General features: G+C 39.4%; 38 protein-coding genes (1 of these 38 running past the window's edge). 22 read left to right on the top strand and 16 right to left on the bottom strand.

The annotated features are described in order from the left end of the window. The 4 genes from FBD94_RS25120 to FBD94_RS25105 all read left to right on the top strand — a co-directional run. Positions 1-279, top strand: partial view of an ATP-dependent Clp protease ATP-binding subunit gene (locus tag FBD94_RS25120; protein ID WP_136882264.1) — the 3' portion only. Its footprint begins 2,265 nt before the window's first position; the window shows 279 of its 2,544 coding nt (coding positions 2,266-2,544); the start codon falls outside the window, past its left edge; its stop codon occupies positions 277-279. Between the two features lie 213 nt (positions 280-492). Beyond that, the gene (locus FBD94_RS25115; RefSeq protein ID WP_136882263.1) at positions 493-1,458 is read left to right on the top strand and encodes a formylglycine-generating enzyme family protein; all 966 of its coding nucleotides are present in this window, start codon (positions 493-495) and stop codon (positions 1,456-1,458) included. A 42-nt stretch (positions 1,459-1,500) separates the two neighbouring features. Then, positions 1,501-2,820 (top strand): Gfo/Idh/MocA family protein, encoded by a 1,320-nt coding sequence (locus FBD94_RS25110; RefSeq protein ID WP_136882262.1) that lies wholly within the window; start codon positions 1,501-1,503, stop codon positions 2,818-2,820. Between the two features lies 1 nt (position 2,821). Then, on the top strand, positions 2,822-3,823 hold the full coding sequence (locus tag FBD94_RS25105; RefSeq protein ID WP_235884651.1) for an FAD:protein FMN transferase: 1,002 nt from the start codon (positions 2,822-2,824) through the stop codon (positions 3,821-3,823). Here FBD94_RS25105 and FBD94_RS25100 read toward each other — a convergent pair. From FBD94_RS25100 to FBD94_RS25030, 15 genes are all read right to left on the bottom strand, one after another. Further along, positions 3,798-4,871, bottom strand: coding sequence for a PA0069 family radical SAM protein (locus FBD94_RS25100; protein WP_136882261.1), 1,074 nt, complete (start codon positions 4,869-4,871; stop codon positions 3,798-3,800). The two genes, FBD94_RS25105 and FBD94_RS25100, sit on opposite strands and share 26 nt — an antisense overlap. A 157-nt stretch (positions 4,872-5,028) precedes the next feature. Next, complete coding sequence (locus tag FBD94_RS25095; RefSeq protein WP_136882260.1) at positions 5,029-6,114, bottom strand: hypothetical protein; 1,086 nt, start codon at positions 6,112-6,114, stop codon at positions 5,029-5,031. A 26-nt stretch (positions 6,115-6,140) separates the two neighbouring features. Next, positions 6,141-9,353, bottom strand: a complete 3,213-nt coding sequence (locus tag FBD94_RS25090; protein WP_136882259.1) for a TonB-dependent receptor — start codon at positions 9,351-9,353, stop codon at positions 6,141-6,143. Between the two features lie 147 nt (positions 9,354-9,500). Then, on the bottom strand, positions 9,501-10,493 hold the full coding sequence (locus FBD94_RS25085) for a FecR family protein (RefSeq protein ID WP_136882258.1): 993 nt from the start codon (positions 10,491-10,493) through the stop codon (positions 9,501-9,503). Positions 10,494-10,575: 82 nt separating this feature from the next. Beyond that, positions 10,576-11,169, bottom strand: coding sequence for an RNA polymerase sigma-70 factor (locus FBD94_RS25080; protein WP_169472408.1), 594 nt, complete (start codon positions 11,167-11,169; stop codon positions 10,576-10,578). A gap of 84 nt (positions 11,170-11,253) precedes the next feature. Then, a complete protein-coding gene (locus FBD94_RS25075) occupies positions 11,254-12,489 on the bottom strand; it encodes a carboxypeptidase-like regulatory domain-containing protein (protein ID WP_136882256.1) in 1,236 nt (411 codons plus the stop codon). 60 nt (positions 12,490-12,549) lie between these two features. Then, positions 12,550-13,368: an enoyl-ACP reductase FabI gene (locus tag FBD94_RS25070; RefSeq protein WP_131610722.1), complete on the bottom strand. Its 819-nt coding sequence runs from the start codon at positions 13,366-13,368 to the stop codon at positions 12,550-12,552. Positions 13,369-13,428: 60 nt separating this feature from the next. Further along, entirely contained in the window at positions 13,429-15,090 is a 1,662-nt protein-coding gene (gene recN, locus FBD94_RS25065; RefSeq protein ID WP_136882255.1) for a DNA repair protein RecN, read from the bottom strand. Positions 15,091-15,187: 97 nt separating this feature from the next. After that, positions 15,188-16,813, bottom strand: coding sequence for a M56 family metallopeptidase (locus FBD94_RS25060; protein WP_136882254.1), 1,626 nt, complete (start codon positions 16,811-16,813; stop codon positions 15,188-15,190). Between the two features lie 4 nt (positions 16,814-16,817). Next, entirely contained in the window at positions 16,818-17,201 is a 384-nt protein-coding gene (locus tag FBD94_RS25055; RefSeq protein WP_131610719.1) for a BlaI/MecI/CopY family transcriptional regulator, read from the bottom strand. A 98-nt stretch (positions 17,202-17,299) separates the two neighbouring features. Further along, positions 17,300-18,205 (bottom strand): type IX secretion system protein PorD, encoded by a 906-nt coding sequence (gene porD, locus FBD94_RS25050; protein WP_136882253.1) that lies wholly within the window; start codon positions 18,203-18,205, stop codon positions 17,300-17,302. Beyond that, the gene (coaBC, locus tag FBD94_RS25045) at positions 18,202-19,401 is read right to left on the bottom strand and encodes a bifunctional phosphopantothenoylcysteine decarboxylase/phosphopantothenate--cysteine ligase CoaBC (protein WP_136882252.1); all 1,200 of its coding nucleotides are present in this window, start codon (positions 19,399-19,401) and stop codon (positions 18,202-18,204) included. Before coaBC ends, porD begins: the two co-directional genes overlap by 4 nt. Before the next feature lie 44 nt (positions 19,402-19,445). Continuing rightward, complete coding sequence (locus FBD94_RS25040) at positions 19,446-19,772, bottom strand: DNA-directed RNA polymerase subunit omega (RefSeq protein WP_131610716.1); 327 nt, start codon at positions 19,770-19,772, stop codon at positions 19,446-19,448. A 1-nt stretch (position 19,773) separates the two neighbouring features. Beyond that, the gene (locus tag FBD94_RS25035; protein ID WP_136882251.1) at positions 19,774-20,703 is read right to left on the bottom strand and encodes an outer membrane protein assembly factor BamD; all 930 of its coding nucleotides are present in this window, start codon (positions 20,701-20,703) and stop codon (positions 19,774-19,776) included. Between the two features lie 277 nt (positions 20,704-20,980). After that, the gene (locus FBD94_RS25030; RefSeq protein ID WP_136882250.1) at positions 20,981-23,473 is read right to left on the bottom strand and encodes a TonB-dependent receptor; all 2,493 of its coding nucleotides are present in this window, start codon (positions 23,471-23,473) and stop codon (positions 20,981-20,983) included. Between the two features lie 236 nt (positions 23,474-23,709). Here FBD94_RS25030 and FBD94_RS25025 point away from each other — a divergent pair, with 236 nt between their 5' ends. The 13 genes from FBD94_RS25025 to FBD94_RS24965 all read left to right on the top strand — a co-directional run bounded on the left by FBD94_RS25025 (position 23,710) and on the right by FBD94_RS24965 (position 48,046). Further along, a complete protein-coding gene (locus FBD94_RS25025; protein ID WP_136882249.1) occupies positions 23,710-28,092 on the top strand; it encodes a hybrid sensor histidine kinase/response regulator transcription factor in 4,383 nt (1,460 codons plus the stop codon). A 274-nt stretch (positions 28,093-28,366) separates the two neighbouring features. Further along, complete coding sequence (locus FBD94_RS25020) at positions 28,367-31,606, top strand: SusC/RagA family TonB-linked outer membrane protein (RefSeq protein WP_136882248.1); 3,240 nt, start codon at positions 28,367-28,369, stop codon at positions 31,604-31,606. A gap of 20 nt (positions 31,607-31,626) precedes the next feature. After that, positions 31,627-33,471 carry a RagB/SusD family nutrient uptake outer membrane protein gene (locus FBD94_RS25015; protein ID WP_136882247.1) on the top strand — a complete coding sequence of 615 codons (1,845 nt, stop codon included), beginning with the start codon at positions 31,627-31,629 and terminating at the stop codon, positions 33,469-33,471. Between the two features lie 13 nt (positions 33,472-33,484). After that, the gene (locus FBD94_RS25010; protein WP_169472407.1) at positions 33,485-35,074 is read left to right on the top strand and encodes a DUF5123 domain-containing protein; all 1,590 of its coding nucleotides are present in this window, start codon (positions 33,485-33,487) and stop codon (positions 35,072-35,074) included. Between the two features lie 184 nt (positions 35,075-35,258). Then, positions 35,259-36,770 (top strand): pectate lyase family protein, encoded by a 1,512-nt coding sequence (locus tag FBD94_RS25005; protein ID WP_205945938.1) that lies wholly within the window; start codon positions 35,259-35,261, stop codon positions 36,768-36,770. 55 nt (positions 36,771-36,825) lie between these two features. After that, on the top strand, positions 36,826-38,472 hold the full coding sequence (locus tag FBD94_RS25000) for a glycoside hydrolase family 28 protein (protein ID WP_136882245.1): 1,647 nt from the start codon (positions 36,826-36,828) through the stop codon (positions 38,470-38,472). A 20-nt stretch (positions 38,473-38,492) separates the two neighbouring features. Then, positions 38,493-40,994 (top strand): glycoside hydrolase family 95 protein, encoded by a 2,502-nt coding sequence (locus FBD94_RS24995; RefSeq protein ID WP_136882244.1) that lies wholly within the window; start codon positions 38,493-38,495, stop codon positions 40,992-40,994. A gap of 26 nt (positions 40,995-41,020) precedes the next feature. Then, on the top strand, positions 41,021-41,920 hold the full coding sequence (locus tag FBD94_RS24990) for an alpha/beta hydrolase (protein WP_136882243.1): 900 nt from the start codon (positions 41,021-41,023) through the stop codon (positions 41,918-41,920). A gap of 108 nt (positions 41,921-42,028) precedes the next feature. Then, entirely contained in the window at positions 42,029-42,781 is a 753-nt protein-coding gene (locus tag FBD94_RS24985; protein ID WP_136882242.1) for a rhamnogalacturonan acetylesterase, read from the top strand. A gap of 58 nt (positions 42,782-42,839) precedes the next feature. Next, complete coding sequence (locus tag FBD94_RS24980; protein WP_136882241.1) at positions 42,840-44,495, top strand: glycoside hydrolase family 43 protein; 1,656 nt, start codon at positions 42,840-42,842, stop codon at positions 44,493-44,495. 15 nt (positions 44,496-44,510) lie between these two features. Continuing rightward, positions 44,511-45,533: a pectinesterase family protein gene (locus tag FBD94_RS24975; RefSeq protein WP_136882240.1), complete on the top strand. Its 1,023-nt coding sequence runs from the start codon at positions 44,511-44,513 to the stop codon at positions 45,531-45,533. A 27-nt stretch (positions 45,534-45,560) separates the two neighbouring features. After that, complete coding sequence (gene pelA / locus FBD94_RS24970; protein WP_136882239.1) at positions 45,561-46,598, top strand: pectate lyase; 1,038 nt, start codon at positions 45,561-45,563, stop codon at positions 46,596-46,598. 44 nt (positions 46,599-46,642) lie between these two features. After that, positions 46,643-48,046, top strand: a complete 1,404-nt coding sequence (locus FBD94_RS24965) for a glycoside hydrolase family 28 protein (protein WP_235884650.1) — start codon at positions 46,643-46,645, stop codon at positions 48,044-48,046. 5 nt (positions 48,047-48,051) lie between these two features. Here the strand turns inward: FBD94_RS24965 and FBD94_RS24960 are convergent, their stop codons facing one another. After that, positions 48,052-49,065 carry a LacI family DNA-binding transcriptional regulator gene (locus FBD94_RS24960; RefSeq protein ID WP_136882238.1) on the bottom strand — a complete coding sequence of 338 codons (1,014 nt, stop codon included), beginning with the start codon at positions 49,063-49,065 and terminating at the stop codon, positions 48,052-48,054. A 165-nt stretch (positions 49,066-49,230) separates the two neighbouring features. On the opposite strand from FBD94_RS24960, the gene FBD94_RS24955 reads away from it, so the two are divergent. The 5 genes from FBD94_RS24955 (at position 49,231) to uxaC (ending at position 56,912) form a co-directional block, all read left to right on the top strand. Beyond that, positions 49,231-50,181: a pectinesterase family protein gene (locus FBD94_RS24955; protein ID WP_136882237.1), complete on the top strand. Its 951-nt coding sequence runs from the start codon at positions 49,231-49,233 to the stop codon at positions 50,179-50,181. Between the two features lie 284 nt (positions 50,182-50,465). Beyond that, the gene (locus tag FBD94_RS24950) at positions 50,466-52,154 is read left to right on the top strand and encodes a glycoside hydrolase family 28 protein (RefSeq protein WP_136882236.1); all 1,689 of its coding nucleotides are present in this window, start codon (positions 50,466-50,468) and stop codon (positions 52,152-52,154) included. Positions 52,155-52,288: 134 nt separating this feature from the next. After that, the gene (locus tag FBD94_RS24945) at positions 52,289-53,806 is read left to right on the top strand and encodes a tagaturonate reductase (protein ID WP_136882235.1); all 1,518 of its coding nucleotides are present in this window, start codon (positions 52,289-52,291) and stop codon (positions 53,804-53,806) included. Continuing rightward, positions 53,806-55,458, top strand: a complete 1,653-nt coding sequence (locus FBD94_RS24940; RefSeq protein ID WP_136882234.1) for a UxaA family hydrolase — start codon at positions 53,806-53,808, stop codon at positions 55,456-55,458. Before FBD94_RS24945 ends, FBD94_RS24940 begins: the two co-directional genes overlap by 1 nt. A 53-nt stretch (positions 55,459-55,511) precedes the next feature. Continuing rightward, on the top strand, positions 55,512-56,912 hold the full coding sequence (gene uxaC, locus FBD94_RS24935) for a glucuronate isomerase (protein WP_131610701.1): 1,401 nt from the start codon (positions 55,512-55,514) through the stop codon (positions 56,910-56,912). Positions 56,913-57,671 lie beyond the last annotated feature (759 nt).

Raw genomic sequence — 57,671 nt, 5'->3', positions numbered from 1 at the left:
GGCCGTGTTCATAACTTAGGTTATGAGGTGAAGTTGACTGAGAAAGCCAAAGAATTTATTGCAGATAAAGGTTTTGATGCGAACTTTGGCGCGAGACCACTTAAACGTGCGATTCAGAAATATCTGGAAGATCCGATTGCAGAAGAAATCCTTAAAGGAGAAATTCATGAGGGTGATACGCTGGAGATTGACTATGATAAAGAAAATGATGTTATTGTGGTAGAGAATAAGAGTCCCGGTAATAAGAAGAAGAAAAAAGAAGAAGGAAGTATAGAATAATACCTAGGATGGTATAACGGAAAACCCTGATGAGCGATAAGCTGATCAGGGTTTTTTATTTGACCAGATTTTAGTCAATATTGGCAACTTAGTGTGCTTTTTACACATTTTGTGAAATTATGCGTCAGAAGATTTTGGTTATTAAGATAAATGCCTCTATTTTAGATAGAAATAGCTTAGGTTAAAATATCAATAGTATCAAAATTATTATCAATGAAGTTTAAATTATCATTGGCATTGCTCCTGATTTTATTTGCCTTTAAGGCATCTTCGCAGGAAAAGCAGGAGGCCTACACACAACAAATCAACGGCACAAAATTGAGCTTTGAAATGAAAGCTATTCCCGCTGGTGAGTTTTCGATGGGCAGTAAAAAAGGTAAAGCTGATGAACAGCCTGTTCATACGGTTAAGCTCGAGCCTTTTTGGATGGGCGCTGTCGAAGTTACCTGGGATATTTACGAGCCTTTTTTATATAAAGATTACGAAACCACACACAGTATTGGTGCAGTACCAGCCAATGTAGATGCAGTTACCCGACCAACAAAACCTTATCTGGACATGACCTTTGGCATGGGCAAGGAGAATCACCCAGCACTTGCCATGACTCATTATAATGCCATTCAATTTTGCAAATGGTTGTATGCCCGCACAGGCGAATTTTATCGCTTGCCAACGGAAGCTGAATGGGAGTATGCAAGTCGTGTAGGTAATGCAACTGAGTATGCTTTTGGCGATGATGCGACTCAATTGAAGGAATATGCCTGGTATAAAGCCAACAGCGAAGATAAAACACACCCAGTAGGACAAAAGAAGCCTAACCAATGGGGTTTGTATGATATGTATGGCAATGTAGCGGAATGGACTTACGATCAATATAAAGCGGATTTTTATGCTACAGTGAAAGGAGATAAAGCCATTAACCCGGTTTCTGTTCCTGATAAGTTGTATGCAAATGTAATTCGAGGGGGATCGTATGATGATCAGGCTAAAGAATTACGCTCAGCGGCTAGAACGGCTTCTGATCCTGTTTGGAAACAACTGGATCCTCAGATTCCTAAAAGTAATTGGTGGTTTCCAGAAGCTCCATTTATCGGTATGCGATTGGTAAGACCTGTAAAAACACCATCAAAAGCAGATATTGATGCCTATTACAACAGGGCTCCGATTGCGGATTATTAAAAGCAAAAACTCACAAACCAAAGAACCAAATATCAATCGAACATGAACAATGAAGAACTACGCGATAAACGTCGCGAATTTTTAAAAGCCTCAGCCCTGGTTGCAGGTGGAATAATGTTAAACCAGTTTGCTTTTGCAGGTGGACATTCATCAACTGATGATACCATTAAAATAGCTTTAATTGGCTGCGGAGATAGGGGTACAGGCGCTGCTTTTCAGGCTTTAAGTACGAAGCAGAATTTAAAGTTGGTAGCCATGGCTGATGCTTTTGAAGACCGATTGAACAGCAGTTATCAGAAGCTCTCGGAACGGTTTAAAGATAAAGTTGATGTACCTCAGGACCGCAGATTCGTAGGTTTTGATGGTTATGCTAAAGCAATTGCGCTTGCGGATGTGGTTTTATTGGTAACGCCTCCAGGATTTAGGCCAATGCACTTTGAAGAGGCCGTAAAACAAGGTAAACACGTGTTTATGGAGAAGCCTGTAGCTGTTGATGCGCCAGGAATCCGTAAGGTATTGGCTGCCGCTGAATTGGCGAAACAGAAAAAATTAAACGTGTTAGTTGGCTTGCAGCGCAGGTACCAAGCGAATTACAGGGAAACCTTAAAACGCATTGAGGACGGTGCTATAGGTGATATTGTTGGTGGACAGGTGTATTGGAATAGTGGTGGGGTTTGGGTAAAAAAACGTCAGCCCAACCAAACGGAAATGGAATACCAAATGCGTAACTGGTATTATTTTAACTGGTTGTGTGGGGATCACATTGTAGAACAGCACGTGCATAATATAGATATTGCCAACTGGGTTAAAAATGCTTATCCAGTTTCGATACAGGGGACAGGTAGTCGAGCCTGGAGAACCGGTAAAGATTATGGTGAGATTTACGATAATCATGCGGTAGAGCTTACTTATGCCGATGGTGCGGTGATTTATAGTCAGTGCCGCCATTATGAGGGTACTGCAAACCGGGTTGATGAAACTTTCCAGGGGACCAAAGGCCGTACTTATTTATCGGCAGGTCATAATGGTGTACTATGGGATAGTAAAGGCAAGCAAATATTTAATCACCCTACAAAGGGGAATGCTAATCCTTACCAAACTGAACATGATGAGTTGTTTGAAGCAATCAGCAAGGGACAGTTTAAATTTCAGGATGCAGAACGTGCGGCGAAGAGCTGCTTTACGGCAATAATTGGTCGGTATGCTACTTATTCTGGGCAGGTGATTAAATGGGATGATGCTTTAAAAGCGGATAACAGTTTGTTTCCGGATCAGTTGAGTTGGGATGCCAATCCAAAGCTGATGCCTGATGCAAATGGCCTTTATCCAATTCCTACTCCAGGTAAAACAAAAGTGATTTAGATTGCTTAAGTATATTTTATTGTTATTTCCCCTGCTGATCTCTTTCTTTTTTAAAGGAGAAGATCAGCAGGAATTTACCATTCGTGGGTACGCGCAGGGGACAGATTATACTGTTAAATATTTTGCCCACGATAGTGTGGTGACTAAGCGGTCGGTAGATAGTATTTTAAGTGTTATAGATTCTTCTATGTCACTTTATAAACCTTATTCATTGATCAACCAGTTCAATGAATCTCTTGAGGGACTAGATCTGGATCCTCATTTTGTTGCTGTAATGCGTAAATCTTTTGTCGTTTATAAAGCCACCAAAGGTAGGTTTGATGTAACCGTAGCTCCATTGGTGCAAGCCTGGGGTTTTGGTCCTAAGCCTATAGCGAAGTTTCCGGATAGTATGGAGGTGAAGCAGCTGCTAAATTGCATAGGCATGAATAACCTCAGTTTAAAAGGGAATCACCTTAAAAAAAGCAAAGCCTGCATAAAGATTGATCTGAATGGGATAGCTCAGGGCTATAGTGTTGACGTGGTTGCTGATTATTTAAATAAAAAAGACATTGCGTCTTTTGTGGTAGAGATAGGTGGGGAGTTGAGGATGAAGGGGCCTAAACCGGATGGCACTGCGATGCGGATTGGTATTGAAGGGCCAGCAGTATCCGTAAATGGAGAACCTGTGATCAGGCACGTTATCAGTATCAATAATGGTGCAATTACAACAGCGGGTAATTATAGAAAATATCTGCAAAAAGGAGGAAAGAGAATAGCACACCTGATTGATCCAAAAACAGGTTACCCCTTGGATAATTCTTTAATCAGCGTAACCGTTTATGCTAAAGATGCGGTTACGGCTGATGGATATGACAGCCCATTAATGGCTATGAATGTTCACGAAGCGCTTGATTTTGCATCAAAAAGAGGTCTGGAGGCCTATATCATTTACCACAAAAGCGATGGAAGTGTAGCAGATACCTTGACAAAGGGTTTTAAAAAAATGATAGTTGGACTTTAGGTACTTTGAATAGGCTAGAATCTAGTTTTATCTTTTGCTCGTTAAGGTGGTTTAAGCGGCAATGCAATTTAAAATTGTCTTTGATGAGCTTGGCAATATTACCATCACCCCTCATTCTGTCGCCAAACCTGCTATCATTCACATTCCCACCATGGCAGGATTGAATCATATGCCATACCTTTTCAAAGCGGTCAGGATAGTTTTTACGCAGCCAGTCTTCAAATATTCCACCAATGGCACCATTTAGCCTCACTACTGTATAACCTGCCGCTATGGCTCCGCAATTGGCAATGGTTTTTAAAATAGCAGGGATTTCGTGATCACTTAGTCCCGGTACCAGCGGAGCAACCATTACACCCATAGGAATCCCAGCATTACTCAATTGTTCAACAATCTTTAAACGTTGCTTTGCGGTGGTGGTACGGGGCTCCATTTTCTGGCGCAATTGCTCATTTAAGCTATTAATGGAAACGTATACCATGCAGAGGTTTTGCTTAGCTAGCTCAGTCAGTAGATCTATGTCTCTTAATATCAATGCGTTTTTGGTGATCATCCCGATAGGTTGCCTGTATTCCAGTGCAATTTCGAGCAGCTGCCTGGTAATTCTGAATTTCCTTTCAGCAGGTTGATAACAATCTGTATTGCCGGATAGGGAAATGACTGAGGCATCCCAGGCTTTACGTTCCAGGAACTTTTTAAATAAAGCTGGCGCATCTGTTTTTACGATGATCTTGCGCTCAAAATCGAGTCCGGCACTGAAGCCCCAATATTCATGTGCATTGCGCGCATAGCAATAGGTGCAGCCGTGTTCACACCCCTGATAAGGGTTTAAGGAATAGGCCATGCCTACATCCGGGCTGTCTACTTTGTTAACGATGGATTTAGATTTTCCGAGGATAAAAGTAGTCTTATGATCTTCCTCCTCCCAATCGTCAATTCCCTCATCATGCTCTTTTACATAGTCGTTTTTGGCGAAACGGTTGTGCGGATTAAACTGTGCACCGCGCCCTTTAACGTAATTGTCCGGTTTTTCCTCGTCTAAATTCATTAGCTAAAATTACTAATATTATTAGCAATAAGCAAGGCGTGATTTAGAATTTAAAAGAGGCTGTCTAAAAAGGTACGTAGAAAAATAGCACATTTTTACCTTTTCGGACAGCCTCATTGTTGTATTAAAGCATCAGATTTTTAGACTGAGCAACAAATTAATTGTCAAAAAAGAATTTAATATCCGTTTCAATTACGCTGAAACTAGTGCCCTTAGTGATACCGGAAGTTCTGATATTTTTACGATCCATAATATCGGCCATCAATGTATAGCCTGCTCTAAAATCTACTATTCTGTAACTACTTTCAGGTTTTATTGGCATAAGTTCATTTGTAAGTATATATGGCAAATCATTTAATGTACCTCTTTTAACTAGTTTATAAGAATACGTTATACCTTTTTCTGCAGGAGGTAATTCTATTGCCTGGCTAAAACTACCGTCAGTAGGAATTTCAATCCGGATGTTGGTGGCCGTATGCTCATAAAGCTTTGTTGTCGAAATCCCGCTGAAAAATACAATATCAATCGGACCATTATATACATCTAAAGCACTTGTGAATTTAGCGGTAAAGAGTATGTTAGCTGGATTTGATGGTTTGGGAAAATTGATGCTTTCATGTACTTTAAAACCGTCAAAGTAGAATCTTAAATTTTGTATGGCCTCACCCCCAGAAATCTCTTTTGTCAATAGTATGGCGTTGGTTGCCTTGTTACGGATTTGTATCTGATGCTTTTGATTTGGTTCAAACCCTATATTGACTTCAGATGGTGAGTAGTAAACAGAATTCCCACCTTCGCAGATAACTCGACCATCCATCAGTACCTGAAGAGTAGATGAACCGGAATAGCCCTTGAACTTAAGTAGTATAGTTTCATCATAAGCTTTTTCACCATTATAGTAACATCTGATGACCTGCTCAAATTTATCTGCTACAATCTTTCTGGTGGCTAAAATGTCTGTTTGTCCTTTTTTTCGGATTTGTATTTCTGCTTCCGGTTCATCTAATGTAAGCAGAAGATTCATCCCAAATTCACCTTCAGATTTTCCGGATTCAGCAATTACTTTTCCGCTTTTTACGAATTGGAGCGTATCATTTACCGTACTTCCTCTAATCTCTAACTTGATGATATGAGGTGGGTCTGGAAATACCTTTTCTTGTTTTTTACAACTGAAAAGTAGGAATGAAATCATGGCAATAACAACAGTAAGCGTTATTTTATTGGTTTTTAATAACTGTTTCATATTTAATATTTTATGCAGTTTTAGGATTAAAAATTATAGTTCAGCTGTAAGCTAAATGTGCGACCAAAACGTCGGGTAAATGTTTTTTGTTCTCCGGGCTCGTATTTATCTGAAGTTCCGGCTTTGAAATCTTCCTTTTTAGCTTCGACCGGATCTGGAGAGTTTTTGTAAAAAGAGGAAGCTTCATTAAATAAGTTACCCCCGTTAAGTTTAACCAACATTCTATTTTTTAACCATTTGTAGCTTATCTGGACGTCGGTTTGACTTCTCGGTGCTTCATAGTCAATCAGGCTTTCTTGTGAGGCCACGATGTAAGTTTTTATGCCGGTTTTGTTGTACACAGCATTAAAGCCAAAACGCGTTGCCTGATACTGTAAGCCTATGTTTACTAAGTATGGGGTTTGGCCCGACATAGGACGTTTTAGTTTCGAAATAATCTTGCCATCAGTTTTAACCAATGGGTCGAACTGGGCTTCTACCTGAGATTTCTGCAAGGTGGCATTTCCAAACAAAGTCAAATCACTTAGCCATTTTTTCTCGGCAATAAAGTCCAGACTTTTGCGCATTTCAAATTCCAAACCATATACTTTAGCCCATTCCGAATTTGAAATTTGGTAATAGATATTTGAAGAGGCTGCCTGACTAAGTTCTACCGGTTTATCAAAGTATTTGTAAAATCCGCTTAGCGAGAATGTTTCACCTAAAGATGGGAACCATTCCGCACGAACATCGTAACTGGTGATCTTGGTACTTGTAATACCTACATTGTGGATCATGCCATCTAAATAGGGGCTATAGCGATAAAACTGGGTATTGTCCATCAATTCCGGGCGTACCACAGCGATAGACCAGGACGTTCGTACATTTATTTTAGGCGTAACGCTGTACGTTAAATTGGCAGATGGCAACAATCTAAAAGCTGGATCATGTTTAGCTTCAAAGACGGTTGGATTACCAGGGATTATTGGGTTACTGCCTTCTGTATATTTATAGTAGTCACCACGTACACCCCATACTAAGCGTAATGTTTCTCCTAATCGGTTATCAAGTATTAAATAACCAGCATCATTGCGACTTTTTCCTGAGTATTTATCATTAAACCACATTTGGAATCCGTAACCATCTACACGCATGTTTTCTGGTTTTTGCATGTCGGCTATAGAAATGAATGCCAGTTTTGGATCCATTTGGTTAGAACTGGTCGTAAATGGCACAATTTTCCAATCAAAGCCTCCTTTTTTACGATTGCCATATAAACCCGCTTTAAGGGTATTGCGTAAACCAAAAACATTAAAAGGTAGCGTTCCAGATACATTCCAGGTATAATGACTTTCATTATTGTTGGAGTATTGGCTAGATAATGGCGCTGCCTTTGGCTCTGAGTATACTCCTGGATAATACAAATACAAGAAATTACCATCAATCAACTTAGGTGCTTGCTCGGCAGTTGTTATAGCCTTTTCCTCACGTTTAATAGCTGTTCTAGCAGCATCCCATTCCAGCTTTACTTTGCCCAATTGATGCTGCCCCATTAGTTTATTTTGCATCAGACTTGTAAAGGTAGGGTCGTCATTCTCGCGTATGGTTGGTGGGCGAGAAGTCAGTTCGTCAGTTTGATCACTAGAAAATCCTGCTGTACGTACCAGATCATTATCAAACACCCGGGTGTAAGTATTACGGAAGCTAAAACGATGTTGACCTAGCTGTAAGCCCATGTTTAACAAGGCACCCCAAGTGGTATTGAAACCATAAGTATTACCATTGTTGTTGTATTCGTTGGCCCATTTCCCTCTATGATAATCACCAAAAGCAACATTGCTTTGTGTATTGCGGTAACTCAAAGCACCTGTAAAGCCTAGTTTATATTGCTTATCTGCTTTTAATGACATTAACCTACCCATTGTAAACTGGTAATTTTGATTGGGCATGGCAGGAGCTTGATAAAGCGTAAAATTATCGTGCTTAAAACGTTTACTTTGTTCGCTAACACGTTGCCTAAATTCCAGGTCTGTTATCGTTTCAAATCCACCGATGGTTCCAGGGCCTCTAACTGAACGGTCTGTGATCAACAAGTTATCGGGTGCACTGCGCCTTCCATCGTCAAAACCAAGGAAGTCATACTTACCACGTTCGTGACTATAAAAAGGCTTTCCTGTCGTTTGATCATTGTATGATGTACCAATAGAAAAACTCGTAAAGTTCTCTGTTGGCATATCCTTAGTATTGATCTGGATCAATCCACCACCAAAACTGGTGTTCATGTCCGGGGTAATGGTTTTGCTCACCACTATATTATCCACCAGGTTTGATGGAATCATATCAAAAGAAAAGCTGCGGCTTTGGGCTTCAGTACTAGGTAAAGCAGTTCCATCTAATACGGCAGCATTGTAGCGCGCTGTAATACCGCGTACCACCACAAACTTGTTGTCCATAGTACTAACGCCGCTGATGCGTTTTAAGCTCTCACCGATGTGCTTATCCGGTGTGCGGCCAATTTGTTCGGCACTAATGCCGTTGGTCATTTCTGAAGCGTTTTTCTGACGGGTCAACAAACCTTCTACTGAAGTCTTTTTATAATCAGCTGTTACCATAACTCCATTTAATGTTGCCGAAGACGGCTTCATGCTGATGTTTAATGACATATTCTGTCCACTTTTTACAATGACACCGGTAATTCGTTTGGTTTGGTAGCTAACATAGCTGATTTCTACCGTGTAAGTTCCTGGATCGGCATTTATACTAAAGGAACCATCAACCCCGCTACTCACAGAACGTTCCAGACCAATAATCTTAATTCCGGCACCAGGCAAAGCTTCACCTTTTTCATCCATTATCCGGCCACTGATTTTACCCGGTTTTACCGGTTCCGGCACTTTATATAACAAGATGGTTTTAGGATCATTGATTTTATAAGCCACACCAGTTCCTTCCAGCATCTTTTTCAATACAATACCTAGGGGCATCTCTTTAGTGTCGATACTAATCTGTAGTCCGGATTTAAATATCGCCGGGTTATAGTTGATGGCACAGCCAGCCTTTTCTTCTAAAATGCCGATCCCTCTGGTTAGGTCGGTATTTGTTAGTTTTAAGCTAATGCGAATCTCATCAATGTTTTGTCTGGTTGGATTTGCAGATGCGTTATAAGAGCAAAAAGATGCGAGGAGTAGCGCTATAATGGCGCATTGTATGTTAATTTTATTAAAGTATTCTTTTATTAAAAAGTATAGCATTAACTTCATAGTTTCAAAAGGTTTTTTAATTTTCACGAGTTACGAAACGTTTTATAAGAGCCGCCCTGTTACAGCAGGGGGGCTTTATTTTTTTATTCTTGTTGTTTAAATGATGATGAATGGATAGCCATTCTTTTCTAAATGGTCTTTATTTGATCATTGACAGGCCTCCCCCCAAAAGGTAATTATGGTGTTATTCTGGTTAAATTTGTAATGTATACCGCCGCTACTCATAGTTTGTAACTGATCGGCAATTTCTTTGATGTTCTGATTAGTGAAGGTGGCATTAAAACGACAGCTCAATAGCTTAGTACTGTTGATTTTAAAGTCAACAAGGTAGCTTCGTTTTAAACTGATTAATATGTTACTCAATGTTTCATTTTTGAAAATGAAACGGTTTGTCGTCCAGCTGTTAAAATCCGTAGCCCTCTGTTCCATAATCGTATACTTCTTGCTGGCTAAATTGTATACCAAATGCTTTCCGGGGAGCAGTAGCGAGAATTGTTTTTGCCCATCTTTTTTTGCTTCGGATACACCAACTTTACCTGTTCGCACAGAAACACTGTATGTTTTGTTGTCCGCGTAAGCATTAATATTGAATGAAGTGCCTAGAACGCGGGTCTGTAAGGCTCCACTGTGGACAATAAAGGGACGGCTAGCATCATGTTTAACTTCAAAAAAAGCCTCACCCTCTAATTTTATTTCCCTTTTTTTACCAGGCTCAAAACGCTTTGGGAAGCTGAGCTTACTCATGGCATTTAGGTATACCACAGAGCTGTCGGGAAGTAATAATTTCAACTTTTCACCACGTCTGGTAGTTTTAGTGATCTCTACGATAGATGAATTGTTGTATTCCGGACGTTGTTGAATCACATACCATGACAAGGCAAATGTGCAAACCAGGAATAAACATGCCGCATATTTTATCCAGATTGGAAGGGTAGGGTTTTTGGTTATTGTAATTCTTTCGGTAGCGGGCTCAGCAATATCTTCCTTCCAAGCATTGTTGATCTGTTCATCAAACAGGCTCTGCGTGTTTTCATGCTTATTGATATAATCAAAAAGCGCAGCTTCTTGTTTCGGCGTGCTCTGCTGATTCAGGTATAGCTTAAATATTTCTTTTATCTCTTCTTCGGTATTCGGTTTCATTACTTATGTGGGGCTGATGCCTCCTGTATATAAGTATATATCTCGCGAAATGACCAAGTGTCTAGTCGAAGACGATTTATTTTTAAAATAAATTTAAGGAGATGAAAATTGCCAGTACAGTTTCTGGGGTGTGGATCTTAAAATAAGCCCTGATGTGGCTTAAAGACTTGGCTATATGACTGTGAACCGTGTTTTTAGAAATATTGAGTTGCTCTGCTATAGATTCGTAAGAAGCGCCTTCATCGCGACTTAACTTAAATACTTTTTTAGTTTGCGGCGGTAAGTCGTCAATTGCTTTTGCTGCTAGATTGGTGTAGTCCTTAAAATTCATTACACTACCTATCGGATCATAATCCGGTTCTGCTTTATCGTGTGAGAGCTGGTAGGCAGCGAGCTTAGCTTTTCGTTGAAATTCTTTGTAGACCAGGTTTTTGGTAATGGTGAGCAGATACGCGTTAAAATCCTTCTCCTCGTTGATGCTGTCTTTGTACTTCCATAAATGAACAAAAACCAATTGAGTAAGCTCTGCAGCTGATTCATCGCATCTTACAAAACGCCATGCAAAACGGTGAATTTTGGCCCTGTAAAGTGCATACACCTTGTTAAAAGCAGTGGTGTCACTTTTCTTTAATAAGATAATTAATTCTTTTAGCAGGCTTTTGTCTAACTGATCCACAGTAATTGAGCATAAATCTATGCTTCAAATGTAGATGCTGTATTTTAACTCAATGTTAAAATTAGATCAAGTGTAATTGTGTGTTTACCTTTTTGTCTGAGGAACATAATCTATCGGAACCATATCGGCCACTTTCTCATATGCCCAAAAGCCTTCATATAGCATAGCTCTGGAGTCGTAGATACTGCCGTTTTCGTAAAAACGTACTGGGCCCTGCGTTAAATTGGCGACAGATATTTCATAATCAGGCACATCAAGGGGGCGGAAGATCCAGAAGCTAGTTTTAGAATAACCTAGTGATTCCTTTTCCCGAGTATAGCTTATCGCTAATGCCCCTGTACCATCTAATAATTTTAGGTTCTTGTTGTAAGTGTAAATCAAGTTGTCTGCTGAAATCTCTTTACGATCCAGGCAGTCAATAAACTTAGGCATGTCCTGTTGTTTTAACCAAAAGGCAATCCTAGCTGTATCTCTGGGTGCTGTGCTTTTGCTGATCAGGGATGATTTACCTGGAGTTTTTAGTTTAACGAGATTTTTATAAATGATACTATCGGGATAGCGGTAAGGATTAGGTATTTTGATCATCTTGTTGATGATAAATCCTTCTTCTTTACCTTTTCCTTGATAAAGAGATCTGAAAAAGTGTTGTGAGGATCCGTAGTAGGCTGTTTCGCGCTTATCGATATACTTTTTTATCCTTGAGCCAGAAGCTTTTAGTTCTTCAAAAAATGGATGTCCTGAGAAATAAATGATCCTCGTTCTTGAATTATACTCAAAATAATCAAGCATATATTTTAAACGATAGCCCAATGCTTTATTCTCTACAATTAAAAAATCAGATGATTTGATGCTGAGTAGACTTTTGGTCACATCATAATCGATGTCTAATACCTGAGGATTTAATATTTTGCACTGCGCGGCATTTGGGCTTGTGCCGATAAAGTACTCCTTAAATTGCTTAAGGTATTTAGCTCTATTTGGATCAGCATGTATCACCACCTCATTTAAAGTAGTGGTGCTTTCCTTTAAAACCAATTCAACCTGAACCGATTTGTCGGATATGATAACGCTTTTTGAATAGGGGAGATAACCCACCATTTGTACCAAAAGATCATAATTTCCTGGCTTGAGGTTGCTGATTTTAAATTTACCTTCACTATCGGCCACAGTGGATACCTTGTAGCCACTCAAATACACACCAGCACCTGGTAGACTTTCTTTTTGATCCCTAACTGTCCCTGTTATCGAAAACGAGGTTTGGGAGTAACTATGAAGCCCTGTAAATAAGGTAAGGAAGAATATGAACAGGGATTTTGTCATGAATACGAATATACAAGAAAGGGCCAGAATTTACATCCTGGCCCTTTTATTTGTTTATAATTATTGTTCTTCGATACCCATTTTCTGCATCACGACATCACTCACTCCAGTTGAAGAGTAGCCGCCATCATGGAAAAGGTTCTGCATAGTTACCATGCGGGTTAAATCAGAGAATAAAGTTACACAGTAATCTGCACATGATTCAGCATCAGCATTCCCTAGTGGAGCAATGGCATTCGCATAATCATAGAAATCCCCAAAACCTTTAATACCAGTACCGGCAGTAGTTTTTGTTGGTGATTGAGAAACGGTATTGATACGTACTTTTTTCTCTAAACCATAGTGGTAACCAAAGCTACGTGCAATGGATTCCAACATCGCTTTAATATCAGCCATATCTGTATAGAATGGATAAGTGCGTTGAGCAGCCATATAAGTAAGCGCTACCACACTACCACCTTCACTAATGGCATCTAGTTTTTTAGCAACAGCAAGCATTTTGTGAAAGGACATGGCCGAAACATCGATACCTTTCATAAAGTAATCGTAGTTTGATTCCGTATAAGGTATCTTTTTACGAATGTTTACACTCATACCGATAGAGTGCAATACAAAATCTATTTTACCGCCTAATATTTCTTGTGATTGGGTAAACAAGTTGGTTAGCTCATCTACATTGGTTGCATCAGCAGGAATAATTTGTGATCCTGTCTTTTCAGCCAAAGCATTAATCTCTCCCATGCGCATAGCGATAGGGGCATTTGTTAAAACAAATGTTGCGCCTTCTTCATGTGCTTTTTCTGCAACTTTCCAGGCAATGGAATTTTGATCTAATGCGCCTGTGATGATGCCGCGTTTACCTTTTAATAAGTTATACATAGTATGTCTGTTTTAAAACAGGCCGAAGTTAATGATTTTTTTCTTTGCAGAATATGGCATTTAGTTTTTATAACCCAGTAGGTCTTTAGCATTCTCCATAGCCGAAGCACCCGGTGTTTTGCCACTCAGCATCTCCGCAATGGCGCTTACCCGATCCCCATTACTCAGCTTGCGGATGCCTGTTGTGGTACGCTCGCTTTGCTCATTTTTATAAACAAAATAATGTGCATCACCTTTGGCTGCAATTTGTGGCAAATGTGTAATACAAATTACCTGCATGTTCTTTTCCAGCTCACCAATTACATCACCAACGCGTAAAGCGGTTTCTCCGGAGATTCCGGTATCAATTTCATCAAATATTAAAGTAGGCAAAGAGGTGTGTTTTGCCATGATGGATTTAATGGCTAGCATTAAACGCGAAAGCTCGCCGCCTGAGGCTACTTTACCCACTGGGGCAGGGGGTTGACCGCTATTGGCAGAGAAGAGTAAGCTGATGAGGTCTTTTCCGTCTTTATTAAGCGCTGTAGCCTGCAATTGGTCAATCTTTATTTTTGCATTAGGCATACCCACTTGATGCAAGATCTTGCCAACACTAGTTTCGGTATTAACGATCGCCTTACTTCTGTTTGTAGATAGCTTTCCAGCCATGATTTCCAGATCAGCCTGTAGCAGTTCTAATGCTTTGACTAGTTTTTCAATTTCCTCATCGCCGCTCAAAAGATTGGCTAGGTTATCAGATAATTGATTCTGAATGCTGAGTAATTCTTCAATATTGTTTACCCTATGTTTTTGCTGTAATCCATATATAAGATCTAGGCGGGCATTGATCTCATCAATTCTGGAAGGGTTGAAAACGATATGTTCTTCTAGTCCAGCTGTTTCGGTAGCAATGTCTTTTACCTCAATTAAAACCGAACGTAGTCGCTCATTTAAAGCTTCATATGCAGGATTAAACTTTTCTATACTTTGCAGCTGACCTATCACTTCCTTTATAATAGGTAGGACCGCATTTTCTTCTTCACTTAATAAATTGTAACCGGTAAGTAAACTCCTTTTAATGCTCTCCGCATTGTTCAGCATTTGTAATTCCGTCTCCATTTTTTCCTGTTCATCACTTTGTAAGCTCGCGCTTTCCAGTTCATTAAACAGAAACTGCTCATAATCTTGCTTGTTCCGCGCTTCATTGGCTTTTGTTTGCAGTTCTGCCAAATGCTGCTGCTGCTGTTTGTACAGTTTAAATTTGCTGCGGTACTCGGTTAGCAATGGCTGATGACCTGCAAGTGTATCCACCACTAACAATTGAAATGAAGGGTCACTAACTTCTTGCGTAGCATGTTGTGAGTGAATGTCGATCAGTCGCTCACCAATCTGTTTCATCACTGTAAGCGTTACTGGGGTATCATTGATGAAAGCCCTCGATTTCCCATCAGTAGAAATTTCCCTTCTCAACGTGTTTTCCTTGTAAAAGTCGACGTCGTTTTCTTCAAATAAGGATTGTAGCTGGGTATCGGCCAGTAAGAACCAGCCTTCTATAATACATTTCTTATCCTGGTTAAAAAAATACTTTGTTTCAGCACGTTGTCCAAGTATAAGAGATAACGCACCAAGCATGATTGATTTACCAGCGCCAGTTTCACCAGTGATGATGTTTAAACCTTTGTCGAGTTCCAGATCAACACTGTCTATCAAAGCGTAGTTACGGATGGAAAGTTTTTGTAGCATATATGATGTTGCTAAATTATGAAAACTTAGCGATGAACTCCACAAAAAAAGGCAGAAGATTATCTCCTGCCTTTCGATTGCATTGTGTATGTTGTTCTTAATGAGTTGTGCTATCTGTTGGGGATTGGTTTTTCTTTTTGATGGCTTCAACATCAGCATCAAATTTCTTTTTTAATTCTTTATACTCAGCAGAATTTTGAAGCGCTTTTGCTTTTTCAACTTCTTTCTCTATGCTTTTTTTAAATTCTGGCGAGTTGAATCGTTGCTCGATCTCTTTGGCTTGCTTTTCAATTTGCACTTGTTGTTGTTTCCATTTTGCAGAATTAAAATACTTTTCAATCTTCATTGCCTGTTTTTCCAGGTCTTTAGCTTGTAGCTCCATTGCTTTAGCCTCGAAATTTTTACTGAAGCCCTCGGCCATTTTTTTAACATCTGCTTGCCATTTTGGAGATTTTAAGAATGCAAGGCTTTGGTTAATCGTCGAGTCTATGTTAAATTGAAAATTATTAACAAGGGCAAGGGTATCCTTACATTTGTGGTCAATACCATTTCCTTTAATACATATGGTTTTAACCTTAAGCTTTTTCTTTGGTGTGTCGATGTTTATTTTCAGTAGACCCGATTTAGCCCTAGGTGCTGTAGTTGTAGTGCTTAAATTGTGATCTGTCCGATTTGTAACAACCAATTCGACAGACTTAGGTTTAAGTTTGGGTGCTGCTGTTTTTGCCGGACTGATCCATGCCAATGAAAGTATCGTAACTACGGCCAGCATAGTTGCAAAAAGCTGTTGCTTTGCATTCCTGTAATTTGTTTTCATATCAGTAATTCTTTTTATGCGTTGATATAAGTGTTGTTGTTTACCCGATGCCGCCATGGAAAGGGTAGGGGTAGATTTATCTTTAAGGATCTCCAGCTTTAAAAGCGCATGCGCATAGGTTAATGGAGTTCCAGTTAGTTGAAGGACGCGGTCGTCACAAGCATGTTCGCGTTCTATATTGATGAATTTGCCACTTAACCATATAAAAGGGTTAAAGAATAGAATCGTTTCTATGGCTGTTTTTATCAGGTTTAAGAGGTAATCATTTCTTCTAATGTGCGAAAGTTCATGGATGAGGATGGCTTCAACTTGCTTAATGTCGAGTTGAGCGACAAGGGCGATTGGGAAAAGAACAACGGGTTTAAAATAACCGACTACCAGAGGCATATTTACATGTTCGGACAAATAGAAACCAATTTGGCGACGTAGGTTTAGCTTCAAAACTAATTCTTCAAAAGCGTTTTGCCAAGCTAGAGGCACTACTTCCTTGCCAGATTGCTTTAGTAATCGCACTTTTCTGTAACCAACAGAAAGGATGATCAGCTGCAAAAGCAAACCAATTGTATAAGCGCCTACCAGGAAAGGAAAAAATTGCTCAGTACGGTTACCAATAGTTTCAGAGAAACCTGATAAATACGGATTGTTGATGAGCTGATGACCAATATCCGCTACTGGAGTTGATTTTGCAGTACTGGGCCATTTAAAGGAGTAGAAAAATGTGATGACAAAGCTTGTAAACATTATACACATGGCCCCATAGGCGAGGTTGTGTTTTAATTTTGCGGTTACGCGAGGTAAAATCGCAACCAGCAGCAACAATAGTCCGTAAATAATTGCCGCTTGCCATAAGGAGTGAAAAATACTCCATCCTGTCGCTTTGATCAGGTTGTTTACAATTGCTTCCATTTTTTTATTGATTACTTAGTCCATCTAAATACTTTTTTATTGAATCAATCTCCTCCTTGCTTGCGGTATGGTTACCCAGCGCTTGCATCACCATGCGCGCTGCCGAACCATTAAAAACATTGTCTATCATTTTATCAACCAGGTGCTGCTGGGTTTTTTCCTGGTTCACTAAGGCCCGGTAGATATGAGTTTTAGAAGAAGCATCTCGAGCAACTAACCCTTTCTCCAGCATAATCTGCATCAGTTTAAGTGTAGTCGTATAGCCGGCATCCTTATTCTTCTCTAAAATCTCGTGTACATCCCTAACCGTGCAGTTACCCTTTTCCCACAGAATTTGTAAGATTTCGAGTTCGCTTTCTGTAGGTTTAAGGTTGTTTATCGCTGCCATAATCTTTATCTACGAATTGTTTCGTAATCAAATATACGAATCTGTTCGTAGATTAAAAATAATTTAACATATTTTTTTAATATGTTGTAATTAAGGACTTAGCGAGTGGTTTTTAAGGCTTCGTATTTGTTGATGTTGGCAGGATCAATTTCAGAAAGCAGATTGTATGCTTGGATTTTATCCTGCGGATTGGTAGCCGAAAGGATATTTACCAGTTCATCAGCTTTGGTAGCCAAATACATGTTAGGGAATATAGAACCTAGCTTTTGCTTATCCATTTTTTTTAGGCCGACCAATAGAGTAATGATTCTTTTAGCTCCAGTAATGGGATCTTCCTGCATTAGGTCCAGGCCATTCAGATGGTAATCGTATATAAACTGTCTCAGTTCCTCAAAACCTTTGTTCTGCAGGTTCTCATTTAACCAATACCTATTTTTTAAACCGTCAAAAGCTTTCCAGCCTTTGTTTCCAGATACCTGAGCGACATTTAAAATATTCTGAGCTTTATTGTAAAAATAGGTGCCTCCCAATCTATTAAAGCTGTCTTTATCAAGACCAATAATGGTATAAGCATAAAAACTAAGTAGGGAGCTTAAATTGGAAATAAAGTTCTGATCAGAGAAATCTAAAGATTGTCCTTCATTGAAATTGAAATCGTAATCTTTGTCACTGATGTTGAGCAAAGTGCTGTTGTATGCAGTATTGTAAACTGGTCTGCTCGATTGAATCTGTGCCTCTGCTTTATACCCAGAACCCCCGTCCCAGGCCGTTATTGTGATTACAAAATTACACTCAATGCGCTCAATAGGCGTATAAGTTTCATTAGTCCATTTATTGTTGTTTAAAAACTCCCTGATGATATTTTGAAGGATTTCTAAATTTCTTTTATTGATGTTCGGAACAGTAGGGGCCAGTATCTGTACCCTGGCATTTAACTCCTGTGCAAAGCTGTATGTGTTGCAGAAAAAAAGGATTAAGAAAATAAAGGAGTAGCGTTTTTTCATGCTTTGGCCAGTTTTAATATTTCGTTACAGATGTCGATTGCGACTTCTGTCTTCGATTTCATTTCAAAAACGGTTTTTTCAGCAGCCTTATTAAATATAGTTATTTTATTGGTGTCCATTTTAAAGCCAGCACCTTTATCATTCAGCGAATTGAGTACAATAAGGTCCAGGTTTTTCTTAGCCAACTTTCCTTTTGCATATTCTTCTTCATTTTCAGTTTCCAAGGCAAAGCCAACCAATATTTGTCCGCCCTTTTTTAACTGTCCAAGTATAGCCAGAATATCTTCAGTCTTTTTTAACTCCAGACTAAATTCAGTACTTGTTTTTTTGATCTTCTGATCAGCCTTCTGTACAGGTGTGTAATCTGCAACAGCGGCACTCATTACTGTGATCTCAACAGCGCTAAACTCAGCTTTACAAGCGTGTAGCATATCAGCAGCGCTGATTACATCAATGCGTTTCAATGGGTAAATACTTTTTTCGGCAGTAGGGCCGGTAATCAGTGTTACATCAGCGCCCAAACTGGCAAACCTATCTGCAATAGCAAAACCCATTTTACCGGAAGAGTGATTTCCAATAAAACGGACAGGATCAATAGCTTCATACGTTGGACCGGCAGTAACCATTACTTTCTTTCCCAACAGAGGGAGCGAAGCGCTTACCACATCTGCCAGAAAAGTAACAATTTCCTCTGGTTCGGCCATTCTGCCTTCCCCATATAAACCACTTGCCAGCTCACCAATACCCGGTTTAATTACCTGGTTTCCATAGGATAGTAGCCTATCAATATTGCTTTGTGTGCTTTCGTGTTTCCACATATCCAGATCCATTGCCGGGGCAACAAATACAGGGCATTTCGCTGATAGGTAGACGGCTGTTAGCAGATTGTCGCAAAGCCCTCCAGCCATTTTGGCTAAAGTATTGGCGCTAGCAGGGGCGATAACCATAAAATCTGCCCAAAGGCCTAATTCAATATGGTTGCTCCAAACACCGGTTTCTTCTTCGAAATATTGTGTGTAAACAGGATTCTTACTGAGGGTGGCCAGGGTAAGGGGAGTGATGAAATTTCCCGCATCTGCCGTAAGAATTACTTTGACGTTTGCGCCAGCCTTTACTAGTAGTCTTACCAGTATAGCCGATTTATAAGCTGCAATGCTGCCGCAAACGCCAAGAATTATTTTTTTATTATTTAGCATGGTTTTAATGAATGCATTGATGCAAATAACCCCTATGCGTAATGTTATTGTTGCTCTTTAGCAGGATTTCTGTAATAGATCTTATCGTTCAAGAACTCATCAATAGCGATTAAGCTAGGCTTAGGTAAACGCTCATAGTACTTGCTGATTTCGATCTGCTCTCTGTTTTCAAAAATCTCTTCCAGGTTATCGTTAGAAGAAGCAAACTCAGCTAATTTGCCGTGAAGCTCTTCTTTCATGTTGTTAGAAATTTGATTAGCCCTTTTAGAAATAATAACTAAAGACTCATAAATATTATGTGTTTTCTGATCCAGGTCATTAACATTTCTGGTAACCGTAGTATTTGGTACAGTGGGTTTATTAGTGTTCATATTATTTGATGGGGGTTTTTGTAGTAATACTGTCTCTCTTAGCATCCTTTTCAAGTAATGCTTTATATTTTTTTTGATCTTTTTCTACTTCAGCAAGAAAAACTTTTGCTTTGTCTATACCGTTTTGACTAGCTTTCTTTAAAGCATTGGCTTCTGGTAATAGTTTGCTTTGTGGATGAGCTTCAATAAATTCATCTGCATAGCCTATAGCTTCATTAAAACGATCTTCCTGACGAATTTCATAGCTATTTCTTGCATACTCATATTGTGATTTGATAATCAGCAAATCCATTTCTTCTGCATATTTAATATCAGGGAAATCAATCTGAGCATTTTTTAATGCTATAACTGCCGATTGGTAGTTCACCGCATTAGCACCGGCACCACCAAGGTCGTAATATAACTTTGCATTGGTATAGGCTTTATCCTCTAGTTTTGCACGTAACAAACCAATGTATTTGGCTGCATCAATAGCACGTTCGCTTTTAGGGTAAAAGTTGATGAATAGTTGTAAGGCATCAATTGCTTTGTAAGTATTCTCTTGATCCAGACTAGGTGCTGGTGAATCCAAGTAATAGCAATAAGCACTCATATACCTGCATTCCTCAGCATATTTACTGGTAGGGTAGGTATCTGCAAATGATTTAAACTGATATCTTGCAGTAGTGTAATCCTTTAGTTTATATAATGTTAGGGCATAGTGATAGTTCAGCTCTTCAGCTTCAGCTCTACCCCTGTACTTCTGAGAAAGGTCTTCAAACAAGATCAACGCTTTTGCGTAATTTTTCTTGTTATACAGTCGCATGGCCTCCTGATATTTTTTGGCTACGTCATTACTCAATCTGATTTTTTCAAACTGGCTTTTGCAGCCCGAAATTGTCAGGGCTATAATGGTGAAACTTAATAGTAGTACGTGTTTAATTTTAAACATTCTGCAAAGATAAGGTAATAATACGATAACGTCAATTAAAAATAATAGGACGCTAAGCTATGTAAAGGCATTGAAGGTAGCAAGGCGTTAACATAATTTAACAAATAACCATTCTCTTCTGCGGCTGCATTACTTCGCAGAAGAAGCGAAGAACGCTGAGGCCGCTTCTGAGAAGGTAATTTGTTTGGTCAAGCAGAGGCATGGCGTAAGTTGTTTAAATGTAAACCGGGCTACCTTTTTACAGATAGCCCGGTTTTATAGGGATAGTAATATCAACTTAGAATTTATATGCTATTGTAGTCATGAATTGTCTTGGAGGAATAGGGTTTACACTATAGTTCTCGTGGACGTAGTAATTCAATTCGTTGGTAAGGTTTGATAGTTTACCAAGGATACTGATCTTTTTGTAGCTATAACCGGCAGATAAATCAAATGTGGTAAAACCTTTTACCGGGATAATACCTGATGAAGTACCTGATTTATTTGTGTTTCTACCACCATTGCGGTCGCCAGTATAAAAAGCAGATGCACCAAGTTTTAAGCCTTTCACTGGACCGGTATTAAAAGTATAGAATAGACTTCCGTTTGCAGTATTCTTAGTCGTTCCTACTAAGCGTTCTCCTTCAAGAATACCCTTGGTCACCAAATATTTTTTAGGATCTTTAGGGTCTATAACTTCAACATCACTAGTTTTAGTGTAGCGCATATAATTGTAGCTATATCCGACGATGAAATTTAAGCCTTCAACAATAGTTCCTGAAATGTCAATCTCAATACCATCACTTGCCGTTTTTCCTGTGAATTCCTTCAAGTTGGTATCACTGTTACGGTCCCCTTGAAGGTTTAATTCTGCTGTCTGTGCAAATCTGTTGTTAACAATTTTATACCAGGTAACATTAGCAGATAGTTTTCCATCAAGGAAATCATTTTTAATACCAGCTTCAAACTGATCAATAATAGACGGTTTCATTGGGGCATTTGTAGTCACATCTATACCCGCATTTGAGGTAAAGTTGCTGGCGTAACTTGCATAAATAGAAGTTGCTTTAAATGGCTCATAAACGACACCTACTTTAGGCGAAAAGGCTTTATCTGTTTTATCTGGGGTTGTACCTTTTACAGTTTTGTTGATTGTCACTGAGTCAATGGTTGTTGACGGTGTTTTTTGGTATGTCCAACGGATACCTGCTAAAACTTTAAACTTCTCACTAACGGTTACCATATCCTGAACAAAGCCGCCCACACGATAAATCGGAGCTTTTGTATTGGCCAATAAATTTGTCTCCGGGGCATTAAAGTTACTAGGGATATTGAATGAAGATAGATCAAGCAGATTTACAGTATCATAGTATTTTGCCTTTTCTGGAGCAAGTGTGGTCAATTTATTCGGATTGCTGAAACCACCAGTTTTTGTTCTCGATTGATCAGCATCTGCACCAACCAATAGTGTATGTGCCAAAGAACCTGTTTTAAATGTTCCAGTTAAGTTGACTTGCTGGTTGAAGGTGAGTTCGTTTATTTTAGATCTGGTAAGTGCACGATTCCAAATACCATCTGCTTTTACAAAAGGACGTTCGCTAGAGAAATAGTTCCTATCATAAGATTGCAGGGATGCAGAAACATTCAATTTCCAGTCGTTGTTAAACTTGTGATTTAAAACAGCCTGTGCAGTAGTGGTATTGGTTTTGTTATAAGCCCAATCGGTATTTAAAAATACATTTCTACCAAGTGGTGATATTTTATTGTCGACAGTACCGATACCAAAATCTGGACTGAAGTCACTTTTTAAGTAATCACCTTGGATGAGTAAATCTGTTTTGTCGCTAATTTGATAGAGTAAAGAAGGATTAACATAAATCCTTTCAGATTTTACTTTATCTCTAAAGCTACCCGCTTTTTCATAAGTTCCAATTACGCGAACAGCAATGTTTTTAGATACAGGACCGTATAAATCTAGTGTTGGTTTATAGAAGTCGTAACTTCCTATACGCATAGAGAACTCTCCTCCATACTCAAACTTAGGTTTTTTGGTTACCATGTTTACCACAGCACCACCACTAACGCCACCATAAAGTAAAGCCGAACTACCTTTAAGTACCTCTACTGATTCTAATGTACTGGCTTCTGGCATACCACCGATGGTAGTTCTAGCCCCATTTTTAAGTACGTTGTTAGCACCAAGGCTATAGCCACGAGCATAAAAGTTTTCGCCAACAGTTCCACGGTTAGCACCCAACGAAACACCATTTACATTCTTTATAACATCAGCTAAGCGATTTGCTTGCTGGTCTTGAATGACTTGAGTACCTATGATTTGAACCGATTGAGGTAAGTCTCTAGGAGCAATAGCTATTTTACCAAGACTAATAGGTTTTTGATTAGGAGTTTGATAACCACCAATCTCCACCTCGTCAAGCTGTCCAGAGTTTTCTGAAAGTATAAACTCAACATATGCTGTTTGTCCCTCAATTACCGTTACTTTTTGAGTTTGAACTTTCAAACCTACAGAAGAGATTTTTAAAGTATATTCTCCACTTTTTAAGTTGTTGAATTTGAATTTTCCTTCCTCGTTAGATAAAGTTTGTCTATTTTTTTCAACTATTTGTATGGTTACAAGGCTAGCTGGCTTGCTGTCATTTGCCCTAACCTTTCCCTTAATACCACCTCTTATCGGGGCAGACGCAAGTTGCGAAGGACCCTCCTGAGCAAAAGCAGGCAGGTTTAATGAAAATAGAATACTGAGAATAAAGATAGAGTAGATGTTTTTCATATACTTATTTAGATTAATTCTAACGGCGGCAAATGTAAGAGCTGAAACTTAAATCGCCAAATTTATTTAGAATAATTTTAAATAGATATGAATAGTGGGGACAAGCGATGGACAAATGCTTTCCATCTGGAAAACGATTGCACACATTTAATCGGGCATATCTTTTTTTTATTAACACATAGTATTTAATCTTGTTGTAACACCAATTATAATCTGGTATGTGTTAAGTTTGTATTATGCTTGAAAAAATGAGGCTGTATGGTATTATTTCACTGCTGTTTTTAACAGTAGAGGTTACCGCACAGATCAAATGTAAGATTGAGCATTATTCAACTGAAGACGGTTTATCCCACGATGGGGTAATGAATATTCTTAAAGATCGCGACGGTTTTATGTGGTTCGGCACTTGGGATGGTATCAACCGCTTTGATGGACATAATTTTGTAACCTATAAAACTCGTCCTGGCGATAGTTCCAGCTTAAAAATCAATAGAGTTGACAATATCATAGAAGACAAGCAAGGCTATTTATGGCTTGAAGTATATGATAATCAAGTTTACCGCTTTGATAAACAGAGTAAAAAGTTTTTGGCGATATCAAGCCTCTTGGAAGAAAAGAAAATCAAGAACATCTTGTTTACTGGAATTGAATTGGGAGGGAAGGATTTTGTATGGCTAACCACCTTAGACCAAGGGGTATTTGCAGTGAAAAATACTACATCCGGTAATCCTGAAATTATCAGATATGGACTTGGCCAGAAAGCAGGTTTTCAGTTGCCTTCAAATAAGGTTAATTTTTTACAGGCGGATAAACAGGATAATATATGGATAGGTACAGAGTCTGGGCTTTCCTGTTTGCTACCCGATTCGTCTGGGCAATATAAAAATAAGAGCTTGGATGCCGGTTTTGCAAAGAGGATGGCTTATACCTGCATGGTTGAAGAGGGACAGTATGTATGGTTTGGGACAAACGACGGATATTTAATTCGTTATGATAAATCCTCCCGTCAGTTTTTAAAGACAAAAATAGCAGTTAACAGGTTAAATGCATTATTGTTGAGTAAAAACCATCAGACCATATATGCTACAGGGGGGGGGGACGTGATCTCGATAAATATTTCAGATTTGAAAAGCGTTACTGCATCCATGCCTGGGATAGGGCCAATGTTGTCCATGTATGAAGATAAGACTGGCTTATTGTGGATCGAACCTGAAAAGCATGGACTGATCAAGTATAATCCCAGTACGCGTACTTTTAAGTACTTCTTTCAGGAGAATGATGCTAATTTTTACAATACTGCAAAGGAGTATAAAGTTTTTGAAGACCATAATGACCGGGTTTGGATGAGTATGAAAGGTGGTGGCTTTGGATATTATAATCCTATTGCCGATACTGTGGAATATTTTTACAATAAACCCGGTTCGGCCGATCATCAATTCTCAAACATTGTGATCTGGAGTTATCTTGATGAAGCGGGAGTTTTGTGGCTCAGTACGAGAGACAGAGGCATAGAGAAGATTATTTTCCAGGTAAATGATTTTAAGCATGGCTTGCTTGTTAAGAAGACACTTAATAAATCTGATAATGAGATCCGGGGAATATTTAGCGATAAAAATCGACGTTTATGGATTTCTTCAAAATCCGGTAACCTATATGTTTATGACAAGGGGAAAAAAGTAGAAGATATTTTTGTTAATAAGCCGCCCCGAAGTATTGGCTTGGTTTATAATATGATGCAGGACCGAACCGGTACAATATGGCTGGGAACGAAAGGAAATGGTTTATACAGGGCTGTACCAACCGATAAAAATGGATCAAGGTACATACTTACACATTACAAGGCGGATAAAAATGACATCAACAGCTTAAGCAGTGACCTTATTTATTCTATCCTGGAAGACAACAAAGGTAGGATATGGGTGGCTACCTATCAGTACGGGATTAATTTGCTCGTACCTGATGGAGATAAAGTCAAGTTTGTAAATATCCATAATTCTTTTAAAAATTATCCTGTAGGTTCCTGGAAAGCGAGACATGTGCAACAACACGTAAATGGTGACATATGGGTGGCGACGACTAAGGGCCTGGTCATATTTGATCCTGATAAAGGAAAGCCAGACAACTATACTTTTAAGAGTTATGGTAAAATTCCCGGTGACAAAAGTAGTCTGGGTAATAATGATGCGCAGTACATCTACAGAGACAGTAAGGATCGCATGTGGATCGCAACTTCTGGAGGAGGCTTAAACAAATTCCTAGGGGCCTCTGATCAACGATTAAAGTTTAAGGTATATACCATAGAAGACGGCTTACCCAGTGATTACATTTTAAGTATTATTGAAGACAAAACGCACAATTTATGGATGGGAACGGAAAATGGCATCTCCAAGCTGAATCCTGAACAGGAACGCTTCAGAAATTACGATTCTTATGACGGGCTACCGAAAACAGGCCTGTCGGAAGCTTCAAGTTTAATGCTTCCTAATGGAGACCTGCTTTTTGGCTGTATAAATGGCTACATTACTTTCAACCCTGCGGCAATTGTCGATCAGAAAATCAAAGCAAAAATAGCTTTTACTAATTTTCAGATTAACAACAAAGATGTCATTCCTGGCGAGGCTGGTTCTCCATTGAATGTTGATATCAACGATGCAAGGAATATAGAGCTTAAATACGACGAAAATATTATCAGTGTCGATTTTACTGTGCTCGATTATCGCTCCAGCAATAAGCAGGTGTATGCCTATCGTTTAAAAGGATTCGACGCCGAATGGCATCATGTAAACGATCAGCGAAAGGCTACCTATACGAATTTACCTCCGGGTAAGTACATTTTTGAGGTGAAGAGTCTGAACTCGGACCTATATGATAGTTTGCCGTTAAAAACACTATCCATAAATATTGCCCCACCACCATGGCGTACGGTATGGGCATATATATTATATGTTATCTTATTAGGTGTTTTTATCGAGATAGCCCGTAGGATTGTATTTACTATGATCAGGCTTCGTAATAGAATTACAGTTGAGCAACGTTTGACAGAGCTCAAACTCAGTTTTTTTACGAATATTTCTCATGAACTACGGACGCCCCTGACACTGATTGTAAATCCTATTGAAGAAATAGCACGGCAGGAGAATCTATCCCCTAAAGGACAGGAATATATCAATGTGGTACGTAGAAATGCCAATCGCATGGTTAGGTTTATCAATCAGCTATTAGACTTCAGGAAAGCCCAAAGTGGAAAGATGAATCTTAAGGTAACCCATGTAGATGTATTGGCGCTGGTGGAGGACATTGCACAGCACTTTTCTGAAATTGCAAATGAAAAACACATAGAACTCTCCATCTCCGCAAATGTTGAGGAACTTTATGCCTGGATAGATGCGGAAAAGGTAGATATTGTGATTTACAATTTGTTGTCAAACGCTTTTAAATTTACAGCAGATCACAAAATAATCAGTATTGTAATCGATAAAAAAGATGATTTTTTTACGATTAGTGTCATTGATCAGGGGATTGGTGTTCCAAACGATAAGTTGAACGATATATTTGAACTCTATTACGAGGTAGAGAAGGCGCCTGGAAATAACCTCGAAGGCACAGGCATCGGTCTGGCGCTTTGCAAGGAAATCGTTAAGCTACATCATGGTGAAATTGAGGCCCGAAATAATGTGGATGAGGGCTTGGCGGTTATTCTTAAACTACCATCTGGGAAACATCATTTTAAAGATGGAGAAAGTATTGTTATAGACAGTTCACCAGTACAAAAACATGTTTTCCCGAAGCCTACAGAAGTCATTACGAATGTTGAGATCAGTTCATCTCCCAGAGAGAAGGAGGATTTGCCTTTAGTATTGCTGGTGGATGATAACAATGAGCTGCGGAAATTCCTGGCAGATCAGTTAAAGGAGTTTTACAGGGTTGTTGAAGCCAGAGACGGAAAAGAAGGGCTCGAAGTAGCCTTTAAATTAGTGCCAGACCTGATTATGAGCGATGTGATGATGCCCGAAATGGACGGCATACAGTTGCTGGATAAATTGAAGAGCAATGTTGCTACAAGTCATATTCCCGTGGTGCTACTCACTGCAAAATCATCTGTTGAAAATCAGATTGAAGGTTTAAAGTACGGTGCTGATTACTACATCACTAAGCCTTTTCAGACTAATTTTATTCTTGCGTCGATAGATAACTTGTTGAAGCAACGTAAAAAAGTATTTGAGTCTTTATTGGCCAGTAAGAAAACCATAGACCTTAATCCAGGGGAGATCGTTATCACGTCAAAAGATGAAATCTTCCTGAAAGAGATCATTGACATTGTTGAAAATGGAATGGTAGATGTGGAATTTAATATTGACACTGTAGCCGAATCAATAGGAATGGGACGGACTACTTTTTATAAGAAATTTAAGAGCCTGACCAATCTTGCTCCTGTAGAATTTGTTCGCGAGATGCGCTTAAAAAGAGCGAAACAGTTTCTGGACGCCAATGGACAGAATATTTCTGAGATCGCCTATGCGGTTGGTTTTAACAGTGCCAAATATTTCAGTACTTGCTTCAAAGAAGAATATGGTGTATCTCCATCCGAATATTTAAAATCTAACGGCTTAAAATCCTGATCAAACAGATAAAATGTACTTTCGACGCTATGTTGATAGTTTTTGGATGTATTTCGTCAAAAATTAGACCTCAGAAATTCACCTATTAGGTAAGTTTGTTTAAACGAATAACCAAATATTAAACCATTCGAGCTTACTACAGGAACGGCATCACTCATTTAAATGAGAAAATAGTCTTCACGCATCTTCGTCTGAAATTAAGTTTATCATACGAAGATCCTACCTGCATGAACGATAGTTTATTTGGTTAAGAACAAGAAACTAAATATAAACTATGAATAAATTACTACTTCCATTTTTTATGCTGTTACTTATATGTAGTACAGCGTGGGCGCAAACCCGGAAAATTACGGGTAAAGTTTCTGATGACAAGGGAGCTATGGTCGGTGTGAGCATTAAGCTAAAGGGAGCGACTACTGCAAGCACCACAAATTCCGACGGGAAATTTACGGTTAATATCCCGGCAACGGGTAATGCGGTTCTGGTTTTTAGCTACATTGGCTATATCACCAAGGAAGTTACCGTAGGAACCCGTTCAGAGATAAACGTTACCCTTGAGGATGATCAGCAAGGGCTAAATGAAGTTGTAGTGATCGGTTACGGTACAGTAGCGAGAAAAGATCTGGCGGGAGCTGTAGGATCACTAAAAGGGAGTGAAATTGCTAAGACGCCGGTAGCAAATATTGCCGAGGCCTTAACAGGTAGAATTCCAGGTGTACAGGTTACCACTTTAGACGGTGCTCCCGGAGCTGACATCATCATCCGTGTGAGAGGCGGAGGCTCGATTACTCAGGATAATGCGCCTTTATACATTGTAGATGGATTTATCGTAGATAACATTAACAATATTGCTCCTACGGATATCGAAAGTGTAGATGTGTTGAAAGATGCGTCGTCAACTGCAATTTATGGTGCCAGAGGTGCAAATGGTGTTGTAATCGTTACCACGAAATCGCCAAAAGCAGGAAAAACTGCTATCTCCTATAATGGTTACGGTCAAGGTAAAATTTTACCGAGAAAACTTGAAGTACTTTCACCTTATGATTTTGCCCTCGTACAGTATGAATATGGGATGTTAAGGGGGCAGACTTCAAGTGAGTTTAAAAATTTTACCAGATACTTTGGTGTCTACGATGATCTGGAATTATATAAATACCAAAAACCAACAGACTGGCAGGAAGAGCTTTTTGGTCGTGTTGTAAAGTCACAGCAACATAATATAAGTTTAACAGGAGGTACTGATAAAACCAAACTTAGTTTTAATACAACTTACAATAAAGATGAGGGGTTGATGCTCAACTCTGAACAGCAACGTTTTTACCTTAATTTTAAATTGAACCACCAGATTTCTAATAAGCTAAAGCTAGATCTGGCAGCTAGATATTCTAATAATGTAGTAGACGGTGCCGGAACTTCAGGTACATCAAGTATCAGGATCGGAGATGGAATTCAAACCCGACCAGTAAACGGATTGGCAGATCAGATTGTAATTGATCCTGATGATGTTGCTGAAGGGAATGATGATTTTGATAATTTTCTAAGATCTACCATCAAACCTACCGACCTTGTTCAACAGGATTACAGAAAAAGAACAAATAATGATTTAAGTCTCAACGCTGCCTTAGGCTGGGATGTTACGAAAAAGCTTACTTTAAGAACAGAGCTTTCAGTTACTAAGCGCAATAGTTTAAGTAAGCGCTATTGGGGGCCATTAACAGGAGAATCCCGCAATGTGGGCTTAAACAAGCCATTGGCTGAGCTGTCAAGTGGCGTTAGCAATACCTATAGATGGGTTAATACTGCAAATTATAAAGTTTTAAAATCGAAGCAACATAATCTGGGGGTATTGCTGGGGCAGGAACTAAATACCACTTTTGGAAATACCCTTTTTAATCGTGTAAAATATTTTGAAGATAGTTTAACACCTGAAATGATCTTTGCAAATATGGCCTTGGGTACATCTGAAAGAGTCGAAACCAGGGAAGAAAGAGGCGAAGACCTGATGTCTTTCTTTGGACGCGTAAATTATACTTTTCTGGATAAGTATATCCTGTACCTTACTTTACGGGCAGACGGATCCAGTAAATTTGGACCTGCAAATACTTGGGGATATTTCCCGGCGGCTTCTTTTGCCTGGAGGGTATCCGATGAAGCATTCATGAAAGACATCAAGGTGGTTTCAGATTTGAAACTTAGAGTGAGTTATGGAGAAGCTGGAAATAATCGTATTGCTAATGATTCCTGGAGATTCTTATTTGGGCCAAGTCAGAACAGAACTTATGGTGCTGGTGATATCAATCAAACCTATTATGCAGTAATCAATAAGCAATTGCCCAATCCTAATCTGAAATGGGAAACAACAATCTCAAGGAACATAGGATTAGATTTTGGATTGTTTCAAAATAAAGTGACAGGAACATTAGATATTTACCAAAACACGACCAAGGATTTGATTGTTGACAATGAGATTCCTCCTCAAACAGGTTTTCCAAGTCAATTGATCAATATTGGACAGACTTCCAATAAAGGAATTGAACTTGCTTTGAATGCCAATCTGATTACCAAAAAAGACTTTACGCTTAGTGCTTCTTTTAACATTGGCAGAAATCTGCCAAAAATTGATAAACTGGATGGTAATAACCAAAGGATTTTACAATCCAATTGGGCCGGTACTGATTTAAAAGCACAGGATGATTATCTGCTTCAGGTTGGAAAAACGGTTGGTTTAATGTATGGATATGTAAGTGATGGATTTTATACGATTGATGATTTCTCATCTTATAATGCCACTTCCAGAACTTATGTACTTAAACCAGGTGTAGCAAATTCAAATACCCTTTTGGGTGGTATCATTGGCATAAGGCCGGGTACTATGAAGTTGAAAGATCTGGATGGAGATGGATTTGTAACTGCTGATAAAGACAGGAAAATAATCGGAAGTGCTATTCCAAGTCATAGTGGAGGTTTTGGTCTAAACGCTACTTATAAATCCTTTGATATTTCAACTTTTTTTAATTGGGTATATGGCAATCAGATTTATAATACAGGAAGAATTCAGTTCAATATGTTGTATAGGACTACCTTCGGTAACATGTTGAACACGATGAATTACGAAGACCGTTTCAAATACATCAATAGTGAAGGGCAGTTGGTTACAGAATTAACAGATTTAGCGGAGTTAAATAAAAATGCTAAAATCTGGTCGCCATTCTCAAGTGGAACTGCTTCTCCGGTGTTTAGTGATGATGCTGTGGAGGACGGGTCTTTCTTCAGGATGACATATGTAACGCTTGGATATACACTGCCAAAAAAACTGACTTCAAAGGTGGGCATATCTTCTTTGAGATTTTACGCTACTGCTTACAATGTGTTTCTGTTAACGAGCTATACGGGATATGATCCTGAAGTATCTACAACAAGAAGCGGTTCTTATGCTGCTTTAACTCCTGGTGTAGATTATTCTGCATACCCTAAAAGCCGTACTTATACATTCGGTGTCAATTTAAATTTTTAATCGAATAAAGAAATTATAACATGAAAAGTATAAAAATATTTGGTCTGTTGATGCTGGGAATTGCAATCCTGTCTTCATGTAAAAAATTTTTGGAAACAGATACGCCATCAAATTTCACGCAGGAAGTGATCTTTGGAACTGAAGCTGATGCCACGAAATCTGTGTTTAGTATTTATGCGCTATTTAACCAGGATGCTTTTACGTCGAGGTTATCTAACACGTTCATTGGAAATACGGATATTGAAATAGGAGGAGTAGGAGCAGCTCCCGACAATTCCAGAAGAGATATCTGGTCATTGGAAGCTACAGATGCCAATGGTGATATCAGAACCGTCTGGAACAATGCATATACAGCAATAAACCGGGCTAACCTTTGCGTTGAAGGGCTGGAGCAATCAAAAATTGCTGAAAATCCAGAAATGAAACAATTATTAGGTGAATCTAAAGCCTTAAGGGCGTTATGGTATTATTGGTTGATTAATTACTGGGGAGATGTGCCTTTTAATTTGAAGCCAACTAGGGGTGGTGATAATTTTTATCAGCCAAGGGTTGGTAGAGATACCATTCTAACTACACTTATCAATGACTTGATCAGTATAGAGCCATTAATGAAACCGGCAAGTCAAGTTACTTATGGTGTAGAACGTATCAATAGGGAATTTGTGATGGGACTTATTTCAAGGCTGGCATTGTGCCGGGGGGGGTATTGGCTCTATCCAGATATGACTTCTAAAAGAAAAAGTGATTATAAAGAGTATTACAAAATAGCTCGTGATTATAGCCTTAAATTGATGACGACTTTTGACAGATCATTGACACCTCGTTTTCAGGACATCTTTGACAATCAAAGTAAGTGGAAGGTAGTGAGTAATGAGGATATTCTATTTGAGGTTGCATTTGCACCAGGCTTCGGCGATGTAGCATGGAATATCGGACGTACAGTAGATGCAGGTACGCATCCTTATGGTTCTGGTAGCAGTTATGTAGGGTTGAGTCCAGCATTATATTATGCATATGACACATTAGACACCAGATTAGAATCTTTAGCGATATTTAAATACAATTCCGATCTGGTACAAATTCCTCTAGGTGCCAATGGTGTGAGCACGGGTAAATGGTCAAGGCTATTAATGCCTACCGCATCGGGCTCGGCCTCTGCCAAAGGGACTGGTATCAACTGGCCGATTATGCGTTATACAGATGTTTTGTTGATGTTTGCAGAAAGTGAAAATGAATTGAATGAAGCACCTACTGCAGCAGGTAAAGCTGCGTTAAGAAGAGTAAGAGCGCGGGCCTTTCCTAAAGATGCAACTACCGTTCAGACTAAGGTCGACAACTATATCAATACAGTTAGTGCGAGTAAAGAAACTTTTTTCGAAGCAATTGTTGATGAGCGTGCTTTTGAATTTGCTGGGGAATGTATCCGTCGCTATGACCTGATTAGATGGAATAACTACGGTAAAAAGATTGTAGAAGCGAAACGTATCCTGGCTCAAATGGGTGAGAATACCTATTATAATATCGGAACGTATGCCAACTTACCAGGAACTGTATACTATAAAAATACAGCAGATAAAAAAGTTATTTTTTATGGCGGAACGTTTAGAAGAACACCAGAAATCCCACCAATAAAAGATGTGCCAAGTAAAGGAAGTAATCCTGATGGCTGGACAGCTGTAGGTTGGTTGAGTGTACTTTATAACAAAACTTTAACACGTCCGGCAGACTATGTGCTCAATTCATGGAGAGGTTATAAGGATGAGACTGGTTTAACACCGGTAAGGTATATCCTTCCTCTACATAGTGCAACTATTTCAAGTAGTATGGGTACTTTAACGAATGATGGTTATGGTTACGGAAATTAAAAATATTCAGATCATGAAAAATATGTTCAAGAATTATATATTAATTGCCGTATCAGTGGCAATTGTTAGCGGGCTAATATCCTGTAAAAAAAGTGAGGATTTGGGAAAAGTGCCAAGACTCTTCAGGCCTGTTATCAAGGGGGCTCTTCTTGCACCATCAAATTACATAGAAGGATCTTGGCAAAAGATGAGCGAAGCAAAGGGATACATCGCGCAAATTAGTCGCGATACCTTCAGAACCATTGACAAATCGGTTAATTTAGATTCGAACAACGTTGTGTTTGAGGAACTCCTTTGGGAGCAATTATATCAGATACAAATTATTGCTGTTGCCCCAGATCCCTCAAAAAATTCGAAACCCTCCTTTTTAGGGGAAATTAAAACACCAAGATTTCCAACTATTTTGGCTTTGCCTAGCTTATCGGATGTTACGGAGAGTGCCGTAAAACTTAGATGGACAAATAGCGGAGACGCGGTTACCAGTGTAAAGGTTCTTTTGGCTAGTAACAGTTCAGAACTGAAGCAGATCAATCTGACTGCCCAAAACATCAGTAATCAGTTTCTCGATATTACCGGTCTTGAACCATCTACAGCTTATATTGTTTATTTGTATAGCGGTACCAAAGTGAGGGGCTGGAATAACTATACAACTAAAGCTCCTTTGACTGGTATTATTATCGATTTAAGGGCAATCGACCTTAGCGTAAAGACCCAAATCCTGACAGATACCATACCCGATATACCAAGTGGAAGTACGATTATATTGAGGCGTGGGTCCACTTATAATGTGCCCGCAGCTATTGCATTGAACAAATCGATCAAGCTAGTTAGTGGTTCAGACCTGAGCATCACCTCAAATGCTGCGGTTACCATAGCAGGATCCTTTTTTAGCTTTACAGCCGGAAGCAATATCGATTACCTGGATTTTGAGAATGTCAATATCAAAGGATTGGTAGGTGGTTACGCCTTAAATGTCAATACAGCTTGTAATATTGGCCGGATAAGTTTTGAAGGTTGCTATTTAGATACTTTCCGCGGCTTGGTTAGAATGCAAACTGCAACAAACAGCATTACTAATCTGTCGATTAACAACTGTATTGTTAGCAACGTATTGGATTATGGCTTGCTTAACGTAAACGCAGCAATTAATAAAGTAGACAACCTTAGCTTAACCAATAGTACAGTTTATGCTTGCGAAAAACTATTTACCAGCAAACAAAATACGATAAGTGTATCTATAAACGATAATACGTTTCATCAGACTCCATTGTCGGGCAGTTATTACCTGGATTATAACGGTTTTACCATCTCTGGAATCACGTCTGTAAAAAATAATATTTTTAGTATTGGAAAAGGTACTGGTTCACCCCCGGTAACTACTGTAAACGGCAAACGTGGCACAATGAACTTGAGCACATCCAATAATTATTCCACCTCAGATTTTGGTTGGGCCACTGCTACAACTGCTTTTACAGATGTAACTGCGCATATCAGACCTTCGGCAGATCTTTTTACTGATCCCAGTACAGGTAATTTTATGATTAAAGATGCTGGCTTTGCAGGAAAAAGCACTGCTGGAGATCCACGTTGGAGACTTAAATAAAATAACAGTCCATCCTTAACTGTACGGAAAAAAATAAGCTTTCCGTACAGTTTCTTTATTACTCAAATAAAAACGTCAGCTCTCTATCTATTTAATCTGTCCGGCGGAACTATTGATTTGTGGGCAGTCTAGGTCTAATCATTAACAGACGGACAGGCAAAGAATATGCCCTAGAAAAGATTTTATGAACATGGAAGTTATTTCAAAAAGATTGTTACTAAGCTCGGTAATGCTGCTCATTATTTTCAGCTTTACGAACTGCGAAAAAAAGAAAAAGGCAGACCTGATACCTTCGAAAGAGGAAGATAAAGGTACATTAGAACCAAAGCCCATCACAGAAACTGCATACGCGTTTCCGGGAGCAGAAGGTTTTGGACGTAACGCAACAGGTGGGAGGGGAGGTAAAATAATTAAAGTAACGAACCTTAACGATGCTGGTGCCGGAAGTTTGAGGGCTGCGGTTGAAGCTACTGGTCCGAGAATAGTGGTATTCGATATTTCTGGTACCATAGCCTTAAAAAGCAGATTGGTGATTAAAAACAAAGACATTACTATAGCAGGACAAACGGCTCCGGGTGATGGTATTTGTCTGAGGAACTATGAAGTCAATGTAGGTGCAGATAATGTTATTGTCCGTTACATGCGTTTTAGGATGGGCGATACCGAGCAACAGGAGGGAGATGCCTTTGGTGGGCGATTTCAGAAAAATATTATTGTAGACCATTGTTCTATGAGTTGGTCTACCGATGAATGTGTGTCTTTTTATGCCAATGAGAACTTTACACTGCAATGGTGTTTAATTACCGAAAGTTTAAGAAACTCTGTGCACGGAAAGGGAGCACATGGTTATGGAGGCGTATGGGGAGGGAAATATGCTTCTTTCCATCACAATTTGATGGCTAATCACGACAGTCGTAATCCAAGGTTTGGGGAGGAGGCAGGAAAAGCTTTCGCCTTGACGGATCTGGTGGATATGAGAAACAATGTTTTCTATAACTGGGGACCAACTAATAACGCGTATGGTGGTGAAGGAATGAATGTCAATGTCATCAATAACTATTATAAACCCGGACCAGCAACAACCAAGAAAGAGCGCATTATCTCTATCGACAAAAATAAAATAGCTGGTACCGAGGTTTACAACATCTGGGGTAAATTCTATATCACTGGCAATTATGTAAATGAAGGCATCCAGGTTACGAACGATAACTGGACTTACGGCGTGTACAATCAATTTCATAGTAGTTATGGAACGATATCGGATGCAGACAGGCTTGCAATGAAGTTAAATATACCCTTGGCCATTGATAATAATGTAACTACTCATACAGCATTGCAGGCGTATGATAAAGTAATGGACTATGCGGGTGCTGTATTAAAAAGAGATCCGATTGATACACGTACGGTTTTACACACGCGCAATAAAACTTTCTATAAAACAGGCTCCAATGGCAGTGCTAACGGAATCATTGATACACAGACCGATGTTGATGGCTGGCCTGTACTGCAAAGCTTACCGGCACAATTAGATACAGATGCAGATGGCATGCCAGATGATTGGGAAAAATCCAAAGGTCTTGATCCTAAGGTAGCAAATGCTGGTGGACGTAATCTGAGTACTGCTTATGACAATATAGAAGTTTACATCAACAGTATTGTTGCTTCAATTACTGAAAATCAAGCTAAAGCCCAATAATATTAAATCCCAGGGAAACCTGATGAAGTAGACACTAATACACAAATACCAACAGATGAAATTATACTATTTAAGATTTTTTCTAACCACAGTTTCGCTAAGCGTATATTCGTTATGCCTGATCGCGCAAACAAACGATTATTCCTGGGATAAGCTCCCTGAAATAAAACAGCCGTCTTTTAGACCGGATACTTTTAATATTGTTCGGTTTGGGGCAATAAGTAACGGGAATACACTAAATACGAAGAGTATTAATGATGCTATCATTACATGCAACAGAAAAGGTGGCGGAGTGGTATTGATCCCTGCCGGTTATTGGCTTACGGGGCCGGTCGAATTGAAGAGTAATGTAAACTTGCATCTGGAGAAAAATGCGTTACTCCAGTTTACGGCTGATTTTAACCAATATAAAATTATAGAAGGTAACTATGAGGGTAAGCCCTCTGCAAGAAACCAATCGCCGATTATGGGTACAAACCTAGAAAATATAGCAATTACTGGGTTTGGGACAATAGATGGAAATGGTGATGCCTGGCGAATGGTAGGAAAAAATGCCTTAACCGAAGCCGAATGGAACAAAAAAAAGCTGTCGGGAGGATTGGTAAGTGAAGATGGGAAAACCTGGTTCCCTAGCGAAAAAACCAAGAAAGCACACCTCGAAAAAAGCTCGGTTTTATTAGGTCCCGCAAAGAAGCTATCAGATTTTGAAGACATCAAAGATTTTTTACGGCCGAACCTGGTTGTGCTGACAAACTGCAGTAAAGTTCTTTTGGAAGGCCTAACCTTTCAGAATTCACCAGCGTGGAACCTGCATCCACTAATGTGCAATAACCTGACGATAAGAAATATTAAGGTGAAAAATCCGGATTATGCACAGAATGGTGATGGCGTAGATATTGAGTCCTGTAAAAATGTACTGGTTGAAGGATCTGTATTTGATGTTGGGGATGATGCGATTTGCATTAAATCTGGTAAAGATGAGGAAGGCAGAAAAAGAAATATGCCAACGGAAAATGTGATCATTAGGAATAACCTCGTTTACGCAGGGCATGGAGGGTTTGTAGTAGGAAGTGAAATGTCAGGCGGAGCGAGAAATATATTTGTTTCTGATTGTTCATTTATGGGAACAGACAAGGGAATTAGATTTAAAACAACCAGAGGCCGTGGTGGGATTGTAGAGAAGATCTACATCAGGAATCTCAACATGTTCAATATTGTTGACGAGGCCATATTCTTTGATATGTACTACTGGACTAAACCCCCTGAAGCTAATGAGAAACAGGAAGCTCCAAAAGTTAGCATAGAGACACCACAGTTTAAGGATATTTTTATAGAAAATATCATTTGCAACGGTGCCAATAAAGGCATTTTTATCAGAGGGCTCCCCGAAATGGCGGTTAAGCATATCTATATGAAAAATTTATTTCTTAATGCCAATAATGCAATAGAAATAACAGATGCGGATCATATTGAAATAAAAAATTCGGTATTGTTAACAAAGGGGAAAGATCCGCTCGTATACATTGAGAGTAGTAAAAATATCAATTTAGACGGGGTTAAATTTAATCCGGAGGCAGAGGTTTTATTTGATATCAATGGTGTGTCAGCATCAAATATCCGGATGAAAAATGCTGATCTAAAGAACGATGCCATTAAGGCCTCATTTAATCACGGAGCTCAGGAAAAATCATTTAAAAAGTGATGAAATTTAATAACAACGTGATGAAGATAATTAAATCAGTATTTAAAATATATTTCAAATCCCTTGTATGTTTAGTGGCAGGTACAATACTCGTTGCTGGTGCCTTACCGGCATTTTCACAGCAATGGTTAAAACTGGAATACAATAAACCCGCAACAAACTGGAATGAAGCGCTGCCCCTTGGTAACGGACGCCTGGGCGTGATGATATTCGGTAATCCGGAAAAGGAACAATTACAGCTGAATGAGGAAACGGTATGGGCGGGGGAACCCGGTAATAATGTTCCTGAAAATGTAACTCACAAAATTGATGAGATAAGGCAGCTGTTGTTTTCTGGTAAAAATAATGAAGCCCAGGATCTGTCTAATTTAACCTTTCCGCGGCAGGTGCCAAAGCACCTTAATTATGGTATGCCATATCAAACTGTAGGTGATGTATGGCTCAGTTTTCCCGGTCACGCTAATTATTCCGACTATAAAAGGGAACTGGACATCGAAAATGCAACTTCGACTGCAACCTATAAAGTGAATGGTGTGACGTTTACCCGTACTGTCTTTTCTTCTTTTACAGATAATGTGATCATCATGAAGATCAGCGCCGATAGAAAAAAGAGTATAAATACACGCATTGGTGTGTCCAGTATACATAAAGACCATAAAATTGCAACCACTGAAAAGCAGCTCCTGCTGCAGGGAACAAGCGGAAGCGTAGATAATAAAACAGGCAAAATAAAGTTTGCGGGTCGGATTGAACCTGTGCTAAAAGGTGGTAGCCTGGAAATATCTGGTGGAGAACTTCAAATAAAAGATGCAGATGAGGTGACCTTATACATTTCAATCAGCACAAATTTCAAAAACTATAAAGATCTATCAGAAGATGAATTAAAGAAATCGGGCGCAATTTTAGCTAAAGCAAAAAAAGTAAGCTATAGCAAGGCTATTGAAACACATGTAAAAAAATATCAGAAATATTTTAACCGTGTAACACTCGAATTGGGTGCATCAGCCCAGTCTAAAAAGAATACGGACGTACGTATTATGGAATTTGCGAAGAACAGTGATCCCCAGCTGGTCGCATTGTACTTCCAGTTTGGCCGTTATCTGCTCATCTCCTGCTCACAACCCGGTGGTCAGCCTGCAAATCTACAGGGGATATGGAATGATAAAAACTCACCGCCATGGGATAGTAAATATACGGTCAATATCAATACGGAAATGAATTACTGGCCTGCGGAAATTACAAACCTTACAGAGATGCACCAACCTTTGTTTGCAATGCTTAAAGATCTTGCAGAAACGGGAAAGGAAAGTGCTAAGGGCATGTACAATGCCCGGGGATGGAATATGCACCATAATACAGATCTATGGAGAATTACAGGAATTGTGGACGGTGGATTTTATGGGACATGGCCTATGGGAGGAGCCTGGCTGACACAGCATTTATGGCAGCATTTTATGTTTACCGGAGACCGGAAGTTTTTGAAGGAATATTATCCAGTACTTAAGGGAGCTGCATTATTTTATCTGGATGCACTAAAAGAGGAACCCACTCATAAATGGCTGGTAATGGCGCCGTCTATGTCGCCCGAAAATACTTACGAAAAAGGAGTGGGCATTTCAGCCGGTACTACTATGGATAACCAGTTAATTGCTGATGTTTTTAATAATATCATTGATGCCGCAAAGATTTTAAATGTTGACCAGTCATTTACCGATTCTGTTTCATGGGCACTAAAAAAGATGCCGCCTATGCAGATAGGGCAGCATAATCAGTTGCAGGAATGGCTCGGGGATATGGATAAAACCGGGGATAAACATCGGCATATTTCACATTTGTATGGTTTATATCCCTCGGGGCAGATCTCCCCCTTCAGAACTCCGGAATTATTGGAAGCTGCGAAAAATTCACTGATCTACAGAGGGGATAAGTCTACAGGCTGGTCTATGGGTTGGAAAGTGAACTGGTGGGCGAGGTTGCTGGATGGAAATCAGGCTTATAAACTAATTTCGGATCAGCTTAGTCCTGCACCGTTAGCGCAAAAAGGACAATCAGGAGGAACCTATCCTAATTTGTTGGATGCACATCCTCCGTTTCAGATAGATGGAAATTTTGGCTGTACCGCAGGAATAGCCGAAATGCTTTTGCAAAGTTATGATGGTAATATCTTCATACTTCCGGCATTACCTGAAGCATTTAAAGAAGGAAAGGTGAGTGGACTTAAAGCACGTGGAGGATTCGAACTGGCGATGGAATGGAAAGCCGGGAAATTGGAAAAGCTAACCTTGAAATCTGAACTTGGCGGGAACTGCAGACTAAGGGTTCGGCAAAATATAACCTTAAACGGGAGTACATTATTAACAAAGGCTAAAGGTGAAAACAGCAATGCTTTTTATCAGGTGAATGGGATTAAAGCGCCTTTAATTTCTGAAAAAGCAAGACTCAAAGGCATGCCGGTTCCCGAAACAGAATTGTATGATTTTGATACGAAGGCGGGAAAGACTTATGTGTTTACCGTAGATTGAATATCATCTGACATTAATCTTAAAATATGAGAACTGTACTGACTTTACTTTTTTTGTGGACTTATTCTGTCAGCGCACAGGGATTTATCCCGCTTTGGCCGGAAGGTAAAATGCCAAATACGAAAGGGATGAAGTTGAAAGACAGCGTTGCGAATGAACGTATTTACCAGGTTGGCACACCAGGAATGTATTCATTTTTTCCTTCCGTTCAGGAGAACAAGGGAACTGCGGTAATTATCTGTCCTGGCGGTGGATATGAGCGTTTGGCTTATATAATCAGCGGAACGCAACTGGCAAAATGGTTTAACACGATGGGGATTTCTGCTTTTGTGCTGAACTATCGGCTTCCTAACAGCCCGGATTTAATAGAACGGGAAAAAGGAGCATTACAAGATGTACAACGTGCAATTAAATTAATCCGTAACAATGCCCCAAAATGGAGGATAAAGATGGATAAAATCGGAATCCAGGGTTCATCTGCCGGTGGGCATCTGGCTAGTATGGCAGGGACATTTAGTGCTGATATTTCCTCAATTGGTGATACGCTGGATAAGGTTTCTGCACGTCCTGATTTTATGATCCTGGTTTCGCCAGTTATTGATATGGGCAAATATGCGCATAAAGGAAGTCTGAAAAATTTATTGGGCCAAAACCCATCTGCGACTCAGATTGCTAAATATTCTACACAGCTACAGGTAACAACAACCAGTGCTCCATGTTTTATTGCTGATGCATTTAATGATAAATCTGTAGATCCGCATAATAGCCTGCTTTTTTACCAGGCATTATTGGAACACAAGGTGGTAAGTAGTCTGCATGTTTTTCCGCAAGGTGGCCATGCTATTGCGCTCCGGAACAATCCGGGCTCAGCCGAAATGTGGACTGAACTCTGTGAGCGCTGGATGATGGAGATGGGATTTATATGAGGAAGTATGTTATTATATTCGGTAACGATTGCATAAATATAATCTTAACCCCTCATTGAAAAGCAATTCCAAGTTTGTATGATTGTTTAACCAAATAGAATTATAAAAATGAAACGGTTTAATAAGTTAAGTACTATAGCTTTTTTGGGTATGATCATCCTCATGTCCTCCAATATACCTGCTAAGAAGATCAAGGTTTACCTGGTAGGTGATTCCACAATGTCAATAAAACAAACCTCCAAATATCCGGAAACGGGATGGGGAATGCCATTTGCTATTTTTTTTGACGAATCGGTAATTGTAGACAACAGGGCACAGAACGGTCGCAGTACGAAGTCATTTATGGCCGAAGGCAGATGGAAATCGGTGACAGATAGTTTAAAAGCCGGTGATTACGTTTTTATACAGTTCGGTCATAACGATGAGGTAAAAACGAAAAAGACTTATACAACAGAAGAAGAGTTTGAAACTAACCTGGGCAAATATGTAAGTGAAAGCCTGAAGGCCGGAGCATTTCCAGTATTAATTACACCCGTTGCCCGCAGAAGTTTTGACGCAGAAGGTAAGGTGCTGCCAACCCACAAGGTTTATTCGGAGATTGTGAGAACAGTCTCCCGTGAAATGAATGTTCCTTTAATAGATCTGGACAAAGAGAGTATGGCTTTATTGCAGAAAATGGGGTCTGAGAACTCGAAATTGTTGTTCAACAAGCTTGAGCCGGGCCAGCACCCTAATTATCCAGCGGGCGTAGATGACAATACTCACTTTAATGAATACGGTGCACGCAGAATGGCCGAACTGGTACTGTCGGAATTAAAAAAAATGAATTTAGAACTTGCCAATCGGATTGTAAAGCATTAATGTTTTAAAATATCCTGTCTGATTAAAATTAGGGTTATGGTAAAAGTAATATATAGATATGAATAAAAATATAACACGTTTAGTTTTCATCAGCTGTTTGTTAGCCGGAGCAATTGGGGTAAATGCCCAGTCTGTTCCTGCCGGAGTAAAGTATATTTCAAAAGTATGGGTAGCTGATCAGGGCAACGGTACTTATAAGAATCCAATTTTGGATGCCGATTATTCTGATCCGGATGCAATAAGGGTGGGTGATGATTTTTATCTTGTGGCCTCTAGTTTTGATGCGGTACCTGGATTGCCAATCCTTCATTCTAAAGATTTGGTGAATTGGAAGATCATTGGCCACGTTTTTAACCGTCAGGCTCCTTTTGATCATTTTGCTAAAACCCAACATGGTAATGGTGTATGGGCTCCAGCTATACGTTACCGCAACAATGAGTTTTATATTTATTATCCAGATCCTGATTTTGGGATTTATGTAACTAAGGCCAAGAATCCTGCAGGCCCATGGTCTAAGCCCGAACTGATCGAACCTGGTAAGGGTTTAATCGATCCTTGTCCGATTTGGGATGATAATGGTAAAGTTTATCTAGCTTATGCCTATGCGGGTAGCCGTGCGGGAATAAAGAGCGTGATTGCGGTGAAGCAATTAAACACTGAAGGTACAAGAACGCTAGATGCGGGGGTAATTGTATATGATGGACACGAAACTGATCCGACCATTGAAGGACCGAAGTTTTATAAGCGCAATGGCTATTACTACATTTTTGCTCCAGCAGGCGGTGTATCAACAGGATGGCAATTGGTTTTGCGTTCTAAAAATATATATGGTCCATATGAACGTAAAGTCGTGATGGATCAGGGTAAAAGTACTGTGAATGGCCCACATCAGGGCGCTTGGGTAAATACCCAAACTGGTGAAGACTGGTTTTTGCATTTTCAGGATAAAGACACTTATGGAAGGGTCGTACATTTGCAACCCATGAAATGGGTAAATGACTGGCCAGTTATTGGTGTTGATAAAGACGGTGATGGAACTGGAGAGCCGGTAATGAATTATAAAAAGCCGAACGTAGGTAATGTTTATCCTATAGAGACTCCTGCAGAAAGTGATGAATTTAACTCTTTAGCAATGGGATTACAATGGCAGTGGCAAGCCAATCCTAAGGCAACCTGGTCATTCCTGAATGCTGAAAAAGGTACATTAAGGTTGTATTCGGATCAAGTACCTGACAGTGCAAGGAATTATTGGGATGTACCTAATATTTTACTGCAGAAATTTCCAACAGAAGAATTTAAAGCAACTACAAAGCTTACGTTTTCACCCAATACAAAGATTGAAAGTGAAAAGGCAGGATTGATCATTATGGGACAGAGTTATGCTAATCTTTCTATTAAAAGTAAAAAGGATGGCAATTATCTGATTTATTCTGTTGGTAAAAATGCACACAAAGGTGGTAAAGAAGTAGAAACAACATTAAGCAAACTGACTGGGGCTACACTTTACTTGCGTGTAACTGTAGTTAAAGGTGGGAAGTGTAAATTCAGCTATAGCTTAGATGGGCAGAAATTTGAAGATACCGGGAACGAGTTTGTGGCAACGCCGGGGCAATGGATAGGTGCAAAAGTAGGCCTTTTCTGTACCAGAGATGTTAAAATTAATGATTCAGGGTACGCTGATTTCGATTGGTTCAGAATAGAACCAGTCAACTAAAAACATATAATAGAGATGAAATATTTATTAAAAACTTCGTCATTAATTGTACTATCCCTTGTATGCTGGGTAACTCAACTCTTGGCACAGTCAGCGGTTTTTCCAAAAGAGATTACTGTAGCCCAGGATGGAAGTGGTAATTATCAAACGATACAGGAAGCTGTAAATTCAGTACGTGATTTAGGAGGGAAGAGCGTAAAGATTTTTATTAAAAAAGGAATCTATAAGGAGAAGCTGGTTATTCCAACCTGGAAGACAAATATCTCGTTGATTGGAGAGGATAAAGAAAATACCATCATCACCAATAACGATTTCTCTGGAAAGGTGTACCCGCAAGGTAAAGATGCTTTTGGTAAAGACAAGTTTACTACTTATACGTCCTATAGCGTATTGGTGCAGGGAAATGATTTGAGTATGGAAAATCTGACCATAGCCAATACTGCTGGTGCAGTAGGACAGGCTGTAGCATTGCATGTAGAGGGCGATCGCTTTGTTGCTAAAAATTGTAAACTATTGGGCTTTCAGGATACCCTGTATGCTGCAACAGAGAAAAGTCGTCAGTTTTACCAGGATTGCTACATAGAAGGTACTACAGATTTTATTTTTGGTGAAGCAACAGTAGTTTTTCAAAACTGTACGATCAATAGCCTGAGTAATTCTTATGTAACTGCTGCGGCCACCAGAGTGAATCAGAAATTTGGCTTTGTGCTTTTTAACTGCACACTTAAGGCGGCAGAAAAAGTAACAAAAGTATACTTGGGCAGACCATGGCGGCCTTACGCAAAAACGGTTTTTATAACCTGTGAGTTAGGTAGTCACATTGTACCTGAAGGTTGGAATCCCTGGAAAGGTGATGCGATGTTTCCTGATAAAGAGAAAACAGCCTATTATGCTGAATTTGGGAGTAAAGGCTCAGGTGCAACTGTAAAAGCCCGAGTAGCTTGGTCACACCAGTTAAATGCTAAAGAAGTAAGAAACTACACTCTTAAAAATATCCTTGGTGCTGCGGACAATTGGAATCCATTGTCGGAAATTTAAAATCATTATTAACTGAAAAAATAAACAATGAAATCGTATAAAAATATAGCAAAGATAGTGTTGACTGGTACGGCCTGTCTGTTTTTTACAGAGGTTAATGCTCAGGATTTACAGGCGGATAATATGCTATTGTTCCAACGTGGGAATGGGGGCTGGTCTAAACAGTTCAAGGGCAAAGCCTTTAAATATGATGTCGAGTTTTCTGAAAGCCAAAAATCTGAAATAGCTGAAGAAGCTGCGAGAGATGACGCCAATATAGATAATGGTTCTACTGCAAAGGAGATCAGATATCTGGTTAAGGCTTATAAAAAAGATAACAATCCTAAGTACCTGGCTGCTGCGGAGAATGGCATTCGCTATCTGTTAAAGGCTCAATATCAAAATGGGGGATGGCCACAATATTACCCGGATAAGCATCTTTATAGAGCCCATATCACTTATAACGACAATGCGATGATCAACGCATTGAATATACTGCAAGATGTAGTGCGAAAGCAAAGCGATTTTGATGTAGTTAGCCAAAAGTTAATTGAGCCTAGTGCTAATGCCATAAAGAAGGGTATTGATTGTATCTTGAAAACACAGATAAAAGTAAGTGGTAAGCTTACCGCCTGGTGTCAGCAATATGATGAACGGACATTGGAACCCGCAAAGGCCAGAGCTTATGAATTGCCCTCTATAAGTGGTTCTGAAAGTGATGAAATTGTTGAGTTTCTAATGAGCCAGCCAAATCCTTCAAAGGAAATCAAGGATGCCGTAAACGCAGCTGTAGAATGGTTTCGGACCGTGAAAATCTCGGGCTATAAAGTGATTGATGTGCCGGCTCCAGGTACAGAACTGGGAAAAGATAGACAAGTGGTAGCCGATTCTACGTCCACTATATGGGCAAGATATTATGAGATCGGAACCAATAGACCATTCTTTTGTGACCGTGATGGTATTGTAAAGTATTCTATCGAGGATATCGGTTATGAGCGACGTAATGGGTACGCCTGGTATGGGAATTGGCCAAGAAAAGTGTTGGACAAGGACTATCCTGAGTGGTTAAAGAGAAATGGGAAATAAGTAATAGAGATTTTGTTTTAATGGTTTTTTAATTAAGTACAATCATGGGTTTTATGACAAATGCTAAGTACAAGCTGAAGGGCTTACTGGCAACAATTTTTGCAATGCTGGTGTTGGATGCAAGCGCACAACAACCGGCAACAATTTGGAAAACTACCGCAGAGCCATTGGCGGAAATGGCGCGGATCAGAAAAATGATCAACGCACCGGTTTTTCCTGCTAAGGATTTTTTGATTACTAACTATGGTGCTAAAGGGGATGGGAAAACGTTGAATACCGAAGCCTTTAAGAAAGCTATTGCTGATTGCGCTAAAAATGGTGGCGGTAGGGTAGTTGTCCCTTTTGGTAATTTTTTAACAGGTGCAATTCATTTAAAAAGTAATGTAAACCTGCATCTGGCGGATAGTGCAAAAATTACTTTTAGTGTAAATCCTAAAGACTATCCAATTGTGTTTGGCAGATGGGAAGGTATGGAGTTGATGAATTACTCTGCATTGATTTATGCTTATGGTCAGAAAAATATTGCCATTACAGGTAAAGGAATATTAGACGGCAATGCAACCTATAAAGATTGGTATGCATGGAATGTGGGTAAACCATCAAAACAAGTTAAAGCAAGAGATCTACTGCATGAGTTAAATCATAAACAAACTAATCCTAAAACTCGGGTATTTGGTGAAGGTGACTTTTTACGGCCTAATTTCATCCAGCTTTATAGCTGTAACAACATTCTGATCGCTGATGTAAAGATGATCAATTCGCCAATGTGGAATGTAAACCCGGTATTGTGTGAAAATGTAACTATGGAAAACCTAAGGATCATTGCACATGGTTCCAATACGGACGGTATTGATCCGGAATCTTGTAAAAATGTGTTGATCAAAAACTGTTATTTTGATACAGGTGATGATTGTATCGCTATTAAATCAGGAAGAGATCAAGACGGTCGTAGAATCGGAAAACCGGCCGAAAATCATATTATAGAAAATTGTGAGATGAAAGATGGACATGGTGGCGTGGTAATTGGAAGTGAGATATCCGGCGGAGCCAGAAACATTTTTGCTATCAATTGCATCATGGACAGTCCAAATTTAGATCGTATTTTAAGATTAAAAACCAGCTCTAGCAGAGGTGGTATTATTGAAAATGTGTTTATGAAGGATATCAAAGTAGGCGCCTATCGTGATGCTGCGGTTACTTGTAATATGTTTTATGAGAAGCCTGGTAATTTTATGCCAGTGATTAGAAATATCTGGGTAGAGAATGTCGATGTAGAGAAAGGCGGTGATTATGCTATTTTCGTAAACGCTTATAAAGAGTCACCCGTTGAAAACCTAAGAATGATGAACTGCAACATTCGCGGTGTAAAAACGCCAATGAAGATCGATCACGTGAAGAATTTTAAATTAGAAAATGTAACGATCAACGGTAAGTTGGTTACAAAGTAAGGTTATTACTTGCGGGTAAATAATTCGGTATCGATTACCTTATCTTCAAAATCAGTTACCGGATATTTACTTTCTATAAGCTGCAGCAGCATTTCTGTTGCAGTTTCTCCCATTTTAAATGCCGGTTGTCGCACAGAGCTGATCGGGTACTCAAACAGGTTCAGCACATCAGAGTTGCTGAACCCTGCTAATGCAATTTGTTCAGGAACTTTAATGTTCAGTTTTTTCAATACTTCAAGGCAACCAATGGATAGGCGGTCGCCTGCTATAAAAATTGCATCAGGCTTATCCTTTAAATTGACCAGCTCTAAAACTGCTTTTTCGGTTTCTTCAGGGAACATACCTCCATGTGGACAATGCTTGATATAATCAGGATTTATTGGAATGTTATACTTATTCAGTGCAGCAGTATAGCCTCTTAAGCGCTCAATACTAATCGATAGATGATCAGAACTAGTGAGGTGGGCGATTTTCTTGTAGCCTGATTTAATCAGATGTGATGTAGCCTCAAAAGCGCCCTGTTCGTTATTTGCCGTAATCTTATGTGTATGAATATCATTAGGTACCCGATCAAAAAAGACCATAGGCATACCTCTTTCATGTAAATACTTTAAATGAGCGGTATCGGCAGTTTCGGCAGAAAGAGAGATCAGCAAGCCATCAATAGAACGGGATGCAAGGTGTTGAACGTTTATTTTTTCTCTGGCGTAAGACTCATGGGTTTGCGTAATGATGACATGATATCCTCTGTCGTATGCAATAGATTCAATACCATTGATCGCTTGAGAAAAATAATGATTGGCGACTTCACTCACTACCACACCAATCGATTTTGTTCTTCGTTCTTTTAAACTTAAAGCATTGGGATTGGGCTGGTAGTTTATCTTTTCAGCATAATCAAATACCAGCTTTTTTGTTTTCGCACTAATCTCATAAGTATCCCTTAAAGCCCTGGAAACAGTCGAGGTAGATAGTCCTAGGGCATTTGCGATATCTTTTAAGGTAGGTGGCTCGAACATAAAAACTAAATAAGATGCAATATAACGTTATTCTTATAATATCAGTTGGTGGTAGCAGTGATATCGGGAACGATTGCGCAAATTAAAGCGCCTGACTTAAACAATCTATTACAAAAACATTGTAATTTGTTGTATAAAGAACTAACCAAATCTACCGAGTCCAAAATGAAAAAATTACTTTTATGCTTTACCTGTCTAGTGTGTTTTTATACTGCTTTTGCCCAAAAATCCGACTTTGTGGTAGCAAAAGACGGCAGTGGAGATTTTACAACTGTACAAGAGGCTATAAATGCTGTTCCTGATTTTAGAAATTCAATCACCACCATATTCATTAAAAATGGTGTGTATAAAGAGAAACTCAATCTTTCTGCATCCAAGCGAAAAGTGAAGTTCCTAGGCGAAAGTCAGGATAAAACTGTGCTTACTTACGATGACTTTGCGCAAAAGAAAAATAGTTTCGGAGAAAATATAGGTACTTCCGGATCCTCGTCATTCTTCATTTACGCCGATGATTTTACTGCTGAAAATATCACCTTTGAGAATAGTGCCGGACCGGTTGGTCAGGCAGTTGCCCTTTGGATTGCCGGGGATAGGGCTCGCTTTATGAATTGTAGGATGCTTGGTTTTCAGGATACGCTCTACACTTACGGAAAAGGAAGTAGACAGTATTTTTATAAGTGCTTTATCAGCGGAACAGTTGATTTTATATTTGGTTCGGCCACTGCAATCTTTGATGAATGTGAAATCTTCTGCAAGAAACAAGGTTATGTTACTGCTGCTGCTACGCCCGACACCACTAAATATGGCTATGTATTTATGAATTGTAAAATCGGTGGCTCTGCACCAGATGGAACAGTGTATCTAGGGCGGCCATGGCGCCCTGCTGCAAAAACCGTTTTTTTAAACTGTGAACTAAGCCCCGTTATAAAACTTGAAGGTTGGCACAACTGGGGCAAAGAAAGTAATGAGCAAACAGCTTTCTATGCAGAATATAAAAACAAAGGAATAGGAGCGCAACCTGAAAAAAGAGTAACCTGGTCGTACCAGCTCAGCGATGAAGCAGCTAAGGACTATACCATCACACAAATATTCAGAGGGTGGGATCCTACTATCTAAACCTCGGTTTCTGCAATCTAAACCTTGGAATCCTGCTGCTTAAATTTGGCCCCTACTCAACAAACGAAGTTACTTCCACAAGTTTAGTTACAAAATTGGGTATGCCGAAGAGACCTTCTGAGCTTTGCTCCCTTTTTCTGGGAGCCTAAGATCGGGTAGTCTCAGAGGAATATCCCTATTTTGTCTTTGGCAACGATTGCGCAGTTATTTTCCCCTTTTTAGTTTCAATCTTATCTAAAACTGCGTAGACTTGTTTTATTGAGTGAAAATCAAATATAAATCTTATGTTTAAGTATGAAAAAGTAGTGTCTGTTATATTCGCAGTTCCTCTATTTGTCTTCTCGTTTAATGCCGTTGCGCAAAATACAAATGCTGCAAAAGGGTATTCTTTTGATAACCTGCCAGTAGTGGCTGCGACTTCTTTTAAAAAAGATACCATTAGCATCCTTAAATATGGCGCAAAAAATGATGGCCTTACCTTGAATACGAATAGCATCAATCAAGCGATATCAGATTGCAATAAGCGTGGTGGCGGCGTTGTCCTTATCCCGGAAGGCTTATGGATTACCGGACCGATAGAATTGAGAAGTAATGTAAACTTGCATTTAAAAAAGAATGCTTTGCTACAGTTTACGAAAGATTTTAATCAGTATCCTTTGGTGGAGGGCAGTTGGGAAGGCATACCTCAGATGCGTAATCAATCTCCAATATGGGCCATTGGTCAGCAAAATATTGCCATTACGGGATTTGGTATTATTGATGGAGCAGGAGATGCATGGCGGATGGTGAAAAAAGATAAGCTTACTGAAAGCCAATGGAAAGACTTGTTGGCATCTGGTGGAGTATTGAGTGAGAATAAGAAGATCTGGTATCCTTCAGAAAAGTCACTTAAAGGTTCTACAATGAAAGATCCTGGTATGATTGCCAAGGGAAAGAATGCTGCTTTTTATGCGGAAATTAAGGACTTTTTACGTCCCAACTTAATGGTGCTGACCAGCTGCAAACGTGTTTTGCTCGAGGGGGTAACTTTCCAAAATTCGCCTGCATGGAACCTTCATCCTTTAATGACAGAGGATTTAACCATCAGAAATGTGTATGCTAAAAATCCGTGGTATGCCCAAAATGGCGACGGACTAGATTTAGAGTCTTGTAAAAACGTACTCGTAGAAGGTAGTACATTTGACGTAGGTGATGATGGGATTTGCATCAAATCAGGTCGTGATGCTGCCGGACGCAAGCGTGGTATGCCGACAGAAAATGTAATCATTCGCAACAGCACAGTATACCATGCACATGGTGGTTTTGTAATTGGCAGTGAAATGTCTGGCGGAGCAAGAAATATCTTTATCTCAGATTGCACGTTTATCGGGACAGATATTGGCCTTCGTTTTAAAACAACCAGAGGTCGTGGGGGAGTGGTAGAAAACATTTATGCCAAGAATATCAACATGAAAGATATTGCTGGTGAGGCTATTCTTTTCGACATGTATTATGCTGCGGTTGATCCGGTACCATTGGCAGGCGAGACAAGAGAAACACCAAAAGTTAAGTTGCTACCGGTTACCGAAGAGACACCTGTGTTTAGGAAGTTTTACATCAGTAATGTAGTTTGTGATGGTGCCGAGAAAGCGGTGTTTGTTCGAGGCTTGCCGGAAATGAGTATCAGCGATATTTACATAGATAATTTGATTGCTAAAGCCAAGGCAGGAATTGACATACAGGAAGCAAAGAACATACATATTTCTAATGCCCATCTGGAGATCAAGAATGCATTGCCTTTGATCTATATCCAAAATGGGAAATCTATTGGATTGAAAAATATAAGTTATACCAATGCAGATTTATTGTTCAGGATAAATGGCGATAAAAATGCGGATATTATTTTGTCGGAAACCAATACGGCAAAGTCGAAGCTGAAAACTGAGTTTGGTCATGGTGCTGCTGCAAGCGTATTGCAAATAAAAAATAAATAAGATAGTAAAAGATTGTTACTACAGTTTTACGCAATCGTTATCGATAACGTTTGCGTAAATAATTACGCTGAAACAGCATTTCTAACTTATAATAATTACGTAGACTTGTTTTACGACCATATTAAAAACTGAATATGAACTTATCAAAAGATACGTTAAACGACATTAAAGCTGTCGGTTTAATCCTTCCAAAAGAAGAACTATTTAACCTTCCTGAAAAGGTATTGCAATTTGGAACAGGTGTCCTGTTGCGTGGATTGCCGGATTATTTTATAGATAAAGCCAATAGGAATGGCTTGTTTAACGGCAGAGTAGCAGTAGTTAAATCCACTAGCAAAGGCGGTACAAAAGAATTTGATACACAGAATAGTTTATATACAATATGCGTAAGAGGGATTGAAAACGGACAACCGGTTGAGGAAAATATCATTTCATCCGCTATCAGTCGCGTACTCACTGCAGATCAGGATTGGGATGCGATATTGGAAATTGCCAGTGCCCCAGAATTAAACATCATCGTATCCAATACCACCGAAGTGGGTATACAATTGGTAAAAGAAAGTATAGCTCAAAAACCACCGGTATCATTTCCGGCTAAACTATTAGCTGTTTTATATGCCAGATATAAAGCTTTAGGCTCGACGGCGGCAGCTGATCTTGCTGTAATTGCTACAGAATTGATCTCAGATAATGGAAAGAAGCTAGAAGCGATTGTACTTGAGCTTGCAACCTTTAACGAATTAGAAGAGGTGTTTAAGACGTGGTTAAGTACACATATTCGTTTTTGCAATTCGTTGGTAGACCGTATTGTTCCAGGTAAACCAGATGCTGCTGCACTAGCAAAACTAGAAGCAGCGCTTGGTTATACCGATGAACTGATCATTATGGCCGAGCCTTATCGCTTGTGGGCAATTGAAGGTGACGAGAAGGTTTCTGCTTTGTTAGGATTGGAAGGTGCAGATCAAGGGGTAATTGTTAGACCCGATATTGAGATCTTTAAAGAATTGAAAGTGCGTTTATTAAACGGATCACATACATTGACCTCAGGGATAGCCTACCTGTCGGGTATAGATACCGTAACTAAGGCAATGAACAATGAGGCTACCCGCAACTATGTAAAAGAGCTGATGATGCGGGAAATAGTAGGTGCTATACCCTATGATGTAGCCGAAGCAGAAGCTGTAGCGTTTGCAAATACAGTAATTGATCGTTTTGCAAATCCCAATATTGAGCACTTATGGATCAATATTACTTTTCAGTATACCATGAAAATGAAAATCAGGGTGCTGCCGGTATTGCTAAACTATTATAAAATAAACAATAAAGTACCGAGTCATATTGCCTTTGGTTTTGCCGCATTCCTTTTGTTTATGAAAGTAGCCAGAAAAGAAGGTAACCAGTATTTTGGAAGTTACGAAGGCAAAGAATACTTGATTACTGATGATGAAGCGTCATATTTCTATGAAGTAGCCCAACAAAGTGAGGCAGATTATGTAGATTTATTATTGGCCAACGCTGTGTTATGGGGAACTGATCTCTCTGCGCTTGATGGTTTTAATCGTACTGTAAAAGAGAATTATAACAATATATTGAAAAATGGTGTGGCCAATGCCTTGGCTAGTATTGATCAATCATTACAAGTATCAAAATAATGAAACAAAGAATATTAAAGGTTCACCCTAAGGATAATGTACTGGTTGCGCTTACGGATCTTGTGAAAGGGGAAGAGGTAATTTACGAAGGTCAATCTTATTTGCTGACCGACAATGTACCTGCAAAGCATAAGTTTACCACTACAGATATGGCGGTTGGTGATCAGTTGATCATGTATGGTGTTTTGGTAGGTAAAGCCCAAATAGATATTCCGGTAGGGTCTATTATAACTACTGGTAATATCAAACACGCTGCAACGGAGTTTAATACGATGGATGCGCACATCAACTGGGAGAAACCAGACATTACTGAATGGAAAGATAGGACCTTTAATGGCTTTCATCGTACAGATGGGCAGGTGGGGACGGCTAATTACTGGTTAGTGATACCCATGGTTTTTTGCGAAAACAGGAACCTCGAAGTGATACAGGAAGCATTGATGAACAATCTTGGCTATGGCAGAAATGAAAACTACCAGGTGCAAGCCAAAGAATTGATGTCCCTTTACGAAAAAGGAGCCAGCGTAAATGATATTTTAAATGCTGAGCTGACCTACTCGGAAAACGTTGCAAAGCAAAACCGCATGTTTCCAAATGTGGATGGTATTAAATTTTTAACACATACAGGTGGCTGTGGTGGTACTCGTCAGGATTCTGAAACCCTTTGTGGTTTGTTGGCCGGTTACATTACCCATCCAAATGTTGCCGGTGCAACGGTTTTAAGCTTAGGTTGTCAGAATGCACAGGTAAGCATTCTTAAAGAAGAAATAGAAAAAAGAAGTCGCAATTTTGACAAACCACTTTATATTCTAGATCAGCAAACGATAGGCAAAGAATCGGAATTGTTGGGACAGGCGATTAAACAAACTTTTGCAGGTCTGATACAAGCCAACGCCAACGAAAGAAAACCTGCTGCGTTAAGTAACCTTTGTATTGGTTTGGAATGTGGTGGTTCTGATGGTTTCTCTGGAATATCCGCAAACCCAGCAATTGGTTATGCCTCTGATTTACTGGTTGCACTTGGTGGATCAGTGATTCTTGCCGAGTTCCCGGAACTTTGCGGTGTAGAACAAAACCTGAGTGATCGTTGCGTAGATAAGGAGGATGCCGAGCGTTTTGAGCATCTGATGAAAACTTACAGCAAAAGAGCTACCGAAGCTGGTTCAGGTTTTGATATGAATCCTTCACCAGGTAATATTAAAGATGGTTTGATTACTGATGCTATTAAATCTGCCGGTGCAGCTAAAAAAGGAGGGACCTCTCCAGTTGTGGCTGTATTGGATTATCCAGAGAAAGTATCTAAACCGGGATTGAACTTATTGTGTACACCAGGCAATGATGTGGAGTCCACGACTGCCGAAGTCGGATCGGGAGCCAACGTGGTACTTTTTACCACGGGATTGGGAACGCCAACTGGTAATCCTATTGCTCCGGTGATTAAAATATCGAGCAATACCAAATTGTTTAACAAGATGAGTGACATCATTGATTTGGATACAGGATCTATTATTGATGGCGATGAAACCATTAAAGAGGCCGGTAGTCGAATTTTAGATTATGTAATTGGTGTAGCAAGTGGCACAACCACTGTAAGTGCAGTGCGCCATATTCAGGATGATTTTATTCCATGGAAAAGAGGTGTTTCCTTGTAAGGAAACCTGATATAAATAATTAACATATATATACTATATATAAATAGCGTTAGATGAAGAATTTTTTAGACGATAATTTTCTATTAGAAACTAAGACGGCCGAGATGCTGTATCATGATTATGCCAAGCAAATGCCGATAATTGATTATCATAATCATTTGATTCCTGAGCAGATTGCAAACGACATCAATTTTGAAAACATTACACAGGTTTGGTTGGCGGGCGACCATTATAAATGGCGTGCTATGCGGGCAAATGGTGTGGATGAATATTATATCACTGGGGGAGCAACCGACCTGGAGAAATTTAAAAAATGGGCAGAGACGGTTCCTTATACTTTAAGAAATCCATTATACCATTGGACACACCTGGAACTACAGCGTTACTTTGATATACATGAAGTATTGTCTGGCGATAATGCAGAACGTATATATAATGAGTGTACAGCTAAACTTCAACGTCCGGAGTATTCTGTTCAGAACTTACTTCGCAAAATGAAGGTGGAGACTTTATGTACTACTGATGATCCGCTTGATAGCTTGGAATTTCACCAGAAAATCAAGAATGATGGAGTAGATATAAAGGTATTCCCGGCCTTTAGACCAGATAAGGCTATGAATGCGGATGATGTAGCAGGATTAAATACTTATATCGATAAGCTTGCGGAATTGACAGGTGGGGAGATCAATGATTTGGATACTTATCTTTCAGCTTTGAAATCGCGTCATGATTATTTTGCTGCTAATGGCTGTACGGTTTCTGACCATGGTTTGGAGCAGATTTATGCAGAGGACTATACTTTAGCAGAGGTTAAATCTATCTTTACTAAGATTAGAGCTAATGCAGCATTAACTTTAGAGGAGGTGCTGAAGTTTAAATCGGCTTTGCTGTTTGAATTTGCCCTTTGGGATCATGAGAAGGGGTGGGTACAACAATATCACCTTGGTGCTTTAAGAAACAATAACAATAGGTTGCTAAGCCAGCTAGGGCCTGATACGGGCTTTGATTCAATAGGTGATTTTAGTCAGGGTAAACAGCTTTCTAAGTTTTTAAATAACCTTGATTCGCAAAACAGACTGGCTAAGACTATTTTGTATAACCTAAATCCTGCCGACAATGAATTGATGGCAACTATGATTGGAAATTATAACGACGGAACTGTTGCCGGAAAAGTGCAATGGGGATCGGGATGGTGGTTCCTGGATCAAAAGGATGGGATGATTAAACAGATCAATACATTGTCTAATATGGGACTATTGAGCCGTTTTGTAGGTATGCTTACCGATTCAAGGAGTTTCCTTTCTTATCCGCGCCATGAGTATTTCAGACGTATTTTATGTAATCTGTTTGGAGAGGACGTAGAGAAAGGTGAATTGCCGGACAATACGGAGTGGATTGGACAGTTAGTGCAAGATATCTGTTATAATAACGCTAAATCGTATTTCAACTTTTAATACTCAGTTTCAATTTTAGATAGGCCCTTATGGTAGAAGTATCGTAAGGGCTTTTTTGTGGGTTAAGGTTATAGACCTGGAAAAGTTTACTGTAGTACCCTTCGAGAGTCCTTCGGGCACGCGTTTACAGTCATAGGATTTTTAAAGGAATATCCAAGGGATTTACAACCACTATATGTACGGTCACGTTTGGCTCTAGCTATGCGCCATTTGATTGATAATCCTAGATTTACTATGCACCTGGTCTAATACGGGTTTCGCTATACAGTTGGTCTAATACGGTGATTTCATGATCCTTCTTTTTTAAATAGCTTTCAGTTTTTCTGGTTGTGTTGTAGGGAGTTATGGGTTTGACGGAGATAATAGTGTGTTTAAGTTTGCGGGGGCGTATAATTTTCCTACTTTTGCATCCCGCTTCGGAGGAAGGGTTTTGAGAAAAGGATAAGGATGAAGGTTGAATTGAAGGGTTAGAAAAAGAGATTGGTGTTTCTTTAAGGGTTGTTAAAAGGCTCGAAAATAAAAGAAATAAAGTTTAATAAAAAGCTTGACAAAACCAAAAAGATTTCTACCTTTGCAATCCCAAACAGAACGGGAGTTACCAGACGGAGTTTGTTAACAGAATAAAAAAGATTGAAACGTTAAAAATTTGAAACTGAGATTCGGAACATTAAGACCGAAACGAAACTGAAGAATAATAAACGAAGAAATATAAAGAAGATCCGTGAGGTGATTCGAGAAGTTCATTAAAGAGATGTCATT

The organism is Pedobacter hiemivivus, from assembly GCF_005144565.1.
GTDB classification, from domain to species: domain Bacteria; phylum Bacteroidota; class Bacteroidia; order Sphingobacteriales; family Sphingobacteriaceae; genus Pedobacter; species Pedobacter hiemivivus.
Note: the sequence above shows the minus strand (reverse complement) of the source record. Positions and strands in the feature narration are given on the sequence as shown.

Excerpts from the sequence above, each read along its gene's own strand:
- FBD94_RS25115 (WP_136882263.1), top strand. The coding sequence starts at position 493 with ATGAAGTTTAAATTATCATTGGCATTGCTCCTGATTTTATTTGCCTTT.
- FBD94_RS25110 (WP_136882262.1), top strand. The coding sequence starts at position 1,501 with ATGAACAATGAAGAACTACGCGATAAACGTCGCGAATTTTTAAAAGCC.
- FBD94_RS25100 (WP_136882261.1), bottom strand. The coding sequence starts at position 4,871 with ATGAATTTAGACGAGGAAAAACCGGACAATTACGTTAAAGGGCGCGGT.
- FBD94_RS25095 (WP_136882260.1), bottom strand. The coding sequence starts at position 6,114 with ATGAAACAGTTATTAAAAACCAATAAAATAACGCTTACTGTTGTTATT.
- FBD94_RS25090 (WP_136882259.1), bottom strand. The coding sequence starts at position 9,353 with ATGAAGTTAATGCTATACTTTTTAATAAAAGAATACTTTAATAAAATT.
- FBD94_RS25085 (WP_136882258.1), bottom strand. The coding sequence starts at position 10,493 with ATGAAACCGAATACCGAAGAAGAGATAAAAGAAATATTTAAGCTATAC.
- FBD94_RS25075 (WP_136882256.1), bottom strand. The coding sequence starts at position 12,489 with ATGACAAAATCCCTGTTCATATTCTTCCTTACCTTATTTACAGGGCTT.
- FBD94_RS25070 (WP_131610722.1), bottom strand. The coding sequence starts at position 13,368 with ATGTATAACTTATTAAAAGGTAAACGCGGCATCATCACAGGCGCATTA.
- recN (WP_136882255.1), bottom strand. The coding sequence starts at position 15,090 with ATGCTACAAAAACTTTCCATCCGTAACTACGCTTTGATAGACAGTGTT.
- FBD94_RS25060 (WP_136882254.1), bottom strand. The coding sequence starts at position 16,813 with ATGGAAGCAATTGTAAACAACCTGATCAAAGCGACAGGATGGAGTATT.
- FBD94_RS25055 (WP_131610719.1), bottom strand. The coding sequence starts at position 17,201 with ATGGCAGCGATAAACAACCTTAAACCTACAGAAAGCGAACTCGAAATC.
- porD (WP_136882253.1), bottom strand. The coding sequence starts at position 18,205 with ATGAAAAAACGCTACTCCTTTATTTTCTTAATCCTTTTTTTCTGCAAC.
- coaBC (WP_136882252.1), bottom strand. The coding sequence starts at position 19,401 with ATGCTAAATAATAAAAAAATAATTCTTGGCGTTTGCGGCAGCATTGCA.
- FBD94_RS25040 (WP_131610716.1), bottom strand. The coding sequence starts at position 19,772 with ATGAACACTAATAAACCCACTGTACCAAATACTACGGTTACCAGAAAT.
- FBD94_RS25035 (WP_136882251.1), bottom strand. The coding sequence starts at position 20,703 with ATGTTTAAAATTAAACACGTACTACTATTAAGTTTCACCATTATAGCC.
- FBD94_RS25030 (WP_136882250.1), bottom strand. The coding sequence starts at position 23,473 with ATGAAAAACATCTACTCTATCTTTATTCTCAGTATTCTATTTTCATTA.
- FBD94_RS25025 (WP_136882249.1), top strand. The coding sequence starts at position 23,710 with ATGCTTGAAAAAATGAGGCTGTATGGTATTATTTCACTGCTGTTTTTA.
- FBD94_RS25020 (WP_136882248.1), top strand. The coding sequence starts at position 28,367 with ATGAATAAATTACTACTTCCATTTTTTATGCTGTTACTTATATGTAGT.
- FBD94_RS25015 (WP_136882247.1), top strand. The coding sequence starts at position 31,627 with ATGAAAAGTATAAAAATATTTGGTCTGTTGATGCTGGGAATTGCAATC.
- FBD94_RS25010 (WP_169472407.1), top strand. The coding sequence starts at position 33,485 with ATGAAAAATATGTTCAAGAATTATATATTAATTGCCGTATCAGTGGCA.
- FBD94_RS25005 (WP_205945938.1), top strand. The coding sequence starts at position 35,259 with ATGAACATGGAAGTTATTTCAAAAAGATTGTTACTAAGCTCGGTAATG.
- FBD94_RS25000 (WP_136882245.1), top strand. The coding sequence starts at position 36,826 with ATGAAATTATACTATTTAAGATTTTTTCTAACCACAGTTTCGCTAAGC.
- FBD94_RS24995 (WP_136882244.1), top strand. The coding sequence starts at position 38,493 with ATGAAGATAATTAAATCAGTATTTAAAATATATTTCAAATCCCTTGTA.
- FBD94_RS24990 (WP_136882243.1), top strand. The coding sequence starts at position 41,021 with ATGAGAACTGTACTGACTTTACTTTTTTTGTGGACTTATTCTGTCAGC.
- FBD94_RS24985 (WP_136882242.1), top strand. The coding sequence starts at position 42,029 with ATGAAACGGTTTAATAAGTTAAGTACTATAGCTTTTTTGGGTATGATC.
- FBD94_RS24980 (WP_136882241.1), top strand. The coding sequence starts at position 42,840 with ATGAATAAAAATATAACACGTTTAGTTTTCATCAGCTGTTTGTTAGCC.
- FBD94_RS24975 (WP_136882240.1), top strand. The coding sequence starts at position 44,511 with ATGAAATATTTATTAAAAACTTCGTCATTAATTGTACTATCCCTTGTA.
- pelA (WP_136882239.1), top strand. The coding sequence starts at position 45,561 with ATGAAATCGTATAAAAATATAGCAAAGATAGTGTTGACTGGTACGGCC.
- FBD94_RS24965 (WP_235884650.1), top strand. The coding sequence starts at position 46,643 with ATGGGTTTTATGACAAATGCTAAGTACAAGCTGAAGGGCTTACTGGCA.
- FBD94_RS24960 (WP_136882238.1), bottom strand. The coding sequence starts at position 49,065 with ATGTTCGAGCCACCTACCTTAAAAGATATCGCAAATGCCCTAGGACTA.
- FBD94_RS24955 (WP_136882237.1), top strand. The coding sequence starts at position 49,231 with ATGAAAAAATTACTTTTATGCTTTACCTGTCTAGTGTGTTTTTATACT.
- FBD94_RS24950 (WP_136882236.1), top strand. The coding sequence starts at position 50,466 with ATGTTTAAGTATGAAAAAGTAGTGTCTGTTATATTCGCAGTTCCTCTA.
- FBD94_RS24945 (WP_136882235.1), top strand. The coding sequence starts at position 52,289 with ATGAACTTATCAAAAGATACGTTAAACGACATTAAAGCTGTCGGTTTA.
- FBD94_RS24940 (WP_136882234.1), top strand. The coding sequence starts at position 53,806 with ATGAAACAAAGAATATTAAAGGTTCACCCTAAGGATAATGTACTGGTT.
- uxaC (WP_131610701.1), top strand. The coding sequence starts at position 55,512 with ATGAAGAATTTTTTAGACGATAATTTTCTATTAGAAACTAAGACGGCC.